The organism is Blautia segnis (assembly GCF_014287535.1).
Classification (GTDB): domain Bacteria; phylum Bacillota; class Clostridia; order Lachnospirales; family Lachnospiraceae; genus Blautia_A; species Blautia_A acetigignens.
The window spans coordinates 115344-173014 of record NZ_JACOOT010000033.1 but is presented as its reverse complement, the minus strand read 5'-3'; the positions used below and the strand labels follow the sequence as shown (position 1 = coordinate 173014).

Sequence of the window (57671 nt, the reverse complement as noted above, 5' to 3'; positions counted from 1 at the left end):
TTTGGCAAAAAACCATGTACATGGAAAATTGGTAAAGCATCTATCCCATATGCTTGACCTTCTTTCCATATTGAGATATGTTCAATGTTATGATTTGACAAAGCTCCCTCTATCAAATCATCAAAATTAAAAGTAATTATTGATTCTAATCGTTTCCCCCTTCTTTTTGGACGAGAAAGCTCAACTATTGCTTTCATCATATTTGTTTCCAAATTAGGGTTAATAGGTTCAAATTCATAGAATTGATTGTAATATAAATAAAGATGCTTTTGAACAGTTTTGTTGAAATCATCCTTTAATATTATTTTTAAATATTTTCCCAGAATTAAATTTGATTGTGGCATAAGCGAAAGCAAAGATTCCGCTGTAACTTTATTTTCTGTATTCAAATCATGGTCATTTGAATAGACCTCATTAAGGATATTAACTAAGAGTTCATTCCAAGTAGGTATGGATGAATCCCTTGATACACCTGCACCACATACTAAGGTCAGTTGATTATCAATTAGTGCTGCTTTTAATAAATCTATTTTTTCTTCTAAATTATTTTCTTCCACCTGAGCGATTCCCTTTTTTTGAAAAAGCGATGGGTTATCTTCGATATTGCTTAATTTTGCAATATCCGTTAATACTGCTGAAATAATTTCTTCTTCGGTTTTAACTTTCCTATATTGAAATTGAGCTATGAAGCTGGGGACAAATACATCACCTACCACAACAGGAAGTAGCCGAATATTGTTTGTGCCTAATACAACTGAACTCAATTCAGCTTGTGCCCATGATGAACTTAAAAAGTTTTCAGTAATAATAGCAATAAAAATATCCGATTCATACAATGCATTTTTTATTTTTTCAATCCAATTTTCTCCTATGTTTATATCAATTGCATTGAAAACTGTATGTCCTTGTTTGCGCAAACTATCAGCAAGATTTGTATAGATATCTTCATCCTTGCTAGAATGACTAATAAAAATTTTCATTTGTATCACCTCTATATATTTATAATATTAGCCATGAGCAAAACTCCGCACATTCAGTATTTATGCGGGTTTGCGAGGCATGGCATACCTCTTTATCACTCATAATTTATAGTAACAATCAGCTCCAAATGGTATAATTAAGTTGTCAAAATTAATTTCCCAGAAAGGAGCTGATTGCTATCTACCGTCAAGAAATTATTGAAGATATCCGACTTTTTACTTCCCAACCTGTTGCCAGATTTTATGACTCACTTTTTCTGAATCTGGATTTATCTTCCGTTCCAGAGTATCCGTCCAACGGACGTAAAGGATTTTCAAACCATTCCATGATCTGTTCCTTTATTGTCATGAAATGCGAAGGTTTTTCTATGGTTACGGAACTTGTTGATTACCTCAACAATAATCTACTCATCGCCCATTACTGCGGTTTTGATATTACTGTTCCACTTCCATCTTACTGGACTTTTGACCGTTTCCTTAAAAACTTTGATTACTCTATACTTTCCGATATCATGAAGTCCCAAGTACTCATTCTTTCGGAGCATGGAATCATAGACTCTTCTTTTATCGGACTTGATTCCACCCCGGTTGCTGCAAATTTTTTACCGGGGTCTGACCCTTTCGTATCTCTTACGGGTAATGTTCTCATTTCTCCTATCAGTTTGTGAACTTCCTTGCATTTATGGCTGAACTTCTTCCTGCTGGTTTTCCTCTTTACTCTGAACTTACCGTTTTTGCCATGTGAACAGTAGTGTGTCCTTACCGGGGTCTGACCCCAATGCTAGCACACTTCCATAGGAAAGAACTCACAGGACGGAACCTGCTTCAGGGCAGCTGCATGGAAAATATAGTCAACGCCATGCATTGCACTTTTTACAGACTGAAGGTCACGAACATCTCCTATGTAAAATTTAATCTTGTCTGCCACTTCCGGCATCTTCACCTGGAATTCATGTCGCATATCATCCTGCTTCTTCTCGTCACGGGAAAAGATGCGGATCTCCCCAATATCAGTTCTCAGAAAACGTAAACGGTAGAACGGTTCTTTCCATGCTTAGTTGAATTTAACGTGAAAGAGTTCTCCGAATAGCACTTTCGCCTTCAATAGTTCAAAACTGTTTCGACCATACATTACCCGTTTTATGACTTTGATTTTATTTACACTGCCTTCTGCTAAGCCATTATTATACGAATATATAATTCCATTTTTTACAGCAGTTATATCCTTTTTTATGCCGTTTATGAATGTTTGAAGTTCAGGGATATCATATTTTTGTGCTGCATTGATCCATTCATCTATTTTTGTAGGATTTTTAGAGAATATGACATTACAAAAGTCTTTGGTTAATGTATATAACTCACTTAATAAAGGATATTTTTTTAATACTTCCTGATACTGTTTGACAGTGATTGTGCCAATATCCTCGAGTTTTTTATAAACCAGCTGGCATAAGGATTTCCTTTGCACATATTCAGAATGCGGCTTTTCTGTTTCATTCTGTTCATGCATTCGTGTTCTTTCTTTTTTCATAAACATTCGTAACGAAGCTACACTGCCAGTATATCCCTTTTTACAAATAATATCATGTATTTGGGGATACGTTAATCCCTGACTCCTGAGTTTTATTACCTCGTTCTCATATGGAGCTAATTTTCCTGGAATTCGAACATTATAGTGACCATTTGTAACTGAAAAATCAGGATTTAAATAATTTTGTATAGTCTTATGGGCACGGTGCATCTGAGATGCAATCTGCTCAATCGGATATCCTGCCAAAGCCATTTTTCTTGCTTCTTTTATTTCCTGTTCTTTTTGTTTTATTGCCAGCTGGTGTTGCCGTTCCCTGGCAATTTCCTTACTTTCTGGAATCTGGTCTTCTGGAATCGCAAGATATTTTTGGATTGTTTTAGGTGATGAATGTAACAATAATGCTATATCCGATATGGTCAGTCCTTCCCTGCGTTTTTCATGGGCGAATTTTATACGCAATGACCGGTTTGCAGTGTTATATAATGCTTTCATTTCATCCGTAACGCCTTCTGTTAATGGTATTTCAACCCTTGCAGGAAACTCACGAAATATATATTTACAGATAACTTCCGAAAGTCCCTTTATCAAGTGAAAACGGTCACTAATCTGTATGACATCAGGATGAGAATTTGTAGCAGCGGATGCGTATGTAATGGCTCCATCCCTTGAAATAACTTCGATATTGTGAAACGTTTTCAGCCAGTTGCAGACAACATTTGTATCTCTTGACGGAATCATATCAACAATCCGATGATTTTCCAAATTTATCATAACTGTTCCATAAGAAAATCTTTTACGGAGAGCAAAGTCATCCACACATACCATTTTTACAGAAGATTTATCCACAATGGATGGCATTTTTTTTAAGCAGATCGCAGATGCTGCTTTTGCAAACTGAAATATTTTCGCTTTTTAAAAGTTTAGAAGCATTCAACGAGCTTAGTTGGGATGATGTATATAAAATATTTTGGATTAACCTGTTCGTTTTTTTCGATTTAGCAGCCACAAATGGATGTTTCTCGGAAAAAGTTTTATGAGAACAGTCCAGATTCATACATCGCATTTTCCTGGTATCCACCAACAGAATGACCTTTTTTCCTTGCATAGGAAGATCTTGAATTTCTCTTTCATAAATAGAATGAACTTTAGATGTTTTTCTTCCACAAAACGGACATTCTAATTCAGCTATTGTTGATGCAATATGAAAAATCACTTTATCTTCTTTTATGCGATATTGTATTAGTTCATAGGCTGGGTCAAGTAACTTAATAAATTCGTCCATATAAATATCCCTCTTGGTAAATATATTTTGAATGTATTATATAACTTTAGCACATCAATTTCAACCAAGTGTGGAAAGAACCGATCAAATTGGTAGATTACTTTTACGTTGTGGGAGATCATTTTCTGGGTGAGGTCGAACAGGCGGGCAATCTGATCACGGTTTTCACCGGAAATACGGTCAATGTCCTCGTAGACCAGAAGGATTTTGTGATCCAGCTTATCCAGATCCTGACAGAAGCCCTGAAATTCGGTTACCTGATCATTTTCACCTGTGCCCAAAATAGAATTGAATTGTTTTCCCCAGGCATTTTCAGACAGCGCACGCTGCAGCTTTCTGGAATATCTGGGGTAGATGCGGTTGGCACGAAGGACTTTTTCCAATTGCTGAAACAGGTAGGAATCTATGGCGGACATGTTGCAGGTCAGAGGCTCTACCTGGATCACTTCGTATTTGTCCTGATTTCGTTCTATGTACCGGTCTGCCAGAAAGGTTTTGCCGCTGCCCCAGGTACCATTTATGCCAACTGCATCCACCTCAGATAAATAGAGGGAAAGCCGCTCCAGATCACTTTCACGGGTTGGAAAGAGCTTCATGGAAGCGGAGGTCTCATAGAACCGCTGTTGCTCTTTTTGCAATTTCATCTGAAGAAGCCAGAAGATAATGTATTCAGCGATGCAGGTTTCCAAAAGCAGGAATCGAAACCAGGAGTTGTTGTTCCATATATCTACCACGGTACAGCCATTGGCAAGCTTAGATATAAGGAAGCCTATAGCCGCAAAAGCTCCGGCTGTAAGAAATTCCTGGAGAATTTCCGTATTTCGGTAGTCTCCGGCTGCAAAATATAAAATCAGAATTGCTGCTGCATAGATTCCCAGATACAGATTTGTGCTGATTCCCGGAAGGAGTATGTAAAACAGGAGGAAGCTTAAGGTGGTGACTTCCGTGATTTTTTTCAATTGAAGGAATATGTGATTTTTATTTTGCATTTAGCCAGACTCCTTTTCCTTTGTGAAATTACTCGGCATGTTTTCCGTTTCTTTCAATACTTTTCTTTTCCATTATTTTGTTCATATTTTGGAGGTGTTTCGTTATAAGTCATGAGGTAACATGTCCAATCACCTGTTCCTTCAAATAAATCATTTCCGCTTCTATATCTATCATTTTGTTTTTATATAAGTGCTTTATGGCCTTTTCACAGTTCATTTTTCCCGGATATTCTAATTGCCTGCCCTGGCACCACATTTCAAATCTATGTTCAAAATCATTTTCCTTTATTCCTACCTTGTAGCAATCCTGCTGATGTAGGAAATATAGTATGTACGCTTCTTCTTTTTCAACTTCCTGTTTCGTAGATTTCTGAATAAAAAAGGCTGCAGAGATTAAAAGCTGCAGATAATTCCAAAAAGTATCTGGAATGCTGATCGCAGCAAATAGTTCCAGGCCTGCTACAACGGCATTTTTCAGATTTAAGCGAACATTTCCTAATTTGTAGGAAGCAGATTCATTTCCAAGGAATATCATTCCACTTCTTGCATCATCCGGGATTACAAGTACATGCTGATCCATAATCTGGCTTGCAGTTTCTTCACTCAGATTAAGTGTAGCTGCCTTTTCCATAAGATTGTGTTTCAGAAGATTATCATATTTCAGTGCTTCCTGCAGTGTCATACTCGTTCTCTCCTCTCATTTTTCTTCTTTTTTCTACGTGTATTATTTTATCTAATTTTCCCCGTTCCATTTTCAAAAGAACCTGTTCCTTGTATTCTTTGAAGATGTCAAGAAAATCTCTATATAAATCATTGCCTGATACTGCATCAAATTCGTATTCGTCCTTGTTTACAACTGCGAACAGGCGACGCTTTCGTTTGTCAGGAGTAGGATGGCTTGGATCATAAAATCTGGTTTTATACAAGATCCGGTCTGTATAATAGTATAAATCAAAGAAATCCATATACATCATGGGCGCCAGATAAGTATAATCTTCCAAAATGTGTTCCTTATCAGCATCCATAATAATTCTCAGAACAATGTCATAAGCCACCATATCTGCATCATATTCTTTTCTTTCGAGATGTTTTTCCGAATACTTCTTTCCGATATGTGCGAAATATGCATGTGCCATTTCATGGGCCAAACTGAAAACCAGAATCGTCCAATAGCAGCTTTCTGCAAGCTGTAAAATCTGGGTATCGTTTGACAGCAGTTTTAAAAGGGCGTTATTGGCTTCCACGCCCTGCATTTTTCCAAAGATACAGACATCATTCAGCAAAAACAGTACATATTTAAAGCATTCACCATAAACTTCCAGATTTTCAAATTCCTTGGACCACTTAAATGCTGCTGCCAAAAATGCAATCATTGTAGATTCCAGGAGCTCGTCAATATGGATAAAGATGGGATTCACCTGGTCATCGTATAGATAGCTATTGATGCTCTGCTGGTAGTTGTTGCTTAATATAATAGAGTTATCTTCATAATCGTATTCCCTTTTAAAATATTTTTTAACCAGTTCAAACATTTTTGTGAGGTTGTACTTTTCCATGTTTTCCCGGAGTTGTTCTTCTGTAAAAGCTCCGTTAAAATTTTGCAGCATTCTCTGGATGCCTGTTTTATCATTTTGTACGGATTTGTCGCCGGAGCGGTGTAGGATATAATCGTATATCTGTGGAACCATGTATTCTTTTGTTTTGGGAAAGGATTTTTCCATTGGCAATCATCTCCTTTTTGGGGATATAGATTATTGGACTTTCATAGTTTAGCATATTTTGAGGGATTTAGTGAAAGAATTTGAAATTTCTGCTTAATTTCGCCAGATTTTTGTATAACAAAAAGACCACCTGTTTTTGCAGCTGGTTGATATAACTATATTGCCACGACTTGCCTTACGCAACTTTTACAATATTCATATTATTCCGTGGATGCAGTTCTCTTAAAATGTCTGCCTGTTTTTTGGCAGCTACGTGGATGTAGATCTGGGTGGTTTTAATGGAAGAATGACCCAGGAGCTGCTGTACGCAGCTTACGTCGACGCCTTCCTCTATAAGGTATGTTGCAAAGGAATGACGAAACATATGGGGAGTGATTTTTCTTTGTATTCCTGCCTTTAGTGTATATTTCTTCAGCATGAGCCGAATTGATTGTTCTGTATAGCGATTTCCCCTGTTGTTTATAAAAAAATAGCCGGACTTTTTTATTTCGGGCTCATTTTCTTCATAATATTTTCTTAAAATGTCCAAAACGGCTGTATTGCTGATTTGGATATATCTTTCTTTTCTGCCTTTTCCCATAATTCGTATCAGGCCAGAATTTAAATTTATATTTTCTGCCCGAATGTTGGAGATCTCATAAACTCTGGCACCTGTAGCGAAAAATACTTCGATAACTGAGGCGTCACGTAAAGTGTGCTTATATTGAATTCCTGAAAGACTGCTTATGCTGGCATATATGTAATTGAGCAGCTGCTCGATTTCTTCCCGGGGTATGATGCGCGGAAGAATGATGGTTTCTTTAAATTTTACTTTTATTTTCCGAAAAGGATTTTGTTCTACCAGTTCCTCTTCCTCTAAGTAACTGTAAAAGGCTTTTATGGAGGCAATTTTTCTTTTTATTGTTTTCTGCTTGTATTTTTTGTGTAGTTCTGTGATGTACTGTTCGATGGCTTCTTTTTCTGGTTCATCGCTTTGTACATAGAAAAAGAACTGGGTTAAATCAATTCGGTATGCTTTTATTGTTTTCGCATCCAGTTCTTTTCTGTAGATACAGTATTCTAAGTATGGTTTTACTTTTTCTTGTAAGTTCATAGTGATACCCCTTTTTCTCTTTTTGGTATCACAGTACTGGAAAAGATGAAGTTTGTCAAAAAAAGCCCCGGAAGCATCGAGAGTTCAATGTTTCCGGGGCTTGCCCTGTGGGTGCCATAATGAGCACCCTTATCTCTTAAGTGGACCTGGCGGGAATTGAACCCGCGTCCGAAAGTCTATCCCTTGCGGCATCTCCCATCACAGTCGCTGTATTAACATTCCCTTTGCAGCACGCCCACCGACAGGCTTACTGCTTCAGTAGCTTCATAATACATCTACCGGGGCAAAGCTTACCCGGCAAGGTTTCTCACAAGGTCGACGCCAGACTCCTGAAGTGTGAGTGCAACAGGACTGACGGGCAGCACTTAGGCTGCCATTACTAACTGATCGTCAGCGTTTATATTTAGAATTTCCCGTTATTACGCAGTTCGGGAGACTGCGGATGGCTTCCACAACTTCAAAACCCCCGTCGAAACCAGTACAAGCCCTAAATGGATTATAATAGGTAGTTCTGGTACGCAGACGAAGTTTAAGCGGTTGCGCTTTTGGTTTATTATAAGGCAAACGGCTTCAGGTTGTCAAGGGATAGTTTCTGGTGCTTCATCTTGCCATTTATTCCTTCAGATGATAAAATCAAAATACATGAGAGGTATTTTAGGTTCAGGAGTATAGCTTTGGAAGGGAGCGTGAAAAATATGGCGGCATTGCTGAAGCTTCCGGTTGGCATTGAAGATTTTCGGGAGATTCGCCGACTTGGTTTTTACTATATTGATAAAACGAAATTGATTGAACAGCTTCTTGACAACTGGGGAAAGGTAAATCTGTTTACAAGACCCCGGCGTTTTGGAAAAACACTGAACATGAGTATGCTCCGTTATTTTTTCGAAATCGGGGCTGATAGCACCTTATTTGAGGGACTTAATATTTCACAAAGAAAGGATCTTGTGGAAGAATATCTTGGGAAGTTTCCTGTAATATTTCTTACATTAAAAGGTGTCGAGGGCGAAACCTTTGCAAAAGCGAAAGCGAAGCTGGTTAAGTTAGTTGCTCTGGAGGCAGAGCGATTCCATTTTCTGAAAGACAGTGACAGACTGACAGAAAATGAAAAAGCCAGATATGGTGCATTGGTTCAAATGAGCAGCGGCAAATATTTGATGGATGATGAAACCCTTGAAGCGGCACTGCAGACATTATCGGAATTGTTGTTTCACTATTATGGGCAGAAGACCATCATCTTGATTGATGAGTATGATGTTCCTTTGGACAAGGCATATCAAAACGGCTATTACCAGGAAATGCTGTCACTGCTTCGCGCGTTATTCGGAGATGCTCTGAAAACCAACCAGTTCCTGCAGTTTGCAGTTTTAACCGGATGTCTGCGTGTTTCGAAGGAGAGTATTTTCACTGGTCTGAATAATTTCAAGGTTTTGTCCATTACAGATGTTCGCTTTGATGAACAATTTGGTTTCACTGAAGAGGAAGTAAGCAAACTGCTGAAGACCTATCATTTGGAAGGGCATTTGCCTGAAATAAAAGAGTGGTACGATGGTTACCATTTTGGAGCTGCAGATATTTATTGTCCATGGGATGTGATCAATCATGTAGATCTCCTTTGTAAGAATCCAACAGCAATGCCACAGTGCTACTGGATCAATACCAGCGGAAACATTCTTGTCAAAAATTTCATCACCAGGGCAAACAAGACAACCCAGGATGAAATCGAGCGTTTGGTTGCAGGCGAGCCTATTGAAAAAAATGTCAGATTGGAATTGACCTACGATGAGATTGACAATAGTATTGAAAATATCTGGAGTGTTTTATTTACCACAGGCTATCTGACCCAAGCCGGAATCACAGACCAGGGCGCATATAAGCTGGTCATTCCCAATAAAGAAGTGAAAGAGGTCTATAAGGTTCAAATACAGGAATGGTTTGATAAAAAAGTACGTGCGAATACGGAACAATTAACCTTTCTCTGGAAGTCTGTTGAAGAAGGAAATGTATCATCAATAGAACAATATTTAAATCGGACTCTTAGTAATTCCATCAGTGTCTTTGACACGAAAGCACCGGAAAAAGAAAAGGAGAGTTCTTATCATACGTTTTTGGTAGGCTTGCTGATTGGAAACACGAACTGGGTGGTTCGGTCAAATGTGGAGGCTGGGGAAGGCTTTGCAGATATCATTATTAAACCGGAAAATCCAGATGCAGGGATTGTCTTTGAGCTTAAGTATTCAAAAGACATATCAGGCTTAGATAAGGCCTGTGCAAAAGCGATTGAGCAAATTAAGAGCCGGAGATATTATGAGTATTTGAGAAATGACGGACGCCACGATATAACACTTTACGGTATCGCTTTCTATAAGAAAAGATGTAAGGTTGTTGTTGAAAAACGAAAAGAAGAATGGTAAATAATAACAGCCTGTTTTTTCCAGGAGCCCCGGAAGTATTGAGGATTCAATGCTTCCGGGACTTACTTGTAGAGCGAACATGTCACCTGATTCTATTCTCCGAATTCCTCGGCCACCTTCTTCAGCATCTCCCGGATTGGAAGATGGTATGGACATCTGGTTTCGCATTTGCCGCAGCCTACGCAGGCGGATGCTTTTACCCCAAGGCTTCCGTAGCGGTCCCTTGCCCAATCTGCAAGGTTATAGCGTTCCAGATAGCCTGCGAAAAGGAAGGCGCTTGGAATGCTGATTCCTACTGTACATGGCGCACAGTAATTGCAGCGGCGGCAGAAATTGGTGCCAAGCTGACGGCGGATTTCTTCCATTTGGGAAAGCTCCTCCTTAGTAAGGGGTGTGGTGTCTGCGCATGCTTTAATGTTTTCTTCTAATTCGGATACCTCTGCCATTCCCGGGATCACCACGGTAACGGCAGGATTGGAACAGACGTAGCGAAGGGCAAGGGTTCCGTTCTCAATAGCGCCGCCGGCCAGAGGTTTCATGGCGATGAAGCCTACGTTTTTCTCCTGGCATTTGCGGATCAGCTCTTCGCCCTGACTTTCTACTATATTATATGGGAACATGATGGTCTCCACCCAGTCAAGGCTTAAAGCCCGTTCAAACACTTCTGTGGAATGTGCGGTAAGACCGATGTGATTGATTTTGCCTGCTGCCTTGGCTTCCATGAGGGCTTCCAGTGCGCCCCCTTCGCCTACAACTGTATCCAGCTGCTCCATGCTTGGGTTATGTACCTGGTACAGATCAATGTGGTCTGTGCGAAGATTTCCAAGACTTTTCTCAATATCTGCTGCCATAGCATCCTTGGTTCTGGCCATACTCTTGGTGGCAAGCACAAACTTGTCCCGGATTCCCTCCAATGCATAACCAAGATATTCCTCACTGACTGTATAGCCTCTTGCGGTGTCAATGTAGTTAACACCTTCATCCATAAGCTGCTTCATCAGTGCCTTGGTTCCCTCTGCGTCAATTCTCTGAATGGGGATTCCGCCAAAGCCCATCCTTGAAATCCGAAGTCCTGTTTTTCCTAATGTCGTGTACTCCATGTTTCGTCTCCTCCTGTAATTATTCGATTAGCAATATACATTTATCATGCTGTTATCCGCATACAAAATATGCCACCGGCGCAATCGCCGATGGCACATAAAGCCTTACGCTTATTCAAACATTAAACACGGGACAGATACTCACCTGTTCTGGTATCGATCTTAAGCTTGTCTCCCTGGTTAACGAACAGAGGAACCATAACCTGTGCTCCAGTCTCAACTGTAGCTGGCTTGGTAGCACCCTGTGCTGTATTTCCAGCGAATCCTGGCTCTGTCTCTGTAACTACAAGCTCAACGAATAACGGTGGCTCGATAGCGAATACATTGCCATTGTGGGAACAGATCTTAACCATCTCGTTCTCTTTAACAAACTTCAGAGAATCGCCAACCTGCTCTTCTGTAAGACCAACCTGGTCAAATGTCTCTACGTTCATGAAGTAGTATAATCCGCCGTCATTGTACAGATACTGCATATCAACACGCTCAATACGTGCTGTAGGGAATTTCTCTGTAGGACGGAAGGATTTCTCTAATACGGATCCTGTGATAATGTTTTTGTATTTGGTTCTAACGAAAGCAGCTCCTTTACCCGGCTTAACATGCTGAAATTCTACGATCTGACAAACGTTGCCATCAATTTCTACTGTGACACCGTTTCTGAAATCACCTGCTGAAATCATAATTAATTTTTCCTCCTTATAGTGCTTGTGACTAGCAATATTTTATAATATATGTACCATTTTTTCAACTACTTTTTTTATAATGAGAGATTTTTCTTGAAAATCATGGATATGGAACCGACTCACAGCTCACTCTCAGGGAAGCTTACTCTCAATTTCCTTGATCAGCTCCTCGAAAGGCTTCACGCCTGTTACTACCTCAATATCTGCAAATTTATGATAGATCGGGTCGCGCTGCTTCAGAAGCTTCTTGATCTTCTCTTCCTGGTTGTCCCCTTCCAGAAGTGGATTGTTGTTTCCTTCCAGTCTCTTGCGGAAGGTTTCAGCAGAGCCCTTCAGGTAAACAACTGTGCCAAGCTGTTTGATATATTTCTCATTCTGCTCCTGGATCGGAAGACCTGCACCAAGGGAAATCACTTTCTTCTCCTTGTCCTCAATCAGTGCCTTCACGGTCATAGTCTCCAGTGCGCGGTAATATGGCTCCCCAAATCTCTGAAAGATCTCCTTCACAGGCATGTTCATTTTGCGGACGATCACCTTGTCTACATCTACAAATGTCAGTCCCAGGTCACTGGACAGACGTTTCCCCACTCTTGTCTTGCCAGAACCCATAAATCCGATAACCACAATATGGTTCATGAATTCTTCTCCTCCTTGGTATAAAAATGTAATACGATTCTTTCCAGATAGCGCTTCAGCACGATCTGGATCTCTTCCTTCGGGTGTATAGGCTTCACCAAAATGTTGCGAAGACCGGCATTCTTAGCCCCCCAAATGTCCGTAAACAGCTGGTCTCCGATGAATACCGTATTCCCGGGGTTTGTTCCAAGCCGCTCCATAGCTCTCTCATAGCCTCTTCTGGATGGCTTGGCTGCCAGTTCAATATATTCGGCACCCACAAGACTGGCAAAGGGTGCAACTCTTTTTTTCTTATTGTTGGACACCAGACAGCAGGAAAACCCTATGTCCCGCAGCTCCTTAAAAAGCTGTATGGCTCTCTCGTCGGCCGGTGCCCCATGAGGAACCAGGGTATTGTCAACGTCGAACAAAAGCCCTCGATAGCCCTCCTGGTATAATTTCTTATAGTTTACTACATATGCTGAATCCAGATATTCATCTGGAAAAAAGCGTTCAAACATTCTGTTACATCCTTTATTTCTTTATATTCTGTCAGAAGCTCCCTAGTACAGCGAATATTAAGTAACCGCCATATTGACTTGTCTGATTTTTCATATGCTGCGTTGTCGTCAATCGCCGTAGCCACCGCTACGCCTCATTCCTCCGCCTTGCATATGAGAAAATCATCCTACGTCAATATAGCAGATACTTAATTTACGCTGTACTAGAGCGTGTTTGAAAAAGGCTTTCTGCAATCAGCTGTGCAGGTAAGCCTGCAGCTCCTCATAGCGCTCCTTCATTACCTCATAGCCATGCTGATAAAAATCCATCAGCTTGTCCTTATTGGTCTCTGCTCTTCCTACGGCAGGCATCTCTGGGCGAATTACAAAAATGTGTCCCTCCTGCTCCCATTTCTCTATAAGCTCCAGGGTCCGGTTGTAATTGCGGTAGCGGTTATATAAGGTATTCAGGAGCTCCGGATAATGGCGAAAGGCAGCTACATAAACAGGTGTGCTTTTACCGGGCTTCTTCTTGCGGTAGCCCTTATTTCTGGTAAGGATCACCACATTCTTGCGATAGCCCTTCTCCATGGCATGGATCAGGGGAATGGAATCTGCGACTCCTCCGTCCAGGTAGGGAACTCCGTCTATCTCCACAGCAGGACTTACAAGGGGAATGCTGGAGGAGGCTCTTCCGATATCCATCAGCCGCTGCCTGTCATGCTTCTCAGACATATATTCCGCATCACCTGTCAGGCAGTTTGTCACTACCATTTCACACTGGATATCGGACTGGAAAAAGGTGTCAAAATCAAAGGGAAAGAGCTCATTTGGATACCTGTCAAATAGCATGTCCATATCAAAAAGCTGGTGCTTCTTAAGGGCAGCCCTGGTGGCAATGTAGCTATTCTCCTTGTCCTCTACAATCATACAGTCCCTGGTGCGCCCCGGCTGATGGGAAACATAGTCAAGGGCATTGCAGGAGCCTGCGGAAACCCCCACAACATAGGGGAATTTCACATCCTTTTCCATAAGGAAATCCAATGCTCCTGCTGTAAATACGCCTCTGTTTCCTCCACCCTCCAGAATAAGAGAGGATGAAACTTCTGTTGCTTCTGTTGCTTCTGTCATTTCTATTCACGCTCCTTAAGAGGTACATATTGTGCAGGCGGCAGTACATTCTTGTATGCCGGACGAATGATCTTATCTGTGTTGATCAGCTCTTCCATTCGGTGGGCACTCCATCCTACAATACGCGCCACTGCAAAAATCGGTGTATAAAGCTCAAGGGGCAGATCCAGCATGCTGTATACAAAGCCGCTGTAAAAGTCCACGTTGGCGCTGACACCCTTGTAAATATGGCGTTCCTCAGCAATTACCTCAGGTGCCATTTTCTCTACCATGGCGTAAAGGTTGTACTCCTTCATGCGGCCCTTCTCCTTTGCAAGGGTCTCTACGAAGCCCTTGAGAACCTGGGCACGGGGATCGGATACAGAGTAGATAGCGTGTCCCATACCATAGATAAGACCTCTCTTATCGAAGGCTTCCTTATGGAGGAGCTTGCGCAGATACTCTCTTACCTCTTCTTCATCGGAAATATCCTTAACATGCTTCTTCAGATCCTGGAACATGCTTACAACCTTGATGTTGGCACCGCCGTGCTTCGGTCCCTTCAAGGAACCAAGGGCAGCTGCGATTGCGGAATACGTATCGGTACCTGAGGAAGATACTACATGGGTGGTAAAGGTAGAGTTGTTACCGCCGCCATGCTCCATGTGGAGGATCAGGGCAAGATCCAGGATCTTCGCCTCCAGGTGGGAATACTTCTTGTCAGGACGGAGCATACGCAGAATATTCTCTGCTGTGGAAAGCTCCTTCTTCGGATTGTGAATGTAAAGGCTCTTGCCGCATACATAATGGTTGTAGGCCTGATAGCCGTATACGGATAAAAGAGGAAATACGCTGATCAGGTTCAGGCACTGTCTCAATACATTCGGAAGGGAAATATCATCCGGCTCCTTATCGTAGCAATAAAGTGTAAGTACACTTCTTGACAGGGCATTCATAATGTCCTTGGAAGGTGCCTTCATAATAACGTCCCTTACGAAATTGGTGGGAAGGGATCTCTGATTGGCCAGAAGCCTGGTAAAGTTCTGAAGCTCCGTCTCATTGGGAAGCCTGCCAAACAGCAAGAGATAAGTAGTCTCCTCGAAACCGTATCTGTCATCTTCAATAAATCCTCGGGTAAGCTCCTTAATGTCATAGCCTCTGTAGGAAAGACTTCCTGCACAGGGCACCTCCTTGCCGTCAACTACCTTCACTGCACATACATTGGAAACCTGAGTCAGGCCTGCAAGAACGCCCTTACCATTGATATCACGAAGACCTCGCTTTACATCGTATTTCTGATAAAGTGACAGATCAAGACTGGTATGCTCCTTACAGATTCCTGTCAGGCTTTCTATTTCCGGTGTTACTTTCATGTTAAATCCTGCCATATGGTAAACCCCTTTCTCTTTTTAATTTTCCGATAAATCTTCCTCCCTGAAAAATGCAAGCTTGCTTATCTTTGTTTATATGTGGACAGGAACTCTCGCATCTTGCCCATAGCCTTCTCCAGCTGACGCACGTTCGGCAGATATACTACACGGAAGTGGTCCGGAGAATTCCAGTTAAAGCCCTTACCCGGTACCAGAAGCACCTGCTTCTCATGCAGGAAATCAAGAGCGAACTGTTCATCATTGTAAATATTGAATTTCTCTGTGTCGATCTTCGGGAAAATGTAGAAGGCAGCCTTAGGCTTCACAGCACTGATTCCCGGAATATCATTAAGGGCCTTGTAAATAAAGTCTCTCTGCTCGTAAACCCTTCCGCCCGGCTGAATGTATTCATTCACACTCTGGTAGCCGCCAAGTGCCGTCTGCACAATGGACTGGGCCGGAACATTAGAGCAAAGACGCATGGATGAGAGCATATTGATTCCCTCTATGTAGCCCTTCGCCTTATTCTTGGCACCGCTTAGGATCATCCATCCGATACGGAAGCCTGCGATCATGTGGGACTTGGAAAGTCCGGAAAAGGTAACGCAGAATACATCCGGTGCCAAAGAGGCGATGGAGGTATGCTTATACCCGTCCATGATCAAACGGTCATAAATCTCATCGGAGAAAATGATCAGCTCATGCTCTCTTGCGATCTGTACGATCTGCTCCAGGATCTCCTTAGGATATACCGCACCTGTAGGATTATTGGGATTAATGATAACGATGGCCTTGGTCTTATCTGTGATCTTGCTTCTGATGTCATCAATATCCGGATACCATTCTGACTGCTCATCACAGATGTAATGCACTACATTACCTCCGGCTAAGGTAGCAGTCGCTGTCCATAGAGGATAATCCGGTGCCGGGATCAGGATCTCGTCCCCATTATCCAAAAGGGCCTGCATACACAGGTTGATCAGCTCGCTGACACCATTACCTGTATAAATATCATTCATGGTCACGCCCGGGATTCCCCGAAGCTGTGCATACTGCATGATTGCCTTTCTCGCTGAGAATATTCCCTTGGAATCAGAATACCCCTGTGAGGTACGGATATTGCTCAGCATGTCCAGTATTACTTCCTGTGGTGCGGAAAAACCGAAAGGATATGGGTTGCCGATATTCAGTTTCAGGATCTCCATTCCATCCTCTTCCATTCTGGCTGCCTCATCCACAACCGGGCCTCGCACATCGTATAGTACGTTATCCAGTTTGCTGGATTTCTCAAATGTCTTCATTTATTTTCACTCCTTTGCATCGGCATAGCATGTTTCTTGTTTTCTATCATCTCATATTTGGCTGATTTTCGCAAGCCCCTATGAAATTTTTGGAAATCCGAAAAAAACTCTTTTCTTTTTTAGCGCTTTAGTGTATAATAGCGACGTTGAAAAAATTTTACATACTCAGGATGAGGAGGAATTACAATGTCTTACACTGAAGAAGTATATGAAAGAGTCGTAGCACAGAATCCTGGCGAGCCGGAGTTTCATCAGGCAGTAAAAGAGGTTCTGGATTCCCTGAAAGTCGTAATCGACAAAAATGAAGAAGAATACCGCAGCATGTCTCTTCTGGAACGTCTTGTTGAGCCGGAAAGAATCATTTCCTTCCGTGTTCCGTGGGTAGATGACAAGGGCGTTGTTCAGGTTAATAAGGGTTACCGTGTACAGTTCAACAGTGCAATCGGACCTTACAAGGGTGGTCTTCGTTTCCATCCGTCAGTTAACCAGGGTATCTTAAAATTCCTTGGATTTGAGCAGACTTTTAAGAACTCCCTTACCGGACTTCCCATTGGCGGTGGTAAAGGTGGTTCCAACTTTGACCCGAAGGGTAAATCTGACAGAGAGGTTATGGCATTCTGCCAGAGCTTTATGACAGAGCTTTCTAAATATATTGGTGCTGATACTGATGTTCCTGCAGGAGATATCGGTGTAGGCGGACGTGAGATCGGTTATTTATTTGGACAGTATAAGAGAATCCGCGGATTATATGAGGGTGTTCTTACAGGTAAGGGACTTACCTACGGCGGATCCCTGATTCGTACACAGGCTACCGGATATGGTGTTGTTTATATGCTTGATGAGATCATGAAAGCACATAATGATTCTATTGATGGCAAGACCTTCATCGTTACAGGCTCCGGAAACGTTGCTATCTACGCAGTTGAGAAGGCTCAGCAGCTTGGCGGCAAGGTTGTTGCTATGTGCGATTCCAACGGATATGTATATGATCCAGAGGGAATCAAGCTTGATATTGTAAAGGATATTAAGGAAGTAAAACGTGGTCGTATCAAAGAGTATGCTGACCGTGTTGAGGGTGCTACCTATACAGAGGGACTTGGAATCTGGAACATTAAATGTGATGTATACCTTCCATGTGCTACTCAGAATGAGCTTCCTCTTGAGGGTGCTAAGGCACTGGTTGCTAACGGCTGCAAATATGTAGTTGAGGGTGCTAACATGCCTACTACTCTTGATGCTACAAGCTATCTGATGGAGAATGGTGTTCTGTTTATGCCTGGTAAGGCAGCTAACGCCGGCGGCGTTGCTACTTCTGCTCTTGAGATGAGCCAGAACTCCATGAGACTTTCCTGGACAGCTGAGGAAGTGGATGAGAAGCTTCACGGTATCATGGTAGATATCTTCCATAAAGCTGATGATGCTGCTAAGCGTTACGGCATGGAGGACAACTATGTTGCTGGTGCTAACATCGCTGGATTCGAGAAGGTTGTAGATGCTATGAAGGCTCAGGGTATCTGCTAATCTGAGCATGATATGAAATTGAGAGGGGCGGGCGCTTCGGCGCCTGCCCCTTTTTTGTATGGTGGAAGAAAATTTGCGTAGCGAAAATCCCCCGCTCTACGGCGGGGGCGGGAACCGCGAACTCCGCTTCGCTCCGTTTGCGTAGCGAAAATCCCCCGCTCTACGGCGGGGGATTTTCTTAGTTCATGAACTTCTTCAATTCATCCATGAAGGTGCTTACATCTTTAAATTCCCTGTACACGGACGCGAAGCGCACGTAGGCGACGGAATCCAGGTCTTTTAGGTGGCTCATGACGATTTCGCCAATCTTGGTGCTGGAGATTTCTTTTTCTTCGGTGTCGAAGATGTCGCCTTCTACGGCGTCGATCATGGCTTCTAATTTCTCGCTGGCGATGGGACGCTTATAGCAGGCGCGGCGGATGCCGTTGATCAGTTTGTTGCGGTCGTATTGCTCCCGGTTCAGATTTTTCTTGATGACCGTCAGCGGAATGATCTCCACATTCTCATATGTAGTAAATCTCCTTCCGCAGGAATCGCACAATCTTCTGCGGCGGATGGAATTAGTTTCTTCTACTGGTCTTGAATCTACTACTCTTGTATTATCCTGATTGCAATATGGGCATCTCATATGAACTTGTCTCCCTCCTTTTCGCTCCCATGTATCAGCCTTTCAAAACGGACATGCCGCTTGTTGGCGGCATCACTTTATATTAGGTATTCCTCATTTTTTAGGAGCAATTCATTGGCACTTTTACAGGTATTTTCTCACTTGCCAGAACCAGCACCAATCTTTTCATTCGGTAACATAAAACGGACTGAATTTCTTAATTTTTATTATACTTTAAATATAGAAAGTGTGTCAACAAACTCTGGGCATATTTTCAGAATTTTTGCATAATCTCATAAAAAACAGGTATTTTTCATGCGTATCTGCGAATTAAAACAAAAAGAAGTGATCAATATCTGTACCTGCCGTACTTTGGGCTGCCCGGTGGATGTGGAGTTTGACTGCGAAAGCGGGTGTATTACGGCTATTGTGGTTCCGGGACCCGGGAGCTTTTGCTTCTGTTTCTGGGGTCCGGCCAGCGAGTATGTCATTCCCTGGAACTGCATCCGGCAGATTGGGGATGACATTATTTTAGTAGAGATTGATGAAAAGCATTGCTGTAAAAAAGACTAATACAGCCAAATTCAGGCAAAATATAACACCAGCCAGGAGTTACAAACTATGAAACCTGCTAAGCTCATTGCAATATGGTTTTAAATTGTCAAGGGGCAATAATTTTTATATTTTCCCGAAAAAAGAATATTTATCCTCCGGCATGAGAATCATTTTATTAATCCGTTTACTTATGCACAAAAAGGAGGATTCATAAAATGGCACTTAACAAAGTTGAAATTTGCGGAGTTAATACGTCGAAGCTTCCGGTATTGAAAGCAGAGGAAAAAGAGGAACTTTTTCGCCGGATCAAAGAGGGTGATGAAGAGGCCAGGGAGCTTTATATTAAAGGAAATCTGCGGCTTGTTCTCAGTGTGATCAAGCGTTTTTCAGGGAGCAGTGAAAATATGGATGATCTTTTTCAGATCGGGTGTATTGGGTTGATTAAGGCCATCGACAATTTTGACACTACATTGAATGTAAAATTTTCTACTTATGCAGTGCCTATGATCATTGGGGAAATCCGGCGGTATCTCCGGGATAACAACAGTATTCGGGTGAGCCGGTCTTTGCGGGATATTGCTTACCGGGCGATTTATGCGAAAGAGACTTACATGAAGAATAATCTGAAGGAGCCGACGATTGCGGAGATTGCCAACGAGATTGGGATTGAGAAGGAGACGATTGTTTATGCGATGGATGCGATCCAGAATCCGGTGAGTTTGTTTGAGCCGGTTTATACGGAGGGTGGGGATACCCTTTACGTGATGGATCAAATCAGTGATAAGAAGAACCGGGAGGAAAACTGGGTGGAGAACCTTTCCCTGCGGGAGGCGATTAACAGGCTGAATCAGCGGGAGCGGCATATTATTGACTTGCGTTTCTATGAGGGGAAAACACAGATGGAAGTGGCCCAGGAGATTGGGATTTCCCAGGCGCAGGTCAGCAGGTTGGAGAAAAATGCGCTGAAGACTATGAGGAATTATTTGAGGGCATGATGTATGCCGTTACCCGTACGCGCTTTTACAAGGTATATTCACCGCAGGCCGTCGCAACGTTCCGGCAAGCTAGCTGGTAACTTCGACTAAGACGCTCAGGAGAGCCTTCGCGCCTAAGTCTCCGTAACCATCGGATCTCGCCTCCACTAAAGACGCTCCTGAAATGGCCTGCTACATGAATATACCTTGCAAAATCGCTGGTTATCGACAACTGGTAATACAGCAAAAATTAAGTATCTGCTATATTGACACAGGGTGATTTTCTCATCTGTAAAGCATGCGTAACCCATCCTCTTATAATCCGGTATAAGCCCTATATAAACTTCCCTTGTACTCATCAGTTCCATCCAGTACACAGCATCCGGGCACCTGTTATTCCTAAGCAGGTCATTTCAGGTGCGTTCTTAGCGAAGGTGAAATCCACTGCTTACGAAGACTTAATCGTGAAGGCTATCCTGAACGATTTAGTCGTAGTTAGCAGTTAGTTCACCGGAGCGTTGCACCGACCTGCGTGGAATAACAGGTGCCCGGATGCGTCCCTATTGAATCCACTATTCTAACGCTTTTTCCAATTCTTTCACTACAATTTTCAATGCCTTAATTCTCGCATACTTCTTATCCACAGATTCCAGAATATGCCACGGAGCGTAGGCGGTGCTGGTTTTGGTGAGCATTTCGTCTACGGCGGTTTCGTAGGCATCCCATTTCTCGCGGTTGCGCCAGTCCTCGTCAGTGATTTTCCACTGTTTTTCCGGATTATTCTGGCGATCTGTAAAGCGGGCAAGCTGGGTATCCTTATCAATCTGAACCCAGAATTTAATAATCACAGCACCCCAGTCAGACAACTCCTTCTCAAACTCATTGATCTCATTGTAAGCACGCTTCCAGTCATTTTCACTGCAGAAGCCCTCCAGCCTTTCCACCATCACACGGCCGTACCAGGTGCGGTCAAAGATAGCAATATGGCCATCCTTAGGCAGTCTTGTCCAGAAACGCCACAGATAATGACGTGCCTTTTCATGGGGCTCCGGGCTGGCAATAGGATGAACCTCAAAGCCACGGGGATCAAGAGCCTCTGTAATTCGCTTGATATTTCCGCCCTTTCCGGCTGCATCCCAGCCCTCATAGGTAATGATCACAGGCACACGCTTCCGATACAGACGGTTATGAAGTTCTCCCAGTTTTTTCTGCAGATGTTTCAGCTCCTTCTTATATTCCTCATCTTCCATCACCTTGTCTGCCAGTTCGATTTCAGAAAGCCGGGGCATTTTCACAAGAGGAAAAACATTTGGAAGAAGAGGCGCACTGTGGGCGCTGTTCTGCAGGGCAACGTCAATATTATTTACCATTGTCTCAAGCACCTGAAGCTCCGCCCAGCCTCTGTCTGCAGCATCGATGATATACCAGGGTGCAATGGAGGTGTTGGTGTCTGTAAGATAGCGGTCAAAAACCTTCTGGCAGCGTTTGTAGTGTTCATTCTGCCATTTGTCAAAATCATTTACACGCCACCTGGTATCATGATCCTTGTGAAGGTGCTCCATGCGGCTTGTCTGCTCTTTTTTATCGATCTCCATGAAAAATTTCAGTACCAGATAACCATTATCTGTAAGCTGCCGCTCAAAATGCTTAATACTCTCAATCCGCTGTGTGTAAGCTTCCTCCTCTAATCCATTCAGGCAATCCTTACAGGTCTGCTCCATCCAGCCGGAATCCAGAAAGGTAAATTTGCCAGCTTCCGGGATCTGGTTGAAATAGCGGTACAGAAACGGTCTGCGCAGCTCATCTTCTGTAGGCTTGGACATAGTAGCCACCTTAAAAAAGCGAGGATCAATATATTTGATCACCTTACCTATGGTGCTTCCCTTGCCGGATGCACTCCAGCCTTCAAACAGCACAAGCACCGGAAGCTTATGCTCCTTTAGCTTCATCTGCTGCTGGTAAAGCTTCTCTCCTGCTTCCTTGATTCGTTTTTTCAGTTCATCTTTTTCCGGTATCTCTTCCGGTATCCAGGTTTTCAGCATTGCAATTCCTCCTTATATCTGATGCTGTTAAGCTCTGAATCTGCTCACGGCCTCGTTATTTTCTGTATTATATCATATCTATTCCCATTTTGCTTGAATTTTACAAATATTTAATGATACCAGTGTCAAAAGGTCAAAAAGCCGTTCGTGCTTGCACGATAAGGCTTTTGAACTTGGGACACGCCAAATATGAGAAAGTAGCGATTTACGTAGTAAATCAGCGGATTTCGAATATTTGGAGGATTGCGGGAGCTGCGTAGCTGCGTAGCAATCCAGGGATCAAATGAGTGTCAAAAGACCTTTTGACACTCATATCATTAAATTTAGCTTGCAACTTATGGTTCGAATATTCTATATACATCCGGGCAATTTTGTGTTATGATACAGGAAATCATAATTTGTACAGATTTTGCAAGGACGCAGCATGTAGAATGTTGCGCCTTTCTTATATGTGAGAAAGGATACTTCCTGTTCCATATGCCGCATCCTGCAAAATACCAAAGGAGGGGATTTCCATGCCTTTATCTGTTTTTATTGAAATGACCCTGTCTGCCATTCTCACGGTGTGGTCACCGGGGCCAAATAATATCCTGCTGCTTTCCACGGCAAGCAAATATGGAATTTCCGGGAATCTGCGGTTTATGACGGGAATCTGGAGCGGTTCTCTTACTTTGATGTGTCTTTCCGGACTGTTCTGCAGCACCCTTGGAAAAGTGGTTCCGGGAATCCAGCCTGTGATGAAGTATCTGGGTGCTGCCTATGTGCTGTATCTGGCATGGCAGACCTGGCGCCGACTTCCGCCCTCAGATGCGGTACAGGAGAAAAAGCCCACCTGGCTCATGGGCTATTTCCTGCAGCTGGTGAATGTGAAGATTATCATTTATGGACTGACTATGTTTTCCGCTTATATTCTGCCTTATGAGACAAAAGCTCCCATACTGTTTGGGTTTGCGGTGTATCTGATGTTTCTCGGGGCACTGGGAAATCTGATCTGGGCGTTTGCAGGAAATATGCTAAAGCGGTTTTACAGTGGACATTATAAGCTGATGAACGGGGTTATGGCCCTTTTGCTGGTATGGTGTTCCCTGAGAATTGCAGGATTATTGTAAAAAAACACCTTCTGAAATGCTCTCCCATCTCAGAAGGTGTTTTTCTTTATTTACTTAAATGCGTCTACCAGCTCCTGGCCATCGTCATAGCCCTGGTTTTTCAGTTCTTCTACAAACCACTGATCTACGCCGTCTACAGCCTCTTTAAAGGAATCAATGTCCATATCTTCCTTTTGGGTAATGGTTACACCGTTTTTCCCTGCCCAGCGATCCATAATCTCTTCGTCACCGGAACGGTTAATGTAACGCTCATATTCCACTGCCATTCTTCCTGCTTTGTCCACAACCTCCTGCTGCTCAGGAGTCAGTCCGTCATAGATGTCCTGATTGATGCAGAAGAACAGACAGTCATAAATTGCATCCCACATGGAGCAGTATGGCTGAACCTCCTGCACACTGGCTGCATCAATTGCCGGAAGGGGATTCTCCTGGCCCTCAACTGTATTCTGCTGAAGAGCGGTATAGGTTTCAGACCAGTTCAGGTTGGTAGCATCTGCTCCCCATCTCTTATAGCATTCCATAAGAAGGTTGGATCCTGCTACACGGATTTTCAGGTTCTTCATATCGTCCACGGATTTTACTTCGCGGACGCTGTTAGTAAGCTCACGGAAGCCGTTCTCTGCAATTCCCATGCAATGCAGACCATACTCACTGAGGATTTCCTTTAATTTTTCTCCTGACTTGCCGTCAAACTTGGCATCTGCATCTTCCACAGAGTCGTAAATAAACGGCAGGGATACCACGTTGAATCTCGGGTCAAAGGCAGAGTAGATCAGGTTGGAGTGCATGGAAATCTGTACCGGGTCTCCGTTCATCAGTGCCTGGATTCCTTCGGACTGGTTTCCGTTTGTCAGCTGATCGGCTGCGTATACGTTTACTTTGACTTTTCCGCCTGTGGCTTTTTCCATGAGCTCGCCGAACTTACGGCCGCCATCTGCCCATGTAGAGGTTTCTGTTGTGGAGCAGGTAAAGTTCCAGGTGGTTTCCTTCCAGTCAAGGTCGCTGTAATCACCGATTCCTGCAAATGCCTCCACCAGCTCTTCTGCATCGTCATAGCCCTGTTTCTTCAGTTCTTCTACAAACCACTGGTCTATACCGTCTACAGCCTCTTTGAAGGAATCAATGTCCATATCCTCTTTCTGGGTAAAGGTTACACCGTTTTTCTCTGCCCAGCGATCCATAATCTCTTCATCGCCGGAACGGTTAATGTAACGCTCATACTCTACTGCTTTCTGACCAGCCTCGTCTACAACCGCCTGCTGCTCAGGAGTCAGTCCATTGTAAATGTCCTGATTGATGCAGAAGAACAGACAGTCATAAATTGCATCCCACATGGAGCAGTATGGCTGAACCTCCTGCACACTGGCTGCATCAATTGCCGGAAGGGGATTCTCCTGGCCTTCAACTGTGTTCTGCTGAAGAGCGGTATAGGTTTCAGACCAGTTCAGGTTGGTAGCGTCTGCTCCCCATCTCTTATAGCATTCCATAAGAAGGTTGGAGCCTGCCACACGGATTTTCAGGTTCTTCATATCGTCCACGGATTTTACCTCGCGGACACTGTTGGTAAGCTCACGGAAGCCGTTCTCTGCAATTCCCATACAGTGCAGACCATACTCACTGAGGATTTCCTTTAATTTTTCTCCTGCCTCACCGTCAAACTTGGCATCTGCATCTTCCACGGAATCGTAGATAAACGGCAGGGACACTACGTTGAATCTTGGGTCAAAGGCAGAGTAGATCAGGTTGGAATGCATGGAAATCTGTACCGGATCTCCGTTCATCAATGCCTGGATTCCTTCGGACTGGTTTCCGTTTGTCAGCTGATCTGCTGCATATACATTTACCTTTACTTTTCCCCCTGTGGCTTTTTCCATCAGCTCGCCAAACTTACGGCCGCCATCTGCCCAGGTAGAGGTTTCTGTTGTGGAGCAGGTAAAGTTCCAGGTGGTTTCCTCCCAGCCAAGGTCGCTGTAGTCACCGATTTCATTGAAGGAATGATCCTCCTCGCCAGCTGCAGAGACTGCGGTGGAACCGGTTTCGCCGGAAGCAGAGTTTCCGGAATAAGCACCGTTTTTCGCAAGAGCTTTTGGCAGTGCTGTTGAGGTAACCGGAATATAGGTTACAACCAGAAGCACAGCAATACATGCTGCCAGCATAGGCATAACGGCTTTGGAAATTTCCTGAAGGGTAACCTCCATGCCTTTTTTAATCTTGATTCCGATTGCCACAAACAGATTGACTCCTACAGGAGGGGTAACCTGTCCGATTGCCAGGTTTACAGTTGCCATAACACCAAAGGCTACCACATCATAGCCAAGCGCTTTACATACCGGAAGCATAACCGGAATGAAAATGTACATTGCAGAGTTTGCATCAATGAAGCAGCCTGCAATAAGGAAGATAATGTTTACGATCAGAAGGAAGGTAAACTGGTTATGTGCAATGCTTCCAAGAAGCTGAGAAGCTGCATCTGCAATACCGAATTTGGTACATACATAAGAAAACAGGGAAGCACATGCTACGATCAGCATAATTCCTCCGGTTGTTTTCGCAGAATCAACACAAAGGTCAAACAGGTCTTTTAATTTTACCTCACGATAGATTACCATACCTACAAACAGACCATATACAACGGATACGGCTGCTGCCTCTGTTGGGGTAAAAACGCCGCCGTAAATACCGCCCAGGATAATGATCGGCATAAGGAAGCCCCAGAAAGCATCCTTAAATGCATCCCAGCGTTCCCTGGCTGTGGCTTTTTTCTGTGCCGGCTGGATGCCTTTTCTTCTGGCTTCCACCATAACTACGATAACAAGTGCAACGCCCATCAGAATACCAGGTACAATACCTGCCATGAACATATCTGCGATGGATACGCCTGTAATGGAGGCATATACAACGAATGCGATACTTGGCGGAATGACAATAGCGATGGAACTTGAGGTGGCCATAAGCGCAGTAGAAAATGGTGCGCTAAAGCCGCCTCTTTCCACCATTGCCGGAACCAGAACTGCGCCAAGGGCTGCAACAGTTGCCGGGCCGGAACCGGAAATTGCACCGAAAAAGCAGGCTACAATAACGCATACGATTGCAATACCGCCTCTTCTGTGTCCCACACAGGTGTCAACGAATTTAACAAGTCTTTTGGAAATTCCGGCTTTCGCCATGATATTTCCGGAAAGTACGAAAAACGGAATTGCCAGAAGCAGAAATTTGCTGATTCCGGCATACATGTTGGTTGCCACAATAGTAAGGGAGGTTCCAGAGTACAAAATTGCACACACAGAGGACAGGCCCAGACAGATTGCAATGGGCACACCCATGATCAGGAAAACAAAAAATGAAACAAAAAGAACTACGCTTATCATTTATTTATCCTCCTTCTTGATTTTATCAGTACAGTAGTCAATGCAATATTCAATAAAATGTAAGATCATGCATCCGGATCCGATTGGAACAAAGGACCAGAAAATCCATTCCGGCCAGTTCAGTACGAAGGTACGTTTGCCGTTCTCCAGCTGTGTGATTACTTTGTCCATGCCAAACCAGAATAAGATGGCAGTAAAAATAATGCAAAGTACAGTGGAAAGGATTACGGATGGTTTTTTCAGCTTCCTGGGAAGACGGTCTGTAACCAGGGACAGGTTGACCAGCTCTCCTTCGCGACATGCAAGTGCGGCAGCCATTAAGGTAATAAGAACAAAGACTGCAACTACAAGCTCCTCGGTAAAGGACCAGGAACGATGGATGACTTTACGGGAAAAAACATTTCCCACTGTCAGGATCAGTATCAGCAGGGTGGATACTACAAGAATACAATTTTCCACTGCTGCTACTGCATTCATGATTTTCTTGAATACTTTCATTGATTTCTCCTCCTTTGTTGCTTGTGCGGTTTTTGTCTTTGCGCCGTTGGCGCTCCCGCAGCTGCCGACGACATTCGCAATCCGGGCTATTGCCCTACTTGCTCATGTCGTCTTGCCCGTCCAATATCCTTGAATTTCCCATGCAAGCATGGGAGATGCAAGGCTGCTGTCCGGGACTTTCACGCAAAAAGTCCGCCCCTAAACTAGGGACGGACTATATAAGGCCGCAACCACCCTGTTTCTCCTTTGAAACAAGTACGAAAAGACAACGTACCGACATACGTGGTTCCGATAACGGGGAACAACCGTGGAAACCTACTTGTCCTGTGAAGCGTTCGGCTTCCCTTCTCGGGGATGATCTTCAAAACAGACCTGACGCTGCTTTCCACCTGCGCAGCTCTCTGTAGACAAGCTTCCTGTTCCTACTGCTTCCCTTCAAGGAATTTAATCCTTTTTAAATTTAGTTGTTTAACGAACTGAAGTAATTTTACTACCAAAGTTTTGGGAAGTCAAGTATAATTATACAAATTTCATGCATTATTTTTCGCCAGGGGCAGACAGATGTACATATCTGCCAAACACGCTCTACCTCAACACCTTCCGTGACTCCTCATCTGCGAACTGCTGCCGTACCAGCTGATAGTAATAGCCCTTCTTTTCCAGCAGCTCCAGGTGCCTGCCCTGCTCTACGATTTTTCCATCCCGCACTACTAGGATCAGATCTGCGTTCCGGATGGTGGACAGACGGTGGGCAATGAGGAAGGAGGTTCTTCCTTTCAGAAGCTTGTCTGTAGCCTGCTGGATCAGCTGCTCGGTTTTGGTGTCAATGGAGGAGGTTGCCTCATCCAGAACGAAGATGGCGGGGTCCGCAAGAACTGCCCTGGCAAAAGAAAGGAGCTGCTTCTCTCCTGTGGAAAGACGGTCGCCGCCCTCTCCTACATCGCTGTCATAGCCCTTATCCAGTTTCTCGGCAACCTCATCCGCATGTACTGCCCGGGCAGCTGCCTTCACCTCTTCGTCTGTGGCATCCAGTCTTCCATAGCGGATGTTCTCCATTACCGTGCCGGAAAACAGGTGAGGATTCTGAAGCACATAGCCAATATTACTGTGCAGCCACAGCTGGCTTCTCTCCCGGTAATCCCTGCCGTCGATCAGGATTCTGCCTTTCGTCGGCTCGAAGAAACGGCAGGCCAGATTGACCAGCGTACTTTTGCCAGCACCGGTCTCTCCTACGATTGCCACGTTGGTGCCAGCCGGGATTTTCAGGTTGAAGTCGGTTAATACCTCTTCTTTTCCGTCTGGATACTGGAAGGAAACGTGCTCAAACTCAATGTCACCTTTAATAGGCTCCCAGTTCTCCTTGTGGGGATCAAAGAAATCACCGTATTTCTCCAGCACTTCCGGGGAATCTACCACCTGGGGCTTCTCTTCCAGAAGGGAGGTCACCCTCTCAATATTTGCCTGCGCGGAAATGCACTGGGACAAAATTCCGGCAAGTCTCTGGATTGGCTCGAAGATTCCTACTGCATAAGCAGTAAAGGCAGCAAGGGTTCCCAGATCCAGCCGTCCGTCAAGTACCATAATTCCGCCGCGGTCCAGCACAAGGGCAGTAGCCAAAAAACCGAAAAACGCTACCATAGGAATGTAAATGGCGTTCAGTCTTGCTGCTTTGATGGAGGCACTTCGCATTTCCTCTGTTACTGCGGAAAATTCGCCGAAATTTTTCTCCTCCACCACCAGGGACTTCACCGTTTTTGCGCCCATAATCCCCTCGTTGTAGCCGCTTGTGATCTTGGAATTGATCTTGCGTACCTGACGGTTCCAGGTAAGGATCCGGTTCTGGAAGTACCAGGTGAGCACGGCAATAGCCGGTACGATCATCATGATCACCAGTGCCAGTTTCCAGTTCAGGAAAAGCATTGCCACAAGCACGCCAACCACATAGGAAATGGCCCAGAGCATGTCGATCACATCCCAGGCGATCAGCTCGGTGATCCTTGCCACATCGTTCATTACCCTGGAGAGAATATATCCTACCGGAGTGGCGTTGTAATAGGAAAAGGACAGTTTCTGAAGGTGGACAAACAGGGCGCGCTTCATATCGCGGCCTGTTTCCACGTCAATTTTCATGCATCCTCTGGTAAAGCAGATTACCGTACACATCTGGAACACGATCACGGCAATATACAAAAGGATAAATCCACCAAGGCCTGACAGGGTATTCTTCTCAATAAAGGAATCAATGGCATGGCGCTGGAACAAAGGCATAATAATGTCCACAACTGAACAAAGCAGATTCATCAGCACAACCATGATCAATGTATTTTTTCTTGGTGCAAGAAAGGGAAATATTTTTTTCCAGATGGAAAGGTCTATGGATTTGGTATATTCTTTTTCTTCTATTCGCATACTGCACCTCCTTCCATGAGACGAATGTCACTGTTCATCTGTATCTCATAAATATCTTTGTATGGTCCGTCCTGCTGGATCAGCTGGTCGTGAGTTCCCATCTGCTGGATTTCCCCTTTGTCCATGACAATAATGCAGTCTGCCTGCATAAGGGAAGTGATTCTGTGGGAAATCATAATGACCGTGGCTTTCTCCATCTCTTTTTTCAGTTCTTTGCGGATCTTGTTGTCTGTCTCGGTATCTACTGCGGAAAGGGAATCGTCAAATACCAGCACCGGAGCCTGCTTCATCAGCATGCGGGCAATTGCCACTCGCTGCTTCTGACCGCCTGATAAGGTGACGCCGCGCTCTCCCACAATGGTGTCGTATCCGTCGGTAAAATGCAGGATGGACTCGTCCACACAGGCAATTTCCGCTGCATGGCGGATTTCCTCATCCAGAAGCTGCTCCTTTGTGATGCCGATGTTTTCCCGGATGGTCCGGGAGAAAAGGAAGGGTTCCTGAAGGACCATTCCGATGTTCTGGCGCAGATACTGGCGGTCGATGTCACGGATGTCCGTGCCGCCGATGGTGATGCTTCCGCATCCCTCTGGCAGATCGTACAGGCGGTTCAGAAGATGGACCATGGTGGATTTGCCGCTGCCTGTGGTGCCAAGGATGGCGAAGGTGCTGCCTGCTGGGATGGTGAAGTTGATGTTTTTCAAAATCGGGTGATCCAGGGAATAAGCGAAGGACACATTGCGGAAACAGATGTCTCCGGTCAGCGCTGGCTTGTTATTGGCATCTGTCGCATCCTCTTCCTCTGCTTCCAGAATATAAGCCACACGCTCCATGGAAACGCCTGCCTTACTCATATCGGAGATGATTCTGCCCAGGCTTCGCACCGGCCAGGTGAGGGAGGCGTTGTAGGAAAGAAAAGCAATAAATTCGCCAAGGGTGATCCTTCCTTCCACAGCGAACACCACGCCCAGAACCATAACCGTCAATACCTGCAGGTTGGTGATCAGATCGCCAGATGCCCAGAACACACTCATCAGCTTCCCCAGGTAAACCCAGAGGTCTGAGTAGGCGTTGTTTTTCTGGTCAAAGCGGTCGATCTCGTATTTCTCACGTCCAAAGGCACGGACCACCCGCACTCCTGTCAGGTTCTCCTGCACGGTGCTGGAAAGGGCGCCTTCCGCCTCGTCGGCATCCTGGAACCGCTTCCCGATCCGGGAATGAAAGAATGCGGAATAGCCGATGATCACCGGGAAAAAGGCTGCCGCCGCCAGGGTGATGGGCACATTCATGGAAAACATGATTCCCAGATACAAAATAATCAGAAAACAGATTCGGAACACCTCTGGAAGCTGCCGGCACACAAAGTTGCGGATGACTTCCACGTCTGAGGTGCACCTCTGGATGATTTCTCCGGTCTGATGCTGTACATGCCAGGAAAATGGCAGATACTGGGTATGATGATACAAGGTATCACGGATGGATTTCAAAAAATTCTCGGAGCCTTTTGCCAGGCACATTTTACTCAGGTAATTAAAAATCCCCGACAAAACAGCTGCGGCTACCACCAGAATGGCGGCCAGTAACAAGGCCTGCCGCACGTTCAGACCATCCGGGATTCCATCCAGCACCAGAATATGGTCTGCCGTGTATTTCACGATTTGCGGGATCAGTGCGTTGCATGCTGTAAACAGCACGGAAAACACTAAGGTTCCCACTAAAAACCGGATATTTCCTTTCAGGAAACGGAAAATGATCCGGAATTTGTCAGTTTTTCTTTTTGATTTCATACTTTCCCCCTGTTTTGGTTTTACTTCCTGCTTTTCTTTTGCTCTTCTGGTCCAGACAAAAGCACTTCGCGTAAGCTCCCCTAAATAACGCATTGTGCTTTATGGGAACTGCGCCATATGCATTTGTCAAAATTGACAGTAAAAAAAGGACACCCCTCTGAATCAAGGGATGTCCTGTATACGCAAAAGTCACTGCAATATTCGCTCTGTGTGAATCCGTCCAATTCTTAGGATGCTTTTATCTAAGAAAAAGCCCTTCTCACATCGCTTCGCAGTCCATAAAAGCAGGCAGCTGGATATTCCTTAATCTCAGGTTTTCATGTAAATGATTGTTTCTTATTCCTGTGATATTCATATTACTGCCTCCTTTCCTTTCTTTTCATCACATGTGCTTTTAACTATATAGCACACAGATGTTTGTGTCAAGCTCTTTTTATCGTTTTAGTTGATCATCTGGCTGTACTGCTCTGCGATAGGGCCAATATCGCCGTATGCAAGCAGCTGGCCTTTTTCCAGGATCATGGCTTTGTTGCAAAGACGCATAACCTGCTCCAGGGAATGGGATACGAAAAGCACGGTGACACCGGAGTCGAACATGCTCATGATCTTCTTCTCGCTTTTCTTACGGAACTTGGCATCTCCGACGGAAAGCACCTCGTCCAGGATCAGAATCTGGGGCTCCACAACTGTGGCGATGGAAAATCCAAGCCTTGATTTCATACCGGATGAATAATTTTTCACCGGAACATCCATAAATTTCTGAAGCTCGGAAAATTTCACAATCTCCTCGTATTTGCTGTCAATAAAATCCTTGGTATAGCCAAGCATGGAACCGTAAAGATAAATGTTCTCGGTTCCAGTGTACTGGGGCTCAAAGCCTGCGCCAAGTTCCAGAAGAGGAACCATTTTGCCGTGCTTTTTCACGCTTCCTGTGGTGGGCTTGAATACGCCGGAGATTACCTTAAGAAGGGTACTTTTTCCAGCTCCATTAAGGCCCAGTATTCCCACACGGTCTCCTTTTTCCACGCTGAAATTAATGTCTCTGAGAGCCCAGAACTCATTGTACTGGAGTTCACCTTTGATGGCTTTAAAAATGTAGTCCTTTAAGCTGTCAACCTTCTCGCGGCTCAGGTTGAATTTCATACTTACATCATTTACTTCTATGGCATTCTGGCTCATATTTTCTCCTTAAATATAAAGAATAAACTGATCCTGCTTTTTTCGGAAGCAGATTACGCCCACAATGGTGATCATAACGCTGAATCCCACTGCATATAATACATATGGCGGATACATAGGCTTTCCGAAAATTGCGGAACGGAAAATCTGGATGATGCAGTACAGCGGGTTGAATTTCAGGATCCATGCCCAGCCGCTCTTAAGGAGCTTGCTTGGATAGTAGAAAATCGCGCAGGTGTACATGATCATCATCAGGGCTACGGACCACAGATATTCAATATCCCGGAAAAATACGCCGATGGTTGCAAGAAGCATTCCGCTTCCATAAGAGAAAAGCAGGATAATAAGCAGCGGCACCGGAGCCTGAAGCAGATAAATGGTAGGCTTCACTCCAAGGATCACGCTTACGATTGCAAGCACCAAAAGGGAGATCAGGAAAATTACATAGTTATAAGCAACGGCTGAAAGGGGGTATAAATACTTGGGTACATATACCTTCTTGATCATGCCGGAGTTGGCACGGATGGATTTCAGCGCTGCTTTGGTGGCCTGTGAATAAAAGCTGTACAGAAGACGTCCTGTCAGAATGTATACAGGGAAGGTTCTGTCTTTGTTTCCATAGAGAGTTCCGAATACGATGGTCAGTACGATCATGGAAAGCAAAGGCTCCAGCATTGACCATACAATACCGAGATAGGAACGGCGGTATTTCAGCTTGATTCCTTTTTTTACCAGCTCGCTTAACAGGAACTGGTATTGTCTGAAATTGTCAATGTATTTCTTCATATTCACTCCATTGTATAAATAGATTGGCTTTCCCGGAGATTGTGTCTCCGAAAAAACTAAGCTGTATTTTAGCACACTCTACCATGGGTTGCAATATTAACCTCGGTTCCGGCTGGCTTCTACGGCCATCTGATAGGCTTCGGCGTAGGAGATTCCGGTTTTGCGGCAGATTTTGGCAAGGCTTTCGTATTCCGGGTAGCACTTCTGGGCGCCTTCCGGGCCGCAGATTTTTACTTCCACTTCGCCGAAGGGGATCATGACTTTTTCTTTGCGTCTTGGTAAAATGGTACGCTCCATTCTTGCCTTGCGGATGCCGATGCTGGTGGTCTCTGCGAAAATCAGGGCTTCCATGCCGGGGACATCTTCTTCCTTGCAGATTACGGTGAGCAGCCATGCTGGGCGATTTTTCTTCATATATACAGGGGTGTAGTGGACGTCTCTTGCGCCTGCTTCAAAAAGGCGCTCCATTACGAAGCCAAGGACTTCACCGCTGCAATCGTCGATGTTGGTTTCCAGTTTGTAGATAACGTCTTTGTCATCGCTGGATTGGTCGGAGTCTGTGTTTCGAATCAGCATGGCGCGGAGGATTCCCGGGCATTCGTAGGTTCGTTTGCCGGCTCCGATGCCGATTTTTTCAATTTCGAAATTCTCCGGAAGTGTTTTGCCGGTGCGCACTGCGGCTACGATTGCGGCGCCTGTTGGGGTGACAAGCTCGCCTTTTACCTGGGTAATCTTAAGGTCCAGGCCGCACTGCTGTACAATGTTGGTGACGGCAGGAACGGGAACCGGAAGGATGCCGTGCTGGCAGCGGATGGTGCCGATTCCTTCATATAATACAGGGATGATCACGTCTGTGATTCCAAGGTTGTCCAGGCAGACTGCCACGGATAAAATATCTACAATGGAGTCTACGGCGCCAACTTCGTGGAAATGAACTTCCTCTGCGGGCACGTTGTGGGCTTTGGCTTCCGCCTGGGCAAGTATTTCGAAAATGTCCAGGGAGATTTTTCTCGCGTTTTCGGTCATGTCGGCGGCAGCAATAATCTGGCGGATTCCTTTCATGCCGCGGTGCTGGTGATGGTGGTGGTGATCATGGGTATGCTCACCATCATGGCTGTGTGTGTGCTCATGCGCATGGTCTTCCTGATTATGAGAATGTTCATGTTCGTTATCGTGAGTATGGACATGCTCATGATTAGGTTCCTCTTCATGGCTGTGTGTGTGTCCATGTGAATGTTCTTCTTCGTGACTATGAGAGTGCTGGTGAGCGTGTACATGCTCATGGCTATGCTCTTCTTCATGACTATGCGCATGCACTTCCATCTTACTCAGCTGTGCTGCCTCTGCAGGATGCTCATGTCCATGTAAATACTCCATATCATGATCATGTCCGTCGATCTCGGCGTCCAGGATTACGTCGAAGTCACATGCGTCAATTCCGGATTTCTTTACACGGCTGATTTTGGTCTCGAAGCCCTGCACGGGCAGGCTTGCAAGTACTTTTCCCAGTACTTCCTGATCTGCGCCCAAGTCCAAAAGGGCTGCTACTGTCATATCCCCGCTGATTCCGGAATAGCATTCCAAATATAATGTTTTTCCCATTTTGTCTCCTTATTTTCCCAGTGCCAGACGGTTAATCTGCGTAGCCAGATAGCCGGCACCGTATCCATTGTCGATGTTGACGGTTGCAATTCCGTTTGCGCAGGAATTGATCATAGTGAGAAGGGCAGACAGTCCGTGGAAATTGGCGCCGTATCCCACAGAGGTAGGCACTGCAATCACCGGACGGCTTACCAGTCCGCCCATGACGCTTGCCAGGGCGCCCTCCATGCCTGCCACTGCTACCACGCAGTTGGCTTCCTGGATTACCTCAAGTCTGGAAAACAGACGGTGCATTCCGCTGACTCCCACATCATAAATCCGCTCCACATGGGTACCAAAATACTCTGCTGTCTGGGCAGCTTCCTCCGCAACGGGAATATCTGCGGTGCCAGCTGTGCACACAGCGATTTTGCCCTCGTGAACCTTATCCAGCTTCTCTATTTTCAGAATCCGGGAAAGGGGATCGTACTGAACCTGGGGGAATTTTTCCCGCACAAGCTCATACTGCGACTGGGATGCTCTGGTTCCCAGCACTTCGCCCTCCTCATGGTACAATCTTTCAAAAATTTTCAGCAGATGCTCATCTGCCTTATTGCTGCAATAGATTACCTCCGCAAAACCGGTACGGGCTTTCCTGCCTGTATCCAGTTTGGCATAATCCATTTCTTTATATCCATCCTGTCGGATCATCGTCCCTGCTGCGTCCGGGGAAAGGGTTCCCTGCTGCACCTGGGTCAGTATCTCTTTCAGTGTCATCTGTCACTTCACTCCTTATCTGCTGCCTGTATCGCGGTGCGCCCTTTCCTTGCGGAAGGCATTTTACCGCCACTTAATTGAACAGCAATTCAATTATACCGTTTTCTTTCCCTATATTCAACCGAAAAAAGTCCCGCCTCATCTTAGAAGCAGGACTTATTTTTCCTATGTATGTTTTATTTTGCTTTCGCTGCTTTCTTATCTCCAAGGAAGCCGATGGAGGTTACGCAGATCAGCTTATCGAAGATCATGAACATAGCCGGCAGAATGAACAGTACGACTACCATACTGATGATGGCACCACGTGCAAGCAGTGTACAGATAGAACCGATCATCTCAACCTGTGAATAACAGGAAACACCGAAGGTTGCTGCGAAGAAGCTAAGACCACTGCTGATGATGGACGGCATGCTGGTCTTATGGGCAATGCTGATGGCTTCCTTCTTATCCTTACCATGCTGTCTCTCTCTCTGATAACGGGTGGTCATCAGAATCGCATAGTCAACTGTGGCTCCTAACTGGATGGCACCGATGACAATACTTGCAACAAACGGAAGACTGATTCCCTGATAGAACGGAATCGCCATGTTTACAAAAATCGCAAATTCAATAACCGCAACCAGAATAATAGGCAGGGAAATTGATTTGAAAATGATCAGGATGATCAGGAAAATAGCACCGATGGAAATAACATTTACACGTACCAGGTCGGCATCTGTCGTATCCTGAAGGTCCTTCATAAGCGGTGCCTCGCCGATTACCATTGCTGTATCATCATATTTCTTAACGATTTCATTGATCTTGGCAAGCTGGGCATTTACCTCATCTGTTGCAGATTCATACTCGGAGCAGACAAATGCAAGCTCATACTGGTCACCCTTAAAAATCTTCTTCAGATCACTTGGTATCATGGATTCCGGAACAGTTGAGCCGATCAGGGAATTCATACCCAGACTCCACTTTACACCCTCAACCTCATCGATTTCGCTTAGCATCTTCTGCTTCTGCTTGGGATCCATGTCATTATCCATCATAACCATATGGATATTTCCTACTGCAAATGTTTTCTCCAGCTCATTGTTTGCAATGTTGCAGTCCAGGGTAGCCGGAAGGGATTCTGCAATGTTGTAATAAATCTGTGTATGATTGTTTCCGTAAATAGCCGGGAACAAAAGAACCAGGAAAATAACAACCCATGCCTTATAATGCTTTGTAATAAAAGCAGATGGCTTATCCATTCTGGAAAACAGAAGCTTATGCTGTGTCTTCTCAATTGGTTTGTCAAAGAACAGAACCAGTGCAGGGAGAATGGTTACGCAGCAGACAACACCAATGACAACGCCTTTTGCCATAACAATACCAAGGTCACGTCCAAGGGCAAAGGTCATAACACAAAGTGCAACAAAGCCGGCAACCGTTGTAACGGAGCTTCCTGCTACAGACTTGAAGGTATTTGCAATGGCATGACCCATGGCCCGGTCTTTCTCACCGGGGAAACGCTTCTTATTCTCTTCATAGCTGTTGAGAAGGAAAATGGAATAGTCCATTGTTACACCAAGCTGAAGGACTGCAGTAAGTGCCTGCGTAATATAGGAGGTCTCTCCCAATATAATATTGCTGCCCAGGTTATAGAGGATTGCCAGTCCGATACTAAGCAAGAACAGGAAGGGAACAACGAAGGATCCGCTTGTCAGCTCCAGAACGATCAGGCTGAGCACAGCTGCGATCACAACGTAAATCGGCAGCTCCTGCATGGCAATATTCTTAATATCCGTAACAACACCTGTCATACCACTAAGGAAGCACTGCTCATTGGCAATCTTACGAAGCTCTGTAATGGCTTCCATGGAATCATCGGAGGATGTGGTATTATCAAACAGTACCAGCATCATGGTGGCGTCGCCATTGATAAATACCTTTCTGTATTTCTCAGGAATCATTTCCACAGGAAGGGTGATATCTGCCACATCATCATACCAGAGAACATCCTTAACATGCTCTACCTGGCTGAACTCATCCTCCAGCTTCTGGACATCCTTCATTTCCATATTTTCCACGATTACCATGGAAAAGGCGCCCATTCCAAACTCATCCACCAGAATATCCTGACCCTTTACAGTTTCAAGGGTATCCGGCAGGTAACTTAACAGATCGTAATTAACTCTTGTCTCTGCAATTCCGATCACAGACGGGATTACCAGCAAAAGCCCGATAAGAAGAACCAGAACCTTATGCTTGGCTATCCATTTTCCTACTTTGACCATTGATGTCATCTCCTTAATTCATTTCTTTCGTACTATAGTATAACCCAAAATGACCAATAGTCAATATTTATTTTAACAAAAATGAAAAATAGTCATTTTTCTCAAAATCCGAGGAAAACGCCGATGATTTTTACTAAAAATGCCGCAACCCAGGCTACTGCGCACTGCATAATTACCACCTCTGCTGCCCATTTTCCACCCAGCTCCCGCTTCACAGAAGCAATAGCTGCCACACATGGTGTATACAGAAGGCAGAAGGTAAGAAGACAGACTGCTGCAAGGGGTGTCAGCACCTCTGTCAGGGCTGCCGTGCTGCCAAACAAAATGGACAGTGTGGAAACCACGCTCTCCTTTGCCATAAAGCCTGTGACAAGGGCTGTGGAAAATCTCCAGTCTCCAAAGCCAAGAGGCTTAAATACAGGTGCCACCATACCTGCCACAACTGCCAGAATACTGTCCTTGGAATCTGTCACAATATTCAGATGCAGGTCAAAGGTCTGTAAGAACCAGATTACAATTGTTGCCACAAAGATAACCGTAAAGGCTCTCTGCAGGAAATCCTTTGCTTTTTCCCAGAGCAGCTGCCCTACATTTTTCGCTCCCGGAAGACGGTAATTCGGAAGCTCCATTACAAAGGGCACTGCCTCGCCCTTGAACAGGGTTTTGCCGAAAATCAACGCCGTCAGAATTCCCATCAGAATTCCGCCAAAATAAAGTGCCACCATTACAAGTGCCCCATATTTCGGGAAAAATGCTGCTGTAAAGAATGCATAAATCGGAAGCTTTGCAGAGCAGCTCATAAACGGAGTAAGAAGAATGGTCATCTTACGGTCACGCTCAGAGGGAAGTGTTCTGCTTGCCATCACTCCCGGAACCGTACAGCCAAAGCCAACCAGCATTGGCACAATGCTTCGTCCGGAAAGTCCGATCTTACGAAGAAGCTTATCCATTACAAAGGCAACTCTTGCCATGTATCCGCTGTCTTCCAGAAGAGACAAAAAGAAAAACAGGGTGACGATTACAGGCAAAAAGCTGAGTACGCTTCCAACACCGTTGAAAATACCGTCAATTACAAGAGAATGAAGCACATCATTTACGTTCCAGGCAGTCAGCAGCTGATCCACTGCATTTGTCAGACTGGAAATTCCCATGTCAAGAACATCTGAAAGTCCTTTTCCGATCACACTGAAGGTAAGCCAGAACACAAGAGCCATAATGCCTGCAAAGCAGGGAATTGCTGTATATTTGCCGGTAAGGATCTTATCCATCTTCTGGCTTCTTAAATGCTCCTTGCTTTCATGAGGCTTGACAACCGTCTCGTCACAGACCTTTTCAATAAAATCAAAGCGCATGTGTGCAATGGCTGCAGAACGGTCAAGGCCTCTTTCCGCTTCCATCTGTTTTACAATATGCTCTAAGGTTTCCTTCTCATTCTGATCCAGCTTCAGCTTTTCCAGGATCAGCTCATCTCCCTCTGCAAGCTTGCTGGCTGCAAAGCGCACCGGAATGTCTGCCTTCTGGGCATGATCCTCGATCAGGTGCATAATTCCGTGAAGACATCTGTGAACTGCTCCGCCATCGTCATTGGCATCACAAAAATCCAGCCGTTTGGGGCGTTCCTGATATTTTGCCACATGAATGGCATGGGCTACAAGCTCATCGATTCCTTCGTTTTTTGCCGCTGAAATAGGAACAACAGGAATTCCAAGAAGCTCCTCCATCTGGTTTACCAAAACAGCTCCGCCGTTTTGTCTTACCTCGTCCATCATATTCAGTGCCAGTACCATGGGCACATCCAGCTCCATCAGCTGCATGGTCAGATAAAGATTTCGTTCAATGTTGGTGGCGTCTACAATGTTGATGATTCCCTTCGGCTTCTGCTCCAGAATAAAGCTTCTGGTTACGATTTCCTCGCTGGAATAAGGTGACATGGAATAAATTCCCGGAAGGTCTGTTACAAGAGTGTTCTTTTTTCCGCGGATGGCACCGTCCTTACGGTCAACAGTTACCCCCGGGAAATTTCCCACATGCTGATTGGAGCCGGTCAGCTGGTTGAACAGGGTAGTCTTGCCGCAGTTCTGGTTTCCTGCCAGTGCGAAGGTAAGAAGCTCTCCTTCCGGAAGGGGATGCTCATCTGTCTTTTCGTGGTATTTGCCTCCTTCTCCAAGTCCCGGATGAGGAATGGCTTTGGCACGCTCGTTTCTCTTTGGAGCTTTCGCATCTCTAATGTTTTCGATTTCAATTTTGGCTGCATCTGCAAGGCGCAGGGTCAGCTCGTAGCTGTGGATCCGTATTTCAATAGGATCACCCATAGGTGCATATTTCACCATTGTCACATCTGCCATGGGAATGATTCCCATATCCAGAAAATGCTGTCTTAGGGCTCCCTCTCCGCCTACTACTGTCACAGTAGCGGTTTTTCCGATAGGAAGATCTTTTAACGTCATATGTACTGTCCTCTTTTCCTATGTATGATATGATGATGTAAGTGTCAAAAGTATAAATTGCGTTTGTGCTCGCACAAATAAGCAATTTATACTTATTGACACTCACATCATATGATTCCCCTTATTGAGAAATTTTATCTTGTTACAGGGGTTAGTTTATTCTAATTTTTTCAGGATGTCAATATTATTGAGAAATATTATTGACAAACTCTTTTTTATCTGCTAGAGTTACAAAACAAGGTTTCCCTGTGAGGGAGTAGCAAGCGTGTTATTCACACGTGGCAAGTCAACACACCGGCCGACAGCTGTTAGAAAGTAATGCTTTGGTCTGGCTTGCATTAAATTGCGAGACTCATGTATAACTGGTGCTATACATGGAGTCTGTCCTTTTATAAGATTGTTGATGACCCAATATATAGCGATGGTTATATATCGGGTCTTTTTTCATGCTTTTTAGAGCGTGTTTGAAAAATCATTCCCACAAATTGTGACGCACATCTTGCAGAAAGCCTTTTTCAAACACGCTCTAGTTAAAATATGGAGGAAAGTAAAAATGAGTTACAGCTTTGTCTTTTTTCTCAACAGTGCTCTTCTGGGAGTTGGGCTTGCAATGGATGCGTTTTCTGTCTCTCTTGCCAACGGCCTTCATGAGCCCAAAATGAGAGTCCGAAAAATGTGCGGTATTGCCGGGATCTTCGGCGGATTCCAGGCCTTTATGCCTATGGCCGGCTGGCTATGTGTTCATACCATTGTGGAATCCTTCCGGTCTTTTGAGAAATTTATTCCATGGATTGCATTGATCCTGCTGGCTTATATCGGCGGTTCCATGCTGATAAACGGCATCCGGGGAAATGGGGAAGAGGAAGAATTTTCAGGGATTGGTCTTAAAGCACTTTTTATCCAGGGAGTTGCCACCTCCATTGACGCTTTGTCTGTAGGCTTTACCATCGCCAATTATGACTGGCTGATGGCTCTTGTCTGTTCTGTGATCATTGCTGTGGTTACTTTTTTTATCTGTATGACGGGGCTTTCCCTTGGGAAACGCTTCGGTACAAAGCTTTCCAACAAAGCAGATATTTTAGGCGGCGTGATCCTGATCGCAATCGGCCTGGAGATTTTCATCAGCAATGTACTTTAACGTGTGTATTTATCATAAAAAAGCTTTTATCTATCCAAAGGGAACGGATAAAAGCTTTTTTTAACGTAAGTCTGATTAACGAATTATAATATATCCACAGTAAACCAGATAAGTCAGTGCCATAATAATACCCTCTTTACGGCTGATTTTTCTTTTTGTTCCTGCAAAAAGCCACACAAGCACTGTGAATATCATAAGGATAATAATATCGATGATATTTTCTCTAAGCAGAGCAACCGGGCTGATGGTTGCTGAAATTCCAAGTACCATCAGAATGTTAAAAATATTGGAGCCTACCGCATTTCCGATTGCCATATCCACTTCATTCTTTCTGGCCGCAACTATAGAGGTTACAAGCTCCGGAAGTGAGGTTCCGATGGATACAATGGTAAGGCCTACCAGAGTCTGGCTCATTCCAAGCTTGATTGCAATTCTGCTGGCAGTATCAACGGTCAGATCGCCTCCAAATGCAATGGCACCGGCTCCTACGATGAGAAAGAGGATGCTTTTTGCATATGACAGTTCTTTCGTTTCGCAGGCCTCAACACCTTCTATCTCAACCTTCTGTCCTGCCGCTCTGGCCTTCATTGCACTTTGCACCATTGTGAAAATATATACAGCAAATATAATAAGAAAAACAATTCCGTCTATATGTCCAAGTGTCATTCCTGTTTTATCACCTATGCCAAGAATTCCCAGCACAAGCAGCAACAGGGCACATCCAAAGGACAAGGGAATATCTCTGATCAGAGTTACCTTTTGTACCATGATGGGAGTCAACATGGAGCAGACACCGATTACAAACATCAGATTAAAAATATTGGAGCCTACCACATTGCTGACTGCAAGCTCATTATTCTGCACCATAGAAGCCGTTACACTGACTGCGGTTTCCGGAAGTGAGGTTCCCATGGCTACGATGGTAAGACCGATGATAATAGGCGGAACCTTTAATTTCCTTGCAATGCTGGAACTTCCTTCTACAAAAAGATCAGCACCCTTTACCAGGAAGGCAAAGCCTGCCAGCAACAGCAGGATAACTGCTGCGATTGGCAATCCATTAATAAAATCCTGCATAACATTCTCCTTTACTCTTGTTATAATTATTTTTTCCTTTTTAGAGATTCCTTATAAGGCAATAGCGCAGGTATAAAATTCCAAAACGTAAAAAGACTCATGTATGCCAAAAACAGACATACATGAGTCTCATTCTTTAAGATTTGCCAGGCAAGGTCCAAAATGAACCAAAGCCGCGACTGTTGACAAACCACGCTTTCGCGCAAACTACTCCCTCACGGAATCTACAAGTGTATTTAATATATCAAATTGGCTCCAGGAAGTCAACCCCTTCAGAGCCTGTTATTTTACCGTTCACTTGCAGCCTTGTTATTCTTCTTCAATGTGCTCTCTTCCCTGGTCGATAATGGTGCGCACATGCTCGTCTGCCAGAGAATAAAAAATGGATTTGCCCTCCCGGCGGCTTTTTACCAGCTTATTCTGCTTCAGAATGCGAAGCTGATGAGAAATAGCCGACTGTGTCATGTTCAGAGCCTTGGCAAGATCGCACACGCATACCTCTGCCTCAAAAAGCACAAACAGAATGCGGATTCTTGTGGAATCTCCAAACACCTTAAAAAGCTCTGCAAGATCATAAAGTTCATTTTCCTCCGGAAGAGTTTCGTTTACGATCTGAAGAAGGTTTTCGTGAACCTCACAGCAATCGCAGGTTTCAACCTCTTTCTCTGTATCTTTTTTCATAATCAGGCACCTCATTTTATAGATATCCAAATAACAATACAACGAAATATCAAGCAAATCAATATGCTTATTCCTTAATATCCGTTGTATCCGTTCACTGAATTTCATTATATGAATTCAGGGGGCAAAATTCTCTGCCCCCTCTTTTGTTTCTAAAACATAGATGTCATCTTTCAGCGGCATCTCTCTGTATCATTAAAGATTCTTTACAAACAATGTGCGGATCGCGTTAAGTACTGCGAGAACCATAACTCCTACATCTGCGAAAATGGCAACCCACATGTTTGCAATACCAAGTGCGCCCAGGATCAGGCAGATCAGCTTGACTCCAATTGCGAAGTAAATATTCTCATATACAATGCGCATGCACTTTCTGGAAATGCGGATGGCTTTGGCGATTTTCACAGGGTCGTCATCCATCAGGACAACGTCGGCTGCTTCAATTGCAGCATCTGATCCGAGAGCACCCATGGCGATTCCGATATCTGCTCTGGAAAGAACCGGCGCATCGTTGATTCCATCCCCAACGAATACCAGCTTCTCTTTCTCAGATTTGTTTGCCAGAAGCTCTTCCACCTTGGCAACCTTGTCTGCCGGAAGAAGCTCACTGTGCACTTCTCCGATTCCAAGCTCTGCTGCCACGGACTCTGCCACATTGCGGGCATCTCCAGTGAGCATAACAGTCTTGGCAACGCCTGCCTTTTTCAGGTTGGCGATGGCCTCTTTTGCATGAGGCTTCAGAATGTCGGAAATCAGGATGTGTCCTGCATATTTGCCGTCAACTGCCATGTGGACAACGGTTCCTACATGATGGCAGTCTTTGTATTCGATGCCAAGACGCTTCATCAGCTTGGCATTTCCGGCTGCGACCTGCACGCCGTCAACCTTCGCGATTACACCGTTTCCGCCGATTTCCTCAATGTCGGTTACACGGTTTCGGTCAATGGGCTTGCCGTATGCTTTCTGAAGGCTTTTGCTGATTGGATGGGAGGAAGAACACTCTGCATAAGCTGCATATTCCAGAAGCTTGGCATCTTCCATCTGGCTGTGATGGATTCCGCTTACCTCGAAGACACCTTTTGTCATGGTCCCGGTTTTATCAAATACTACGATCTTTGCCTGGGAAAGTGCTTCCAGATAGTTGGAACCTTTTACCAGGACACCCTGATTGCTGGCGCCGCCGATTCCTGCGAAAAAGCTAAGGGGAATACTGATCACAAGTGCACATGGGCAGCTGATTACCAGGAAGGTAAGTGCACGGTAGATCCAGTCACCCCATTCCGGTGAAAGTCCCATAAACAGCATTCTGCAAAGAGGCGGAATGATTGCAAGTGCAAGTGCACTGTAGCAGACTGCAGGGGTGTAATATTTTGCGAATTTGGAAATAAAGTTCTCGGATCTGGATTTCTTGGAACTGGAATTTTCCACAAGATCCAGAATCTTGGAAACGGTGGATTCGCCGAATTCTTTGGTGGTGCGGATTTTCAGCACGCCTGTCATGTTGATGCAGCCGCTGATTACTTCTTCTCCGGCTTTGGCATCTCTTGGAAGGCTCTCTCCGGTCAGGGCGCTGGTGTTTAATGTGGAAGTTCCCTCTTCGATGATTCCATCAATGGGGATTTTCTCACCAGGCTGAACCACGATCACAGTTCCAACCTCAACCTCATCCGGATCAACCTTCTCCAGCTTGCCATCCCGCTCCACATTTGCATAGTCCGGGCGGATATCCATCAGCTCACTGATGTTTCGTCTGCTCTTTCCTACTGCATAGCTCTGGAAAAGCTCGCCAATCTGATAGAACAGCATAACGGATGTTCCCTCCTGGTAATCGCCCAGGGCAATGGCTCCGATGGTAGCAACTGCCATCAGGAAGTTTTCATCAAATACCTGCCTGTTTTTGATTCCTTTGAACGCTTTTTTCAGAATGTCATAACCGATTACCAGATAAGGAATCATGTACAATGCCATTCGAACATAGCCTTCTACCGGAATAAAACGCAGCAGGATCAGAAGTACAAACGTAATAATGATTCTGATCAGAACTTTTTTCTGCTTTTTATTCATAGCATTTCTCATGCCGCCGGGGCATGGCCTCCTTTAATTATTGAAAATTTAGGATTATTTCTGGCCAAAGCTGCCAGTTTATAGGATCGCGGTGATGCATTACCGCGGGATTCATTTTGGAAAAGCCGGACAGCTCACGACTCTGTCCGGCGGTTGCTTCAGAGCATGTGGACCTCTCCAAACCTTCTGGGCATGCTCCGGGCGATTCTGCATTTCTTTTTCTTCTTATAAGAAGATCTCGCAGTCATCTTCTACTTTCTTGCAGTTCTTCAGGACTTCCTGCATAACTGCCTTCGGCTCCTGTCCATCTTCAAACTCAACGATCATTTTCAGTGTCATGAAGTTCACAGTTGCATTCTTAACACCAGCTGTGTTCTTAGCAGCTTCCTCCATCTTGTTCGCACAGTTTGCACAGTCAACGTCGATTTTGTAAGTTTTTTTCATGGTAGTGATCTCCTTTTTGAAAATGTTCTTTGTTTCATATGAACAATTATTCATATGTTTGTTTTTATTATAGCATGGAATCTTTTGCTGTCAATAGATTTCCAGGAAAAGTTATAAATTTTTCTTAACTTTTTTCTAAATTTTTTCCCTGTTTTGCTCTGTTCAACGGTGGGATTTTCATGTATAATAATCCAGATTAGTTGTTTTTCAGGGAAAGACAACGTATATTGGCATTGTATTGAATTTTAAGAGGAGATTTTGAACATGAAAAGTTATCTGATTGTTTTTTTGATTTCCATGGTGCCGCTGATCGAGCTTAGAGGGGCCATTCCTTATGCGGTGGCGTTCGGCATTCCGCTGACTCAGGCTTACATCATTGCAATCATCGGAAATATGCTTCCGGTACCCTTTATTTATTTCTTTGCGCGCAAGGTACTGGAATGGGGCAAGGATAAGCCTGTGATCGGACGTTTCTTCACCTTCTGTCTGGAGAAGGGGGAAAAGGGCGGCAAGGCACTTCAGGCAAAGGCGGGCCGGGGACTGTTTCTGGCACTGCTTCTGTTCGTCGGAATCCCGCTTCCGGGTACAGGCGCCTGGACCGGAACTCTGGCTGCCAGCCTTCTGGATATGGATTTCAAGTCCAGCGTTCTTGCAGTTATGCTGGGGGTTCTGCTGGCTGGAATCATTATGGGAGCTGCAAGTGCAGGGCTGTTTGGAGCGCTGTTCGCGGTGTTCAGCTAACTGCGGAAGCCGCATTTCGACGCAAAAAAAGAAAGCATATGAATTTTATCCGTGGGGATAAGTTCATATGCTTTTTTTCATTAAAAATTGTAGAAAGGCTCTTCATCCCTTGTTCGATACTCGTGTTTTTCGTAGTAGCCGATGAGGGTTCCGTTTTCATCTCGAAGCGCAATCATGTATACGTCTTTCGCTTGCTTTTCATTATAGAAAGTGTGGATGCGGTTGTGTTCTTTGCTTTTGCCAAACCAGGCGATGACTTTCTCGATCACCTCCTTGGACTTGGGGTTATGGCAGTTCATAAGACTTTTTCCGATCAGCGCCTCACCGCCCCATTTGTGATAATTGGCGATGGCCTGGGGATTCATGTAGATGATCTCATGAGCCAGATTGCAGATCACCACAGAGGCAGTGTCCTGGTCAATGATGCTTTTGAAATAGGGTGTTAAATTCATTTTGTTCGTTCTCCTGCTGTTATAAATTTTAGTAACTATTCTGCGAGGCAGTATTGTGAAGGTACTGAACAGTTACAAATTTTATTTCTATATCGTACTGCATTTTTGTTCTTCTGTAAACTTTTTTATCAAACATCTAGCCAAAACTGCGTTAGAGCGTATCACCAAAATCATTCCCGCAATCTCTCGCAAATTGTGACGCACATCTTGCAGAAAGCCTTTTGGGGGACATACTCTAAGCCAACACATTTTCAGACAGATTTCGGTTCAAACTTCCCTCCATGTCTGTTATAATATTTTTTACACATCCCAACTACTATTACAGGAGGTTTTACTGCCATGAAAATTCTGCTGACCGCATTTGACCCTTTCGGAGGGGAAACTGTCAATCCGGCGCAGGAAGCGCTGAAACAAATTCAGGCACCAGCCCCGGATATGGAACTTATTAAACTTGTTGTCCCTACCGTATTCGGAGCTTCCACCCAGGCGGTTCATGAAGCCATGGTGCTTCACCAGCCGGATGTTGTCCTTTGCATTGGACAGGCTGGAGGTCGCACTGCCATCACTGTGGAACAGATTGCCATCAATCTCATGGATGCCGCCATCCCGGATAATCAGGGAAACCAACCACATGACGAGCCTGTATTTGCGGACGGCGCGGATGGGTATTTTTCCACGCTTCCTGTCAAGGATATGGTGGCTGCCATCCGTAACGCCGGAATTCCGGCTGCCATCTCTTATTCCGCAGGCACATTCGTGTGCAATCAGCTGATGTATGGTGTTTTGTATCACATTCATCATGAATTTCCCAATACCCGGGGCGGATTCGTCCATGTCCCTTATATTCCGGTTCAGACTTCCACTATGAACCGACCGACACCAAGTATGGCACTTGAAGATCTTGTACGCGGGCTGGAGGCGGCGCTTCGCGTTTTATGATGTTAGAATGTGTCTCAAAATCATTTACTCCGCATTAAAAACAAACTTATCCAGCCGCTCAAAGGCTTCCTTCACCCGTGACAGCGGCAGAGCCAGGTTCATGCGGATGCCGTACTCCCCGTGGAATGGTCTGCCGTCCTGCCACATGACTCCAACTTCCAGTCCGGCGCGCTCCAGCTCGTCCATATTTTTGCCATGGGCTTTGCACCACTTCTCACAATCCAGGAACAGCATATAAGTTCCCTGAGGCTTGGACACCTCCACCTCATCGAAATGTTCCTTAATATAATCGCATGCAAACTCCACGTTCTCGGTGAGCACCTGGCGAAGTTCATCCACCCACTCATAGCCTTCTGGCTGGTACGCACCAATCAGCGCATACATGGACAGCACATTCATCTCATTATAATGACTCAGGCTGGATTCCTTGTCCACTCTGTCACGCAGCCAGGAATTATAGATAATATGGTAGCTTCCGATCAGCCCGGCCAGGTTAAAGGTTTTGGACGGCGCATACATGGCAATGGTGCGGTTTCTCGCATCCTCAGAAATCATCTGGGTAGGGATATGTTTATTTTCCCCAAGGATCAGATCGGACCAGATCTCATCGGAAACCACATACACATCATGTTTCTTGAAAAGCTCCATAGCTTTTTCCAGTTCCCAACGCTCCCAGACGCGACCTGTTGGATTATGGGGACTGCACATAATGCAGGCGTGAATGTGATTTTCCACAATCTTCTTTTCCATGTCGGCAAAGTCCATGCGCCATACATTTTCCTCGTCTTTTTTCAAAGCACTGTGTACAATGTAGTATCCATTATTAGTAAGAGCCCCGGTAAATCCCACATAAGTTGGAGAATGCACCAGCACGCTGTCCCCTTTTGAGCAAAGCACATTCAGCGCACTGATCACGCCGCCCAGAACGCCGTTCTCATACCCGATACACTCTTTGGTCAGCCCGGTCACCTGGTTTCTGGTCTCCTGCCACTTGATAATTTCCCCGAAATATTCGTCCCTTGGGGAAAAATATCCGAATGCCGGATGGGCCGTTCTCTCCACGACGGCTTTCTGCACAGTGGGCACAGTTGGGAAATTCATGTCCGCAACCCACATAGGGATCCAGTCCATCCCTTCTTTCAGTGTGGCAGCCGCAAAATACTCATGATTAAAGCAGCCCTCCACATAAGGAGCGTCCACTGCAATGGCATCCTTTCCCCTGCGGTCCAAAATACTTGTAAAATCGTACTTCATCTTTTAATCCTCCTGTTCCAGATAATGAATCTGGTTTCTGTTTACTTCAATCATGCCTTCTTTTCGCATTTTCCCAAGCTCATTGGACAGAGCACTTCTGTCCACTCCCAGATAATCCGCAAGCTCCTGCCGGTTAAAGGGAATAATAAACCGACTGCTGCCCTGCTGCACCATCTCCTGGGAAAAATAGGAGATCAGCCTTCCCCGGATGGATTTTGGCGCAGTGTGAAGGCTTCGTCTGGAAAGCTCCAGATTTTTTTTTGCCATGACCATCAGCATGTTGCGGATCAGCTTCTCGTGACAGGGACAGGTATCCGGGCAGGTGCGGAAAATTTTTCCCACTTCAAGGAACAAAATCTGGCAGTCCTCCGCAGCCGTCACCCCTACCAGCAGCTTTTCCCCGGGAATGCAGGCGTAAGTTTCCCCAAACACCTGACCCGGAGCGATCCGGTTCAGAATAGTTTTGTTTCCCATCATATCAATGCTCTCAATATGAACACTGCCTGACAGCACAAGTCCCATAGCTTTCATCTGGTCCCCAACCTGACAGATTACGCTTCCCTTAGGATAGCTTTTTGGCTCCGCATTCAGACAGGAAAGCATATGCTGAGTTTCCTCCGGACTGGTTCCCTGGAAAAGAAATGTTCTGGAAAGAAATTCAAAATTCATTTTTTCTCCTTTTGTTGTTTTAACAACATACTTGTTGTCTGAATTATATTATAGTGCACATGTAAAGTCAAGGACGAAGCAGAAATGGAAAGCTTTTCGTGATTGTTTCCTCTGCTGTCCGCGGCTTTTAACCAGAACTATTCCTTATATAAATATAAAACACTACACAGGAGGTTATCTACTATGGAAAAAAATATGTTTTGTTTTCAGTGTGAGCAGACTGCCGGATGTACTGGCTGTACAGGTGCCAAAGGGGTCTGTGGAAAAACCGCTGACACCGCCCGTCTTCAGGATGAGCTTACCGGCGCGCTGATCGGGCTTGCACACGCGGCAGACGAAAATGCTCCTCTTTCCGATTCCACATGGAAGCTGATGGTGGAAGGACTTTTCGCCACTCTTACCAACGTAAGCTTCGATGACAAAGCCATTGCAGAGCTTACAGACCGTGTCCATCAGGAAAAAGCCCGCCTTCGCCCGGACTGCGGCGGCTGCGCTTCCCCATGCGGACACAATGACGATTACGACATGAATCGCCTTTGGAATGCACAGGAAGATATCCGCTCCCTGAAATCCCTGATTCTTTTTGGAATCCGCGGAATGGCGGCTTACGCTTACCATGCGCTGACGCTTGGATATACCGATCCGGAGGTATATGAATTTTTCGGAAAAGCACTTTTCGCGCTGGGCGAAGACTGGGATATGGACCTGCTGCTTCCCATTGTCATGGAAGTAGGCAAATACAATCTTTCCTGCATGGAGCTTCTGGACCGGGCAAACACCACCACATACGGCACACCTTCCCCGGTGACCGTACCCCTGACTGTGGAAAAAGGACCTTTCATCGTCATCACCGGACATGACCTCCACGACTTGAAACTGCTTCTGGAGCAGACTGAGGGAAAAGGAATCAACATTTACACCCACGGGGAAATGCTTCCCTGCCACGCTTATCCGAAACTGAAAAAATACAGCCACTTAAAAGGAAACTTCGGTACTGCATGGCAGAATCAGCAGAAGGAATTTGCAAATCTTCCGGCGCCGATCCTTTTCACAACCAACTGCCTGATGCCGCCGAAACCAAGCTACATGGACCGTGTCTTTACCACCGGAACTGTAACTTTCCCGGGAACCGTGCATATTGACGGGGAAAAGGATTTCACTCCGGTGATCCAGCGTGCACTGGAGCTTGGCGGATATGAGGAGGATCAGCAGTTTACAGGAATCAATGGCGGCACTTCCCTGACCACAGGCTTTGGACACGGCACTATTCTCGGGGTTGCTGACCAGGTAATCGATGCCGTGAAAAAAGGCGCCATCCGTCATTTCTTCCTGGTGGCAGGCTGTGACGGCGCAAGAAGCGGGCGCAATTATTACACTGATTTCGTGAAGCAGACTCCTGCTGATTCCGTGATCCTTACTCTGGCCTGCGGAAAATACCGTTTCAACGATCTGGATCTTGGAACCATTGGAGGTCTTCCGAGACTGATGGATATGGGACAGTGCAACGATGCTTATGGTGCCATCAAGGTGGCAGTGGCTCTTGCAGAGGCATTTGGATGTGGCGTCAATGAGCTTCCTCTTTCCATGGTGCTCTCCTGGTATGAGCAGAAGGCAGTTTCCATTTTGCTTACCCTGCTGCATCTTGGAATCAAGAACATCCGCCTTGGCCCGACCCTGCCGGCATTCCTTTCCCCAAATGTACTGAATTACCTGGTAGAGAATTTCGGGATTGCGGCGATTACTACACCGGAGGAAGATCTGGCCACACTGCTGGGATAATAACGGAGGAAAAATTTCATGATCAGAAAAATCATTCATATAGATGAAGAAAAATGCAACGGCTGCGGGCTTTGTGCCCGGGCCTGCCACGAAAGTGCCATCGGCATGGTGGACGGAAAGGCGAAGCTCCTTCGGGAGGATTACTGTGACGGTCTGGGGGACTGCCTCCCAGCCTGTCCCACAAATGCCATTTCCTTTGTAGAAAGAGAAGCGGCTGCCTACGATGAAGCCGCAGTTCTGGAAAATAAGAAGAAACTGGAAGCTGCTTCTGCTGCCCCGGCTCACACCGGATGCCCGGGAAGCATGGCAAAACTGCTGCACAGGGGAAATGCGGCTCAGGCAAAATCATCTTCCCTTTTTGGCAGCCGCAGCAATAGCAGTCAGAATACACCTGTTTCCAATCAACAGTTTTCTTCTGATAAAAACATGACTGCAGGCATTCAGCCTGGCTGTAATATGCCGGCAGAATCCCAGCTTCAGCAGTGGCCGGTACAGATTAAGCTTGTACCTGTAAATGCGCCTTACTTTGACGGAGCACACCTTCTCATTGCAGCAGATTGTACTGCCTACGCCTATGCAAATTTCCACCAGGATTTCATTAAGGGAAAGATTACCCTGATCGGATGTCCAAAACTGGATTCTATAGACTACAGCCAGAAGCTTACAGAGATCATCCGCCAGAACGATATTAAGAGCGTGACCATCGTGCGCATGGAAGTCCCCTGCTGCGGCGGAATCCAGCAGGCTGCCGTAAATGCCATGAAAGCAAGCGGAAAATTCCTTCCATGGCAGGTGTATACCATTTCCACGGATGGAAGAATTCTGCCCTGACACGCACCAGGATTCCCCTTTATTCCTCAAACTTAATATCTTAAATTTAAACATGCCCGAATGATGAAACAAGCCCCTCCGAACTGCCTATTATGCAGCCTGGAGAGGGCTTGTTATTCACATACTACAATCACTAATTGAATCGAATTCGATAGGTTTAAAATTCGGATTATAAATTTGTTCCCACAAGCCAAATTATTTAAATTCTACAATTCCAGAATCATCTTCAGCACATTCAGCACGCTGTCCGGACCGGGTTTTTCCAGGACATACTTTGCGGCTTGCTTGGCTTCCTCACGGGCGGTGGTAACGGCGTAGCTTTTGCCTGCTTCGGTGAGCATGCTCACATCATTGCAATTGTCCCCAAATGCCACCACTTCTTCTTTCTTAGTAATCCCTAGACGAGCACAGAGTTTCTGTAATGCATTTCCTTTTCCGGAATGGATGTCTACAAAATCTACCCAGTAATCCCCAGACGCCATAATCTGAATCCGGTCACCGAAAATTTTCTTGGCTTCCTCGGCGCCTGCCGCAGCATCTACTTTCTCATTGTACATGGCAACCTTGGTCATGGTCTCCGGTGCATGCAATACATCATCTACTTCATTTACATGAAGCTTGTACCCCTCACGCAGCTTCTTCACAAACGCCTGATCCGCACGCTCCACATACGCCTGGGCACTTCCTGCAGTCATAAAGGAGGCATCTTCCTGGCTTCTGACGTATTCCACTACATCTTTCAGAACATCTGCCGGGATTGCCATTTTCTCAATAATCTCTCCCTGGAAGGAAATGATTCCACCGTTTCCTGCAATAAAATAAATATCGTCCTTTACAGGTGCAAAGACTCTGGCAATACTGTCATATTCCCTTCCGCTGACTGCCGCAAAAACGATTCCTTTTGCCTTTAATTTGTGGATAATATCATAAATCTCCGGATTGATATCCATAGTTCCTTCCTGAAGAAGCGTTCCATCCAGATCGGATGCAATTAATTTTATCATTCTTTTCAAGCCTCTTTCGTTTCTTAACACCCTCTGTTATTTTTTATTCCTTCGGCACCTCTACAAGGTTAGAACAGTCCTCATATCCTGCCGGGATCTTATCTGTGATCACGGTGGAACGGTAGAAATCCGCAAAGGTCACAGAACTGATATTGTCAAACTTGGAGCTGTCGCAAAGCACGTAGCACTCCCGGCACTGCTGCATGGCTGCTGACTTTACTGCTGCCTCATTGGCATCCGGGGTGGTGCATCCGCTCTTCTTGGTAATCCCGTTAGTTCCGAAAAATCCCTTGGTAAAATGGTATTCCCGAAGGGTATTCATCGCCTGATTGCCGATTACCGCCTCTGTGGATCCTTTCAATTCTCCTCCTACAAGAAAAACCTTAAAGCCCCTTTCTGCCAGAGACTGGGCATGTGCTACTGCATTGGTGACAAAGACCGCTCTTGTCACCTGGAGAAACTTCAGCATATCTCCGGTGGTGGTTCCTGCATCAATATACACAAAGTCCTCGTCCTGGATCAGACCCGCTGCATATCTTGCAATCCTATGCTTCTCCTCCAGCTTCAGTCCCATTTTCTCTGCTACGGAATATTCGTATGCAGTTACCCGCTCCTTCAATTCCACGGCGCCGCCGAAAACCTTCTCCAGCTTGCCTTCCTTGTCAAGTGCTGTGATATCCCTTCGCACTGTAGATTCTGATGTATCGAGAAGATCCCGCACCTCTGTTACGGTAATGCTTCCCTTTTCCCGCAGAAGCTTCAGGATGATCTCATGCCGTTGCTGTGTTAACATTCTTTTCCCGCCTTATATTCTCCAACATTTGTTTCCAGAATGATCTTGCGGAGCGGCAGAATGCTTCCCGGAGAAACAGAAAGCTCATCCACTCCCATTGCCAGAAACTCTTTCGTAAGTGACTGGTCTGCACCAAGCTCTCCACAGATTCCAGCCCAGATACCAGCCTTATGTGCATTCTCCACAACCATGGAGATCATACGAAGCACTGCCGGATGATGAGGATCAAAGAACGGATCCAGCTGTGGATTCTGACGGTCGATTGCCATGGTATACTGGCTCAGATCATTGGTTCCGATACTAAAGAAATCCACTTCCTTCGCCAGATTATCACTAATGATGGCTGCTGCCGGAGTCTCGATCATAATACCCTGCTCGGGATTGCCAAATTCTACGCCCTGGCTGGTCAGCTCCTGCTTCACTTCTTCCACGATCTTCTTGATCTGGCGTACCTCCTGCACGCTGGTGATCATAGGGTACATAATGGCAATCCTGCCAAATACACTGGCACGGAATAAAGCCCGAAGCTGTGTCTTGAAAATCTCCGGTCTGGTCAGGCAGATACGGATAGCCCTGCAGCCAAGTGCCGGATTCTCCTCATGCTCCATATGGAAATAATCGCACTGCTTATCTGCACCGATATCCAGTGTACGGATAATCACACGTTTCCCCGCCATCGTCTGTGCAACCTGTCTGTAAATCTGGAACTGCTCCTCCTCTGTAGGGAAATCCTCTTTCTCCAGATAGATAAATTCGCTTCTGAAAAGTCCGATTCCACCTGCATCATTCTGGATCACAGTTGCCAGGTCCTTGATGTTTCCTATATTAGCGTACAACATCACTTTCTGTCCGTCAAGTGTAACATTGTCCTTTCCCTTCAGGGTCTGGAGAAGCTGCTTTCTGGAAAGATCCTCTTCCTGTCGTTTCTTCATTTCCTCAAGAGTCTTCTCATCTGGGTCTACATAGAAGGTACCGCTTGCGCCATCCACAATTCCAAGCTTCCCATCCATCACACTATCAAGAGTCATGGAAGTATTCACAAGTGCAGGGATTGCCATGGTTCTTGCCAGAATAGCAGTATGGGAATTCAGGGAGCCCTTCACTGTGACAAAAGAAAGAACCTTATCCTTGTCCAGCTGAACAGTCTCTGAAGGAGCCAGATCCTCTGCTACAATGATCTTTGGCTCGTCTGCGTCCACACTGCCTGTGTCTTCCCCATTCAAGATGGTGAGAAGACGCTCTGAAATATCCCGAACATCTGCAGCACGCTCCCGCATGTAGTCGTCATCCATGGCAGAAAACATCTGTGCGTAATTGTCTCCTGTGGTTGCCACTGCATACTCTGCATTCACGCCCTGGCTGCGGACAATGTTCTCTACGGATTCATTGTATCCGTCATCCTCCATCATCATCTGATGGACTTCAAAAATCGCGGCGTTGGCTTCTCCCACTTCTTTCAAGGCTTTGTCATAGAGGCCTTGGAGCTGGCGGATTCCTTCTGCCTTGGCTTTCCCATAGCGCGCCATCTCCTGATCCGGGTCTTCCACCTTCACGCGCTTTACCTGCTGCTCCTTCTTCTGATATACACTGATCTTACCGATGGCAATTCCGCCAAATACACTTTTTCCGTTATATACCTGCATGTTTTCTCTCCCACAAATACTTGTAAAAAACAGGACATACCCGCAGGTATGTCCGTCTCTTTCGCTGCCTCTTACAGAGTCTCCTGCATGAATTTGCTTACTGCCTCGTATGCGGCATCTTCATCTGCGCCTTCAAATGTAAGGGTGACCTCGTCCCCTTTCTTAACTGCCAGTCCCATCACTCCGAAGATTGCCTTGCAGTTCATAGCCTTGCCGCCCTTGGCGATCTTAATGTCAGAGGAAAAAGCCTTTACTGCCTTTACCAGTTCTCCTGCCGGACGTGCGTGGATTCCTTCCGGATCTGTTACTACATACTTAAATTCTCTCATGACGATTTCCTCCGTTTTTGTAATTTTATTTTTATGCTATTTCTATAATTTCTTTATATCGACTTCCGGGTTCTCTGTCAACCCAAAAGCTATTTTTTATTATTTAGTTCTGCCTGCGCAGCCGTTATAATTGATAATCTTACGCGTTTTTCTTCTTCAGCAGTCCCAGAAGCACTGCAGAAACTACAGTTCCCACAACCAGTGCCACCAGATACATCACTGCATTTCCCATAACCGGGACTACAAAGATTCCGCCGTGGGGTGCCATTAAGGTACATCCAAATGCCATGGACATGGCCCCTGCAAGACCGGAACCAACGATGCAGGCCGGAAGCACATGAAGAGGATCCGCTGCTGCAAAAGGAATAGCGCCCTCTGTGATAAAGGCAAGTCCCATAATAAAGTTGGTAGGACCGGACTCTCGTTCTTCCTTTGTAAATTTATCCTTAAAAAGGAGAGTAGCAAGTGCGATAGCACATGGCGGAACCATACCGCCTACCATAACGGCTGCCATAATATCATAGTTACCTGCTGCAATCGCTGCAGATCCGAATACATAAGCTGCTTTGTTAAATGGACCGCCCATATCAATGGCCATCATTCCGCCAAGGATCAGGCCAAGTACGATCTTGCTGGAGCTTCCCATAGATGTCAGTCCATTATTCAGTGCAGTATTAATACCGCCCATGATCGGCTCAACTACAAACAGCATCAGTAATCCCATTACCAGAATACCAACAACCGGATAGATCAGAACCGGAGCGATTTTCTCAAGGGCTTCCGGAAGCTTCTCACATGCCTTGCGAAGTCCCAGGATAATATAGCCTGCTGCAAAACCAGCTACCAGAGCACCAAGAAAACCGGATGTTCCATTGGCTGCCATCATACCGCCTACAAAACCAAGTGCAAGAGCCGGTCTGTCACCGATGGCCATAGCAATAAATCCAGCCAGCACCGGAAGCATAAATCCAAATGCCACATCTCCGATCTGCTTGAACATAGCTGCTGCCGGAGTGATGGTACCGAAGTTAGCACGTTCTGCCACATCCAGGGCATTCATATCAACCATAAGTCCATCGATCAAAAACGCAATGGCAATGAGAATACCGCCGCCAACTACAAAGGGGAGCATATGGGAAACACCGTTCATCAGCTGTGTGTAAAGCTGGTGTCCCACTCCGCCGCCGGACTTGCCGGAGTTCTGCTGGGCAGCTGCTGCATTGCCGCTGTGATAAACAGGGGC

The 57671-nt window shown here is 45.3% G+C and carries 50 protein-coding genes, 1 other RNA gene, 2 pseudogenes and 1 other annotated feature (2 of these 54 cut by a window edge); of the genes and pseudogenes, 12 read left to right on the top strand and 41 right to left on the bottom strand.

Going from position 1 to position 57671, the window contains the following annotated elements; translation table 11 throughout:
- Positions 1–980, bottom strand: partial view of a TIR domain-containing protein gene (locus tag H8S54_RS14520; protein WP_186901724.1) — the 5' portion only. It extends 358 nt beyond the left edge of the window; the window shows 980 of its 1338 coding nt (coding positions 1–980); its start codon is at positions 978–980; its stop codon lies beyond the left edge, outside the window.
- A gap of 170 nt (positions 981–1150) precedes the next feature.
- Between H8S54_RS14520 and H8S54_RS18335 the strand changes: the two genes are divergently transcribed.
- Positions 1151–1648 carry a transposase gene (locus H8S54_RS18335; protein WP_330600196.1) on the top strand — a complete coding sequence of 166 codons (498 nt, stop codon included), beginning with the start codon at positions 1151–1153 and terminating at the stop codon, positions 1646–1648.
- Positions 1649–1770: 122 nt separating this feature from the next.
- Here H8S54_RS18335 and H8S54_RS14510 read toward each other — a convergent pair.
- The 8 genes and pseudogenes from H8S54_RS14510 to ssrA all read right to left on the bottom strand — a co-directional run.
- Positions 1771–2007, bottom strand: a pseudogene (locus H8S54_RS14510) (polysaccharide biosynthesis protein); the annotation flags it as partial.
- 27 nt (positions 2008–2034) lie between these two features.
- Positions 2035–3357: an ISL3 family transposase gene (locus H8S54_RS14505; protein WP_330600195.1), complete on the bottom strand. Its 1323-nt coding sequence runs from the start codon at positions 3355–3357 to the stop codon at positions 2035–2037.
- Positions 3350–3793, bottom strand: a complete 444-nt coding sequence (locus tag H8S54_RS18330; RefSeq protein ID WP_173829196.1) for a transposase family protein — start codon at positions 3791–3793, stop codon at positions 3350–3352. Before H8S54_RS18330 ends, H8S54_RS14505 begins: the two co-directional genes overlap by 8 nt.
- Entirely contained in the window at positions 3751–4782 is a 1032-nt protein-coding gene (locus H8S54_RS14495) for an ATP-binding protein (protein WP_186901723.1), read from the bottom strand. The genes H8S54_RS18330 and H8S54_RS14495 overlap by 43 nt, the downstream gene beginning before the upstream one ends.
- A gap of 109 nt (positions 4783–4891) precedes the next feature.
- On the bottom strand, positions 4892–5464 hold the full coding sequence (locus tag H8S54_RS14490) for a hypothetical protein (protein WP_186901722.1): 573 nt from the start codon (positions 5462–5464) through the stop codon (positions 4892–4894).
- Positions 5436–6503 carry a M48 family metalloprotease gene (locus tag H8S54_RS14485; protein WP_186901721.1) on the bottom strand — a complete coding sequence of 356 codons (1068 nt, stop codon included), beginning with the start codon at positions 6501–6503 and terminating at the stop codon, positions 5436–5438. Before H8S54_RS14485 ends, H8S54_RS14490 begins: the two co-directional genes overlap by 29 nt.
- 175 nt (positions 6504–6678) lie before the next feature.
- A complete protein-coding gene (locus H8S54_RS14480; protein ID WP_186901720.1) occupies positions 6679–7596 on the bottom strand; it encodes a tyrosine-type recombinase/integrase in 918 nt (305 codons plus the stop codon).
- Positions 7597–7734: 138 nt separating this feature from the next.
- Positions 7735–8084: a transfer-messenger RNA gene (gene ssrA / locus H8S54_RS14475) on the bottom strand.
- Between the two features lie 207 nt (positions 8085–8291).
- On the opposite strand from ssrA, the gene H8S54_RS14470 reads away from it, so the two are divergent.
- Positions 8292–10007, top strand: a complete 1716-nt coding sequence (locus tag H8S54_RS14470; RefSeq protein WP_186901719.1) for an AAA family ATPase — start codon at positions 8292–8294, stop codon at positions 10005–10007.
- Between the two features lie 92 nt (positions 10008–10099).
- Here H8S54_RS14470 and H8S54_RS14465 read toward each other — a convergent pair whose 3' ends face one another.
- The 7 genes from H8S54_RS14465 to H8S54_RS14435 form a co-directional block, all read right to left on the bottom strand.
- Positions 10100–11107 carry an aldo/keto reductase gene (locus tag H8S54_RS14465; RefSeq protein WP_186901718.1) on the bottom strand — a complete coding sequence of 336 codons (1008 nt, stop codon included), beginning with the start codon at positions 11105–11107 and terminating at the stop codon, positions 10100–10102.
- A gap of 122 nt (positions 11108–11229) precedes the next feature.
- Positions 11230–11787 carry an elongation factor P gene (efp, locus tag H8S54_RS14460; RefSeq protein ID WP_021926717.1) on the bottom strand — a complete coding sequence of 186 codons (558 nt, stop codon included), beginning with the start codon at positions 11785–11787 and terminating at the stop codon, positions 11230–11232.
- Between the two features lie 135 nt (positions 11788–11922).
- On the bottom strand, positions 11923–12426 hold the full coding sequence (locus H8S54_RS14455; protein WP_117854211.1) for a shikimate kinase: 504 nt from the start codon (positions 12424–12426) through the stop codon (positions 11923–11925).
- On the bottom strand, positions 12423–12926 hold the full coding sequence (locus tag H8S54_RS14450; RefSeq protein WP_173765400.1) for a YqeG family HAD IIIA-type phosphatase: 504 nt from the start codon (positions 12924–12926) through the stop codon (positions 12423–12425). Before H8S54_RS14450 ends, H8S54_RS14455 begins: the two co-directional genes overlap by 4 nt.
- 234 nt (positions 12927–13160) lie before the next feature.
- A complete protein-coding gene (locus H8S54_RS14445; RefSeq protein ID WP_186901717.1) occupies positions 13161–14036 on the bottom strand; it encodes a patatin-like phospholipase family protein in 876 nt (291 codons plus the stop codon).
- Between the two features lie 2 nt (positions 14037–14038).
- Positions 14039–15403 (bottom strand): citrate/2-methylcitrate synthase, encoded by a 1365-nt coding sequence (locus H8S54_RS14440; protein WP_186901716.1) that lies wholly within the window; start codon positions 15401–15403, stop codon positions 14039–14041.
- A gap of 65 nt (positions 15404–15468) precedes the next feature.
- Positions 15469–16686, bottom strand: a complete 1218-nt coding sequence (locus H8S54_RS14435) for an aminotransferase class I/II-fold pyridoxal phosphate-dependent enzyme (RefSeq protein WP_021926721.1) — start codon at positions 16684–16686, stop codon at positions 15469–15471.
- A 186-nt stretch (positions 16687–16872) separates the two neighbouring features.
- On the opposite strand from H8S54_RS14435, the gene gdhA reads away from it, so the two are divergent.
- A complete protein-coding gene (gene gdhA / locus H8S54_RS14430; RefSeq protein WP_117854207.1) occupies positions 16873–18207 on the top strand; it encodes an NADP-specific glutamate dehydrogenase in 1335 nt (444 codons plus the stop codon).
- Between the two features lie 178 nt (positions 18208–18385).
- On the opposite strand, the gene nrdR is transcribed toward gdhA, so the two are convergent.
- A complete protein-coding gene (gene nrdR, locus H8S54_RS14425; RefSeq protein WP_021926490.1) occupies positions 18386–18835 on the bottom strand; it encodes a transcriptional regulator NrdR in 450 nt (149 codons plus the stop codon).
- A 294-nt stretch (positions 18836–19129) separates the two neighbouring features.
- Between nrdR and H8S54_RS14420 the strand changes: the two genes are divergently transcribed.
- Both H8S54_RS14420 and sigG read left to right on the top strand, forming a co-directional pair.
- Positions 19130–19387 carry a PRC-barrel domain-containing protein gene (locus H8S54_RS14420; protein WP_021926491.1) on the top strand — a complete coding sequence of 86 codons (258 nt, stop codon included), beginning with the start codon at positions 19130–19132 and terminating at the stop codon, positions 19385–19387.
- A 197-nt stretch (positions 19388–19584) separates the two neighbouring features.
- Positions 19585–20364, top strand: a complete 780-nt coding sequence (sigG, locus tag H8S54_RS14415) for an RNA polymerase sporulation sigma factor SigG (protein ID WP_021926492.1) — start codon at positions 19585–19587, stop codon at positions 20362–20364.
- Positions 20365–20915: 551 nt separating this feature from the next.
- Here sigG and pap read toward each other — a convergent pair.
- Positions 20916–22385 (bottom strand): polyphosphate:AMP phosphotransferase, encoded by a 1470-nt coding sequence (gene pap / locus H8S54_RS14410; protein ID WP_186901715.1) that lies wholly within the window; start codon positions 22383–22385, stop codon positions 20916–20918.
- A 515-nt stretch (positions 22386–22900) separates the two neighbouring features.
- Here pap and H8S54_RS14405 point away from each other — a divergent pair.
- On the top strand, positions 22901–23494 hold the full coding sequence (locus H8S54_RS14405) for a LysE family transporter (protein ID WP_021926494.1): 594 nt from the start codon (positions 22901–22903) through the stop codon (positions 23492–23494).
- A gap of 50 nt (positions 23495–23544) precedes the next feature.
- Here H8S54_RS14405 and H8S54_RS14400 read toward each other — a convergent pair whose 3' ends face one another.
- The 11 genes and pseudogenes from H8S54_RS14400 to H8S54_RS19435 all read right to left on the bottom strand — a co-directional run.
- Positions 23545–26862 (bottom strand): TRAP transporter large permease subunit, encoded by a 3318-nt coding sequence (locus H8S54_RS14400; RefSeq protein ID WP_186901714.1) that lies wholly within the window; start codon positions 26860–26862, stop codon positions 23545–23547.
- Entirely contained in the window at positions 26863–27360 is a 498-nt protein-coding gene (locus tag H8S54_RS14395; protein WP_186901713.1) for a TRAP transporter small permease, read from the bottom strand.
- Positions 27361–27562: 202 nt separating this feature from the next.
- Positions 27563–27808 (bottom strand) — a binding site (T-box leader).
- Between the two features lie 137 nt (positions 27809–27945).
- The gene (locus H8S54_RS14390) at positions 27946–29769 is read right to left on the bottom strand and encodes an ABC transporter ATP-binding protein (RefSeq protein WP_186901712.1); all 1824 of its coding nucleotides are present in this window, start codon (positions 29767–29769) and stop codon (positions 27946–27948) included.
- Positions 29760–31556, bottom strand: a complete 1797-nt coding sequence (locus H8S54_RS14385; protein ID WP_186901711.1) for an ABC transporter ATP-binding protein — start codon at positions 31554–31556, stop codon at positions 29760–29762. Before H8S54_RS14385 ends, H8S54_RS14390 begins: the two co-directional genes overlap by 10 nt.
- 441 nt (positions 31557–31997) lie before the next feature.
- On the bottom strand, positions 31998–32735 hold the full coding sequence (locus H8S54_RS14380) for an ABC transporter ATP-binding protein (protein WP_021925488.1): 738 nt from the start codon (positions 32733–32735) through the stop codon (positions 31998–32000).
- Between the two features lie 9 nt (positions 32736–32744).
- Complete coding sequence (locus tag H8S54_RS14375) at positions 32745–33521, bottom strand: ABC transporter permease (RefSeq protein WP_021925487.1); 777 nt, start codon at positions 33519–33521, stop codon at positions 32745–32747.
- Between the two features lie 96 nt (positions 33522–33617).
- Positions 33618–35123 (bottom strand): nickel pincer cofactor biosynthesis protein LarC, encoded by a 1506-nt coding sequence (gene larC, locus H8S54_RS14370; protein ID WP_021925486.1) that lies wholly within the window; start codon positions 35121–35123, stop codon positions 33618–33620.
- 9 nt (positions 35124–35132) lie between these two features.
- Entirely contained in the window at positions 35133–35879 is a 747-nt protein-coding gene (gene larB / locus H8S54_RS14365; RefSeq protein WP_021925485.1) for a nickel pincer cofactor biosynthesis protein LarB, read from the bottom strand.
- A gap of 176 nt (positions 35880–36055) precedes the next feature.
- Positions 36056–38143 (bottom strand): efflux RND transporter permease subunit, encoded by a 2088-nt coding sequence (locus tag H8S54_RS14360; RefSeq protein WP_021925484.1) that lies wholly within the window; start codon positions 38141–38143, stop codon positions 36056–36058.
- 101 nt (positions 38144–38244) lie between these two features.
- Positions 38245–40590 carry a ferrous iron transport protein B gene (gene feoB, locus H8S54_RS14355; RefSeq protein ID WP_021925483.1) on the bottom strand — a complete coding sequence of 782 codons (2346 nt, stop codon included), beginning with the start codon at positions 40588–40590 and terminating at the stop codon, positions 38245–38247.
- A gap of 425 nt (positions 40591–41015) precedes the next feature.
- Positions 41016–41090 (bottom strand): annotated as a pseudogene (locus H8S54_RS19435) (hypothetical protein); the annotation flags it as partial.
- Between H8S54_RS19435 and H8S54_RS19105 the strand changes: the two are divergent.
- On the top strand, positions 41062–41124 hold the full coding sequence (locus H8S54_RS19105) for a DUF6783 domain-containing protein (protein WP_317259474.1): 63 nt from the start codon (positions 41062–41064) through the stop codon (positions 41122–41124). The pseudogene H8S54_RS19435 and the gene H8S54_RS19105 overlap by 29 nt on opposite strands.
- 19 nt (positions 41125–41143) lie before the next feature.
- Positions 41144–41728, top strand: a complete 585-nt coding sequence (locus H8S54_RS14350; RefSeq protein ID WP_186901710.1) for a manganese efflux pump MntP — start codon at positions 41144–41146, stop codon at positions 41726–41728.
- 75 nt (positions 41729–41803) lie between these two features.
- Here H8S54_RS14350 and H8S54_RS14345 read toward each other — a convergent pair whose 3' ends face one another.
- The 4 genes from H8S54_RS14345 to H8S54_RS14330 all read right to left on the bottom strand — a co-directional run bounded on the left by H8S54_RS14345 (position 41804) and on the right by H8S54_RS14330 (position 45994).
- Complete coding sequence (locus H8S54_RS14345; protein WP_186901709.1) at positions 41804–42805, bottom strand: calcium/sodium antiporter; 1002 nt, start codon at positions 42803–42805, stop codon at positions 41804–41806.
- 309 nt (positions 42806–43114) lie between these two features.
- Positions 43115–43486, bottom strand: coding sequence for an ArsR/SmtB family transcription factor (locus H8S54_RS14340; RefSeq protein ID WP_117854197.1), 372 nt, complete (start codon positions 43484–43486; stop codon positions 43115–43117).
- Positions 43487–43681: 195 nt separating this feature from the next.
- The gene (locus H8S54_RS14335) at positions 43682–45550 is read right to left on the bottom strand and encodes a heavy metal translocating P-type ATPase (RefSeq protein WP_173765442.1); all 1869 of its coding nucleotides are present in this window, start codon (positions 45548–45550) and stop codon (positions 43682–43684) included.
- Positions 45551–45775: 225 nt separating this feature from the next.
- Complete coding sequence (locus H8S54_RS14330; RefSeq protein ID WP_021925478.1) at positions 45776–45994, bottom strand: cation transporter; 219 nt, start codon at positions 45992–45994, stop codon at positions 45776–45778.
- Between the two features lie 264 nt (positions 45995–46258).
- On the opposite strand from H8S54_RS14330, the gene H8S54_RS14325 reads away from it, so the two are divergent.
- Positions 46259–46735 (top strand): COG2426 family protein, encoded by a 477-nt coding sequence (locus H8S54_RS14325; protein WP_021925477.1) that lies wholly within the window; start codon positions 46259–46261, stop codon positions 46733–46735.
- 80 nt (positions 46736–46815) lie between these two features.
- On the opposite strand, the gene H8S54_RS14320 is transcribed toward H8S54_RS14325, so the two are convergent.
- Positions 46816–47187: a PAS domain-containing protein gene (locus tag H8S54_RS14320; protein WP_117854195.1), complete on the bottom strand. Its 372-nt coding sequence runs from the start codon at positions 47185–47187 to the stop codon at positions 46816–46818.
- A gap of 339 nt (positions 47188–47526) precedes the next feature.
- On the opposite strand from H8S54_RS14320, the gene pcp reads away from it, so the two are divergent.
- A complete protein-coding gene (gene pcp, locus H8S54_RS14315; protein ID WP_021925475.1) occupies positions 47527–48126 on the top strand; it encodes a pyroglutamyl-peptidase I in 600 nt (199 codons plus the stop codon).
- A gap of 24 nt (positions 48127–48150) precedes the next feature.
- Here the strand turns inward: pcp and H8S54_RS14310 are convergent, their stop codons facing one another.
- Positions 48151–49380, bottom strand: coding sequence for a MalY/PatB family protein (locus tag H8S54_RS14310; protein ID WP_021925474.1), 1230 nt, complete (start codon positions 49378–49380; stop codon positions 48151–48153).
- Positions 49381–49383: 3 nt separating this feature from the next.
- Positions 49384–50049, bottom strand: a complete 666-nt coding sequence (locus tag H8S54_RS14305; RefSeq protein WP_021925473.1) for a Crp/Fnr family transcriptional regulator — start codon at positions 50047–50049, stop codon at positions 49384–49386.
- Between the two features lie 183 nt (positions 50050–50232).
- On the opposite strand from H8S54_RS14305, the gene hcp reads away from it, so the two are divergent.
- Positions 50233–51828 carry a hydroxylamine reductase gene (hcp, locus tag H8S54_RS14300; RefSeq protein ID WP_186901708.1) on the top strand — a complete coding sequence of 532 codons (1596 nt, stop codon included), beginning with the start codon at positions 50233–50235 and terminating at the stop codon, positions 51826–51828.
- An 18-nt stretch (positions 51829–51846) separates the two neighbouring features.
- Positions 51847–52659 (top strand): 4Fe-4S binding protein, encoded by an 813-nt coding sequence (locus tag H8S54_RS14295; protein ID WP_021925471.1) that lies wholly within the window; start codon positions 51847–51849, stop codon positions 52657–52659.
- Positions 52660–52865: 206 nt separating this feature from the next.
- Here H8S54_RS14295 and H8S54_RS14290 read toward each other — a convergent pair whose 3' ends face one another.
- The 5 genes from H8S54_RS14290 to H8S54_RS14270 form a co-directional block, all read right to left on the bottom strand.
- Positions 52866–53663, bottom strand: coding sequence for an HAD family hydrolase (locus tag H8S54_RS14290; RefSeq protein WP_186901707.1), 798 nt, complete (start codon positions 53661–53663; stop codon positions 52866–52868).
- Between the two features lie 43 nt (positions 53664–53706).
- The gene (locus H8S54_RS14285; RefSeq protein WP_021925469.1) at positions 53707–54456 is read right to left on the bottom strand and encodes a DeoR/GlpR family DNA-binding transcription regulator; all 750 of its coding nucleotides are present in this window, start codon (positions 54454–54456) and stop codon (positions 53707–53709) included.
- Entirely contained in the window at positions 54450–56099 is a 1650-nt protein-coding gene (gene ptsP, locus H8S54_RS14280) for a phosphoenolpyruvate--protein phosphotransferase (protein WP_021925468.1), read from the bottom strand. Before ptsP ends, H8S54_RS14285 begins: the two co-directional genes overlap by 7 nt.
- A gap of 71 nt (positions 56100–56170) precedes the next feature.
- Positions 56171–56428: an HPr family phosphocarrier protein gene (locus H8S54_RS14275; RefSeq protein WP_021925467.1), complete on the bottom strand. Its 258-nt coding sequence runs from the start codon at positions 56426–56428 to the stop codon at positions 56171–56173.
- A 139-nt stretch (positions 56429–56567) separates the two neighbouring features.
- Positions 56568–57671, bottom strand: partial view of a PTS fructose transporter subunit IIABC gene (locus H8S54_RS14270; RefSeq protein ID WP_186901706.1) — the 3' portion only. 810 nt of this gene lie beyond the right edge of the window; the window shows 1104 of its 1914 coding nt (coding positions 811–1914); its start codon lies beyond the right edge, outside the window; the stop codon is at positions 56568–56570.

What these genes read in the sequence shown, in the direction of transcription:
- H8S54_RS14335 (WP_173765442.1), bottom strand. Translation starts at nt 45,550, where the DNA reads ATGAATAAAAAGCAGAAAAAAGTTCTGATCAGAATCATTATTACGTTT.
- H8S54_RS14455 (WP_117854211.1), bottom strand. Translation starts at nt 12,426, where the DNA reads ATGAACCATATTGTGGTTATCGGATTTATGGGTTCTGGCAAGACAAGA.
- efp (WP_021926717.1), bottom strand. Translation starts at nt 11,787, where the DNA reads ATGATTTCAGCAGGTGATTTCAGAAACGGTGTCACAGTAGAAATTGAT.
- H8S54_RS14325 (WP_021925477.1), top strand. Translation starts at nt 46,259, where the DNA reads ATGAAAAGTTATCTGATTGTTTTTTTGATTTCCATGGTGCCGCTGATC.
- H8S54_RS14390 (WP_186901712.1), bottom strand. Translation starts at nt 29,769, where the DNA reads ATGCGAATAGAAGAAAAAGAATATACCAAATCCATAGACCTTTCCATC.
- H8S54_RS14360 (WP_021925484.1), bottom strand. Translation starts at nt 38,143, where the DNA reads ATGGTCAAAGTAGGAAAATGGATAGCCAAGCATAAGGTTCTGGTTCTT.
- H8S54_RS14445 (WP_186901717.1), bottom strand. Translation starts at nt 14,036, where the DNA reads ATGACAGAAGCAACAGAAGCAACAGAAGTTTCATCCTCTCTTATTCTG.
- H8S54_RS14375 (WP_021925487.1), bottom strand. Translation starts at nt 33,521, where the DNA reads ATGAAGAAATACATTGACAATTTCAGACAATACCAGTTCCTGTTAAGC.
- H8S54_RS14405 (WP_021926494.1), top strand. Translation starts at nt 22,901, where the DNA reads ATGCCTTTATCTGTTTTTATTGAAATGACCCTGTCTGCCATTCTCACG.
- H8S54_RS14495 (WP_186901723.1), bottom strand. Translation starts at nt 4,782, where the DNA reads ATGCAAAATAAAAATCACATATTCCTTCAATTGAAAAAAATCACGGAA.
- pap (WP_186901715.1), bottom strand. Translation starts at nt 22,385, where the DNA reads ATGCTGAAAACCTGGATACCGGAAGAGATACCGGAAAAAGATGAACTG.
- H8S54_RS14490 (WP_186901722.1), bottom strand. Translation starts at nt 5,464, where the DNA reads ATGACACTGCAGGAAGCACTGAAATATGATAATCTTCTGAAACACAAT.
- H8S54_RS14470 (WP_186901719.1), top strand. Translation starts at nt 8,292, where the DNA reads ATGGCGGCATTGCTGAAGCTTCCGGTTGGCATTGAAGATTTTCGGGAG.
- H8S54_RS14395 (WP_186901713.1), bottom strand. Translation starts at nt 27,360, where the DNA reads ATGAAAGTATTCAAGAAAATCATGAATGCAGTAGCAGCAGTGGAAAAT.
- H8S54_RS14450 (WP_173765400.1), bottom strand. Translation starts at nt 12,926, where the DNA reads ATGTTTGAACGCTTTTTTCCAGATGAATATCTGGATTCAGCATATGTA.
- H8S54_RS14380 (WP_021925488.1), bottom strand. Translation starts at nt 32,735, where the DNA reads ATGAGCCAGAATGCCATAGAAGTAAATGATGTAAGTATGAAATTCAAC.
- H8S54_RS14400 (WP_186901714.1), bottom strand. Translation starts at nt 26,862, where the DNA reads ATGATAAGCGTAGTTCTTTTTGTTTCATTTTTTGTTTTCCTGATCATG.
- pcp (WP_021925475.1), top strand. Translation starts at nt 47,527, where the DNA reads ATGAAAATTCTGCTGACCGCATTTGACCCTTTCGGAGGGGAAACTGTC.
- larB (WP_021925485.1), bottom strand. Translation starts at nt 35,879, where the DNA reads ATGACACTGAAAGAGATACTGACCCAGGTGCAGCAGGGAACCCTTTCC.
- H8S54_RS14345 (WP_186901709.1), bottom strand. Translation starts at nt 42,805, where the DNA reads ATGCAGGATTTTATTAATGGATTGCCAATCGCAGCAGTTATCCTGCTG.
- H8S54_RS14310 (WP_021925474.1), bottom strand. Translation starts at nt 49,380, where the DNA reads ATGAAGTACGATTTTACAAGTATTTTGGACCGCAGGGGAAAGGATGCC.
- H8S54_RS14420 (WP_021926491.1), top strand. Translation starts at nt 19,130, where the DNA reads ATGCGTATCTGCGAATTAAAACAAAAAGAAGTGATCAATATCTGTACC.
- ptsP (WP_021925468.1), bottom strand. Translation starts at nt 56,099, where the DNA reads ATGCAGGTATATAACGGAAAAAGTGTATTTGGCGGAATTGCCATCGGT.
- H8S54_RS14340 (WP_117854197.1), bottom strand. Translation starts at nt 43,486, where the DNA reads ATGAAAAAAGATACAGAGAAAGAGGTTGAAACCTGCGATTGCTGTGAG.
- H8S54_RS14290 (WP_186901707.1), bottom strand. Translation starts at nt 53,663, where the DNA reads ATGATAAAATTAATTGCATCCGATCTGGATGGAACGCTTCTTCAGGAA.
- H8S54_RS14485 (WP_186901721.1), bottom strand. Translation starts at nt 6,503, where the DNA reads ATGGAAAAATCCTTTCCCAAAACAAAAGAATACATGGTTCCACAGATA.
- nrdR (WP_021926490.1), bottom strand. Translation starts at nt 18,835, where the DNA reads ATGAGATGCCCATATTGCAATCAGGATAATACAAGAGTAGTAGATTCA.
- larC (WP_021925486.1), bottom strand. Translation starts at nt 35,123, where the DNA reads ATGGGAAAAACATTATATTTGGAATGCTATTCCGGAATCAGCGGGGAT.
- sigG (WP_021926492.1), top strand. Translation starts at nt 19,585, where the DNA reads ATGGCACTTAACAAAGTTGAAATTTGCGGAGTTAATACGTCGAAGCTT.
- H8S54_RS14295 (WP_021925471.1), top strand. Translation starts at nt 51,847, where the DNA reads ATGATCAGAAAAATCATTCATATAGATGAAGAAAAATGCAACGGCTGC.
- gdhA (WP_117854207.1), top strand. Translation starts at nt 16,873, where the DNA reads ATGTCTTACACTGAAGAAGTATATGAAAGAGTCGTAGCACAGAATCCT.
- H8S54_RS14305 (WP_021925473.1), bottom strand. Translation starts at nt 50,049, where the DNA reads ATGAATTTTGAATTTCTTTCCAGAACATTTCTTTTCCAGGGAACCAGT.
- H8S54_RS14275 (WP_021925467.1), bottom strand. Translation starts at nt 56,428, where the DNA reads ATGAGAGAATTTAAGTATGTAGTAACAGATCCGGAAGGAATCCACGCA.
- H8S54_RS14435 (WP_021926721.1), bottom strand. Translation starts at nt 16,686, where the DNA reads ATGAAGACATTTGAGAAATCCAGCAAACTGGATAACGTACTATACGAT.
- H8S54_RS14385 (WP_186901711.1), bottom strand. Translation starts at nt 31,556, where the DNA reads ATGAAATCAAAAAGAAAAACTGACAAATTCCGGATCATTTTCCGTTTC.
- H8S54_RS18330 (WP_173829196.1), bottom strand. Translation starts at nt 3,793, where the DNA reads ATGGACGAATTTATTAAGTTACTTGACCCAGCCTATGAACTAATACAA.
- H8S54_RS14465 (WP_186901718.1), bottom strand. Translation starts at nt 11,107, where the DNA reads ATGGAGTACACGACATTAGGAAAAACAGGACTTCGGATTTCAAGGATG.
- H8S54_RS14350 (WP_186901710.1), top strand. Translation starts at nt 41,144, where the DNA reads ATGAGTTACAGCTTTGTCTTTTTTCTCAACAGTGCTCTTCTGGGAGTT.
- H8S54_RS14480 (WP_186901720.1), bottom strand. Translation starts at nt 7,596, where the DNA reads ATGAACTTACAAGAAAAAGTAAAACCATACTTAGAATACTGTATCTAC.
- H8S54_RS14440 (WP_186901716.1), bottom strand. Translation starts at nt 15,403, where the DNA reads ATGGCAGGATTTAACATGAAAGTAACACCGGAAATAGAAAGCCTGACA.
- hcp (WP_186901708.1), top strand. Translation starts at nt 50,233, where the DNA reads ATGGAAAAAAATATGTTTTGTTTTCAGTGTGAGCAGACTGCCGGATGT.
- H8S54_RS14285 (WP_021925469.1), bottom strand. Translation starts at nt 54,456, where the DNA reads ATGTTAACACAGCAACGGCATGAGATCATCCTGAAGCTTCTGCGGGAA.
- feoB (WP_021925483.1), bottom strand. Translation starts at nt 40,590, where the DNA reads ATGACGTTAAAAGATCTTCCTATCGGAAAAACCGCTACTGTGACAGTA.
- H8S54_RS14320 (WP_117854195.1), bottom strand. Translation starts at nt 47,187, where the DNA reads ATGAATTTAACACCCTATTTCAAAAGCATCATTGACCAGGACACTGCC.
- H8S54_RS14330 (WP_021925478.1), bottom strand. Translation starts at nt 45,994, where the DNA reads ATGAAAAAAACTTACAAAATCGACGTTGACTGTGCAAACTGTGCGAAC.